This is a genomic window from Candidatus Pelagibacter communis, from assembly GCF_001179925.1.
GTDB classification, from domain to species: Bacteria; Pseudomonadota; Alphaproteobacteria; order Pelagibacterales; family Pelagibacteraceae; genus Pelagibacter; species Pelagibacter ubique_E.
Map to the genome: position 1 here is coordinate 1 of NZ_CVSF01000068.1, position 57,127 is coordinate 57,127.

At 28.1% G+C, this 57,127-nt stretch carries 64 protein-coding genes, 1 tRNA gene and 1 pseudogene (1 of these 66 cut by a window edge); 45 read left to right on the plus strand and 21 right to left on the minus strand.

Annotated elements, in window-relative coordinates:
• The 5 genes from uvrB to pgsA all read left to right on the plus strand — a co-directional run.
• Positions 1–2,019, plus strand: a 2,019-nt coding sequence (uvrB, locus tag AMN70_RS04745; RefSeq protein WP_075502281.1) for an excinuclease ABC subunit UvrB, incomplete at its 5' end; no start/stop codon positions are given.
• Positions 2,001–2,756: an SDR family oxidoreductase gene (locus AMN70_RS04750; protein ID WP_075502283.1), complete on the plus strand. Its 756-nt coding sequence runs from the start codon at positions 2,001–2,003 to the stop codon at positions 2,754–2,756. The genes uvrB and AMN70_RS04750, both read left to right, overlap by 19 nt.
• Positions 2,753–3,178 (plus strand): dihydroneopterin aldolase, encoded by a 426-nt coding sequence (locus AMN70_RS04755; protein ID WP_075502285.1) that lies wholly within the window; start codon positions 2,753–2,755, stop codon positions 3,176–3,178. The genes AMN70_RS04750 and AMN70_RS04755 overlap by 4 nt, the downstream gene beginning before the upstream one ends.
• On the plus strand, positions 3,165–5,000 hold the full coding sequence (gene uvrC, locus AMN70_RS04760; RefSeq protein ID WP_075502287.1) for an excinuclease ABC subunit UvrC: 1,836 nt from the start codon (positions 3,165–3,167) through the stop codon (positions 4,998–5,000). The genes AMN70_RS04755 and uvrC overlap by 14 nt, the downstream gene beginning before the upstream one ends.
• Before the next feature lie 9 nt (positions 5,001–5,009).
• A complete protein-coding gene (gene pgsA, locus AMN70_RS04765; RefSeq protein WP_075502289.1) occupies positions 5,010–5,594 on the plus strand; it encodes a CDP-diacylglycerol--glycerol-3-phosphate 3-phosphatidyltransferase in 585 nt (194 codons plus the stop codon).
• Here the strand turns inward: pgsA and AMN70_RS04770 are convergent.
• A complete protein-coding gene (locus AMN70_RS04770; RefSeq protein ID WP_075502291.1) occupies positions 5,591–6,472 on the minus strand; it encodes a branched-chain amino acid aminotransferase in 882 nt (293 codons plus the stop codon). The genes pgsA and AMN70_RS04770 overlap by 4 nt on opposite strands.
• A 65-nt stretch (positions 6,473–6,537) precedes the next feature.
• Here AMN70_RS04770 and AMN70_RS04775 point away from each other — a divergent pair, with 65 nt between their 5' ends.
• Genes AMN70_RS04775 through AMN70_RS04785 form a run of 3 tightly spaced genes read left to right on the plus strand, consistent with a single transcriptional unit; the run spans position 6,538 to position 8,945 of the window.
• Positions 6,538–6,975, plus strand: coding sequence for a MarR family winged helix-turn-helix transcriptional regulator (locus AMN70_RS04775; protein ID WP_075502303.1), 438 nt, complete (start codon positions 6,538–6,540; stop codon positions 6,973–6,975).
• Entirely contained in the window at positions 6,968–7,645 is a 678-nt protein-coding gene (locus AMN70_RS04780) for a response regulator (RefSeq protein WP_075502305.1), read from the plus strand. Before AMN70_RS04775 ends, AMN70_RS04780 begins: the two co-directional genes overlap by 8 nt.
• Entirely contained in the window at positions 7,626–8,945 is a 1,320-nt protein-coding gene (locus AMN70_RS04785) for an ATP-binding protein (protein ID WP_075502307.1), read from the plus strand. Before AMN70_RS04780 ends, AMN70_RS04785 begins: the two co-directional genes overlap by 20 nt.
• Here the strand turns inward: AMN70_RS04785 and AMN70_RS04790 are convergent.
• A complete protein-coding gene (locus AMN70_RS04790) occupies positions 8,923–9,174 on the minus strand; it encodes a hypothetical protein (protein ID WP_075502309.1) in 252 nt (83 codons plus the stop codon). The two genes, AMN70_RS04785 and AMN70_RS04790, sit on opposite strands and share 23 nt — an antisense overlap.
• Positions 9,175–9,224: 50 nt before the next feature.
• On the opposite strand from AMN70_RS04790, the gene lgt reads away from it, so the two are divergent.
• From lgt to ychF, 7 genes and pseudogenes are all read left to right on the plus strand, one after another.
• Positions 9,225–10,001, plus strand: coding sequence for a prolipoprotein diacylglyceryl transferase (lgt, locus tag AMN70_RS04795; RefSeq protein ID WP_075502311.1), 777 nt, complete (start codon positions 9,225–9,227; stop codon positions 9,999–10,001).
• Complete coding sequence (locus AMN70_RS04800) at positions 9,982–11,025, plus strand: SAM-dependent methyltransferase (RefSeq protein ID WP_075502313.1); 1,044 nt, start codon at positions 9,982–9,984, stop codon at positions 11,023–11,025. The genes lgt and AMN70_RS04800 overlap by 20 nt, the downstream gene beginning before the upstream one ends.
• 2 nt (positions 11,026–11,027) lie before the next feature.
• Positions 11,028–11,789: a peptidoglycan editing factor PgeF gene (gene pgeF / locus AMN70_RS04805; RefSeq protein ID WP_075502315.1), complete on the plus strand. Its 762-nt coding sequence runs from the start codon at positions 11,028–11,030 to the stop codon at positions 11,787–11,789.
• A gap of 7 nt (positions 11,790–11,796) precedes the next feature.
• Positions 11,797–12,730: pseudogene (locus AMN70_RS05770) on the plus strand (ribose-phosphate pyrophosphokinase).
• 45 nt (positions 12,731–12,775) lie between these two features.
• Complete coding sequence (locus AMN70_RS04815) at positions 12,776–13,519, plus strand: 50S ribosomal protein L25/general stress protein Ctc (protein ID WP_075502317.1); 744 nt, start codon at positions 12,776–12,778, stop codon at positions 13,517–13,519.
• 34 nt (positions 13,520–13,553) lie between these two features.
• A complete protein-coding gene (gene pth, locus AMN70_RS04820) occupies positions 13,554–14,114 on the plus strand; it encodes an aminoacyl-tRNA hydrolase (RefSeq protein ID WP_075502319.1) in 561 nt (186 codons plus the stop codon).
• Positions 14,114–15,187, plus strand: coding sequence for a redox-regulated ATPase YchF (ychF, locus tag AMN70_RS04825; protein WP_075502321.1), 1,074 nt, complete (start codon positions 14,114–14,116; stop codon positions 15,185–15,187). Before pth ends, ychF begins: the two co-directional genes overlap by 1 nt.
• Here ychF and AMN70_RS04830 read toward each other — a convergent pair.
• Genes AMN70_RS04830 through petA form a run of 3 tightly spaced genes read right to left on the minus strand, consistent with a single transcriptional unit; the run spans position 15,164 to position 17,721 of the window.
• Complete coding sequence (locus tag AMN70_RS04830; RefSeq protein ID WP_425304116.1) at positions 15,164–15,907, minus strand: cytochrome c1; 744 nt, start codon at positions 15,905–15,907, stop codon at positions 15,164–15,166. The two genes, ychF and AMN70_RS04830, sit on opposite strands and share 24 nt — an antisense overlap.
• 32 nt (positions 15,908–15,939) lie before the next feature.
• Entirely contained in the window at positions 15,940–17,205 is a 1,266-nt protein-coding gene (locus AMN70_RS04835) for a cytochrome b (RefSeq protein ID WP_075502325.1), read from the minus strand.
• Between the two features lie 6 nt (positions 17,206–17,211).
• The gene (gene petA / locus AMN70_RS04840) at positions 17,212–17,721 is read right to left on the minus strand and encodes a ubiquinol-cytochrome c reductase iron-sulfur subunit (protein ID WP_075502326.1); all 510 of its coding nucleotides are present in this window, start codon (positions 17,719–17,721) and stop codon (positions 17,212–17,214) included.
• Positions 17,722–17,814: 93 nt separating this feature from the next.
• On the opposite strand from petA, the gene AMN70_RS04845 reads away from it, so the two are divergent.
• The 3 genes from AMN70_RS04845 to greA are packed head-to-tail and all read left to right on the plus strand — an operon-like array spanning position 17,815 to position 19,584.
• Positions 17,815–18,288 carry a tRNA (cytidine(34)-2'-O)-methyltransferase gene (locus AMN70_RS04845; protein WP_075502328.1) on the plus strand — a complete coding sequence of 158 codons (474 nt, stop codon included), beginning with the start codon at positions 17,815–17,817 and terminating at the stop codon, positions 18,286–18,288.
• The gene (gene hemF / locus AMN70_RS04850; RefSeq protein WP_075502330.1) at positions 18,279–19,106 is read left to right on the plus strand and encodes an oxygen-dependent coproporphyrinogen oxidase; all 828 of its coding nucleotides are present in this window, start codon (positions 18,279–18,281) and stop codon (positions 19,104–19,106) included. The genes AMN70_RS04845 and hemF overlap by 10 nt, the downstream gene beginning before the upstream one ends.
• A 1-nt stretch (position 19,107) precedes the next feature.
• On the plus strand, positions 19,108–19,584 hold the full coding sequence (gene greA / locus AMN70_RS04855) for a transcription elongation factor GreA (protein WP_075502332.1): 477 nt from the start codon (positions 19,108–19,110) through the stop codon (positions 19,582–19,584).
• Here greA and AMN70_RS04860 read toward each other — a convergent pair.
• From AMN70_RS04860 to AMN70_RS04875, 4 genes are all read right to left on the minus strand, one after another.
• Entirely contained in the window at positions 19,581–20,855 is a 1,275-nt protein-coding gene (locus AMN70_RS04860; protein ID WP_075502334.1) for a CCA tRNA nucleotidyltransferase, read from the minus strand. The two genes, greA and AMN70_RS04860, sit on opposite strands and share 4 nt — an antisense overlap.
• Before the next feature lie 3 nt (positions 20,856–20,858).
• Positions 20,859–20,932 (minus strand) — tRNA-Gln (locus tag AMN70_RS04865).
• Between the two features lie 32 nt (positions 20,933–20,964).
• Complete coding sequence (locus AMN70_RS04870; protein ID WP_075502336.1) at positions 20,965–21,807, minus strand: 4-(cytidine 5'-diphospho)-2-C-methyl-D-erythritol kinase; 843 nt, start codon at positions 21,805–21,807, stop codon at positions 20,965–20,967.
• Entirely contained in the window at positions 21,807–23,492 is a 1,686-nt protein-coding gene (locus AMN70_RS04875; RefSeq protein WP_102133141.1) for a tetratricopeptide repeat protein, read from the minus strand. Before AMN70_RS04875 ends, AMN70_RS04870 begins: the two co-directional genes overlap by 1 nt.
• 13 nt (positions 23,493–23,505) lie before the next feature.
• Here AMN70_RS04875 and AMN70_RS04880 point away from each other — a divergent pair, with 13 nt between their 5' ends.
• The 3 genes from AMN70_RS04880 (at position 23,506) to AMN70_RS04890 (ending at position 25,961) form a co-directional block, all read left to right on the plus strand.
• Positions 23,506–24,225, plus strand: coding sequence for a uracil-DNA glycosylase (locus AMN70_RS04880; protein WP_075502338.1), 720 nt, complete (start codon positions 23,506–23,508; stop codon positions 24,223–24,225).
• Positions 24,225–24,797 carry a ribonuclease HII gene (locus tag AMN70_RS04885; protein WP_075502340.1) on the plus strand — a complete coding sequence of 191 codons (573 nt, stop codon included), beginning with the start codon at positions 24,225–24,227 and terminating at the stop codon, positions 24,795–24,797. Before AMN70_RS04880 ends, AMN70_RS04885 begins: the two co-directional genes overlap by 1 nt.
• A 93-nt stretch (positions 24,798–24,890) precedes the next feature.
• Positions 24,891–25,961: a site-specific DNA-methyltransferase gene (locus tag AMN70_RS04890; RefSeq protein WP_075502342.1), complete on the plus strand. Its 1,071-nt coding sequence runs from the start codon at positions 24,891–24,893 to the stop codon at positions 25,959–25,961.
• On the opposite strand, the gene AMN70_RS04895 is transcribed toward AMN70_RS04890, so the two are convergent.
• Together AMN70_RS04895 and AMN70_RS04900 are read right to left on the minus strand one after the other, a co-directional pair.
• Complete coding sequence (locus AMN70_RS04895) at positions 25,958–27,100, minus strand: FAD-dependent monooxygenase (RefSeq protein WP_075502344.1); 1,143 nt, start codon at positions 27,098–27,100, stop codon at positions 25,958–25,960. The two genes, AMN70_RS04890 and AMN70_RS04895, sit on opposite strands and share 4 nt — an antisense overlap.
• Complete coding sequence (locus tag AMN70_RS04900; protein ID WP_075502346.1) at positions 27,100–28,080, minus strand: A/G-specific adenine glycosylase; 981 nt, start codon at positions 28,078–28,080, stop codon at positions 27,100–27,102. Before AMN70_RS04900 ends, AMN70_RS04895 begins: the two co-directional genes overlap by 1 nt.
• Here AMN70_RS04900 and AMN70_RS04905 point away from each other — a divergent pair, their 5' ends adjacent.
• The 15 genes from AMN70_RS04905 to rnhA are packed head-to-tail and all read left to right on the plus strand — an operon-like array spanning position 28,081 to position 40,586.
• The gene (locus AMN70_RS04905) at positions 28,081–28,569 is read left to right on the plus strand and encodes a DciA family protein (RefSeq protein WP_075502348.1); all 489 of its coding nucleotides are present in this window, start codon (positions 28,081–28,083) and stop codon (positions 28,567–28,569) included.
• Complete coding sequence (locus AMN70_RS04910; RefSeq protein ID WP_075502350.1) at positions 28,566–29,153, plus strand: thioredoxin domain-containing protein; 588 nt, start codon at positions 28,566–28,568, stop codon at positions 29,151–29,153. The genes AMN70_RS04905 and AMN70_RS04910 overlap by 4 nt, the downstream gene beginning before the upstream one ends.
• Positions 29,154–29,161: 8 nt before the next feature.
• Positions 29,162–31,558, plus strand: coding sequence for a chromosome segregation SMC family protein (locus AMN70_RS04915; RefSeq protein ID WP_075502352.1), 2,397 nt, complete (start codon positions 29,162–29,164; stop codon positions 31,556–31,558).
• Between the two features lie 6 nt (positions 31,559–31,564).
• The gene (locus AMN70_RS04920; protein ID WP_075502354.1) at positions 31,565–31,840 is read left to right on the plus strand and encodes an AtpZ/AtpI family protein; all 276 of its coding nucleotides are present in this window, start codon (positions 31,565–31,567) and stop codon (positions 31,838–31,840) included.
• 6 nt (positions 31,841–31,846) lie between these two features.
• Positions 31,847–32,581: a F0F1 ATP synthase subunit A gene (locus AMN70_RS04925; protein ID WP_075502356.1), complete on the plus strand. Its 735-nt coding sequence runs from the start codon at positions 31,847–31,849 to the stop codon at positions 32,579–32,581.
• 18 nt (positions 32,582–32,599) lie between these two features.
• Positions 32,600–32,827 carry a F0F1 ATP synthase subunit C gene (locus AMN70_RS04930; RefSeq protein ID WP_006997791.1) on the plus strand — a complete coding sequence of 76 codons (228 nt, stop codon included), beginning with the start codon at positions 32,600–32,602 and terminating at the stop codon, positions 32,825–32,827.
• A gap of 5 nt (positions 32,828–32,832) precedes the next feature.
• Positions 32,833–33,423, plus strand: a complete 591-nt coding sequence (locus AMN70_RS04935; protein ID WP_075502358.1) for a F0F1 ATP synthase subunit B family protein — start codon at positions 32,833–32,835, stop codon at positions 33,421–33,423.
• Positions 33,413–33,910, plus strand: coding sequence for a F0F1 ATP synthase subunit B family protein (locus tag AMN70_RS04940; protein ID WP_082255085.1), 498 nt, complete (start codon positions 33,413–33,415; stop codon positions 33,908–33,910). The genes AMN70_RS04935 and AMN70_RS04940 overlap by 11 nt, the downstream gene beginning before the upstream one ends.
• 40 nt (positions 33,911–33,950) lie before the next feature.
• Positions 33,951–35,411, plus strand: a complete 1,461-nt coding sequence (gene crtI / locus AMN70_RS04945; protein ID WP_075502363.1) for a phytoene desaturase family protein — start codon at positions 33,951–33,953, stop codon at positions 35,409–35,411.
• A complete protein-coding gene (locus tag AMN70_RS04950) occupies positions 35,411–36,262 on the plus strand; it encodes a phytoene/squalene synthase family protein (protein ID WP_075502365.1) in 852 nt (283 codons plus the stop codon). The genes crtI and AMN70_RS04950 overlap by 1 nt, the downstream gene beginning before the upstream one ends.
• Entirely contained in the window at positions 36,249–37,316 is a 1,068-nt protein-coding gene (locus AMN70_RS04955) for a lycopene cyclase family protein (protein WP_075502367.1), read from the plus strand. The genes AMN70_RS04950 and AMN70_RS04955 overlap by 14 nt, the downstream gene beginning before the upstream one ends.
• A 12-nt stretch (positions 37,317–37,328) precedes the next feature.
• Positions 37,329–38,264: a Brp/Blh family beta-carotene 15,15'-dioxygenase gene (locus AMN70_RS04960; protein ID WP_075502369.1), complete on the plus strand. Its 936-nt coding sequence runs from the start codon at positions 37,329–37,331 to the stop codon at positions 38,262–38,264.
• A complete protein-coding gene (gene ispH / locus AMN70_RS04965; RefSeq protein ID WP_075502581.1) occupies positions 38,254–39,198 on the plus strand; it encodes a 4-hydroxy-3-methylbut-2-enyl diphosphate reductase in 945 nt (314 codons plus the stop codon). The genes AMN70_RS04960 and ispH overlap by 11 nt, the downstream gene beginning before the upstream one ends.
• On the plus strand, positions 39,199–40,164 hold the full coding sequence (locus AMN70_RS04970; protein ID WP_075502371.1) for a homoserine kinase: 966 nt from the start codon (positions 39,199–39,201) through the stop codon (positions 40,162–40,164). It begins immediately after the preceding gene.
• The gene (rnhA, locus tag AMN70_RS04975; protein ID WP_075502373.1) at positions 40,164–40,586 is read left to right on the plus strand and encodes a ribonuclease HI; all 423 of its coding nucleotides are present in this window, start codon (positions 40,164–40,166) and stop codon (positions 40,584–40,586) included. The genes AMN70_RS04970 and rnhA overlap by 1 nt, the downstream gene beginning before the upstream one ends.
• A gap of 30 nt (positions 40,587–40,616) precedes the next feature.
• Here rnhA and AMN70_RS04980 read toward each other — a convergent pair whose 3' ends face one another.
• From AMN70_RS04980 to AMN70_RS05025, 9 genes are all read right to left on the minus strand, one after another.
• On the minus strand, positions 40,617–41,105 hold the full coding sequence (locus tag AMN70_RS04980; protein ID WP_075502375.1) for a peroxiredoxin family protein: 489 nt from the start codon (positions 41,103–41,105) through the stop codon (positions 40,617–40,619).
• On the minus strand, positions 41,102–42,475 hold the full coding sequence (gene thrC, locus AMN70_RS04985; RefSeq protein WP_075502377.1) for a threonine synthase: 1,374 nt from the start codon (positions 42,473–42,475) through the stop codon (positions 41,102–41,104). Before thrC ends, AMN70_RS04980 begins: the two co-directional genes overlap by 4 nt.
• Positions 42,476–43,129, minus strand: coding sequence for an SURF1 family protein (locus AMN70_RS04990; RefSeq protein ID WP_075502379.1), 654 nt, complete (start codon positions 43,127–43,129; stop codon positions 42,476–42,478). It lies immediately after the preceding gene.
• A gap of 9 nt (positions 43,130–43,138) precedes the next feature.
• A complete protein-coding gene (locus AMN70_RS04995) occupies positions 43,139–43,927 on the minus strand; it encodes a cytochrome c oxidase subunit 3 (protein WP_075502381.1) in 789 nt (262 codons plus the stop codon).
• Positions 43,928–43,935: 8 nt separating this feature from the next.
• Positions 43,936–44,469 carry a cytochrome c oxidase assembly protein gene (locus AMN70_RS05000; protein ID WP_179850391.1) on the minus strand — a complete coding sequence of 178 codons (534 nt, stop codon included), beginning with the start codon at positions 44,467–44,469 and terminating at the stop codon, positions 43,936–43,938.
• Positions 44,470–44,587: 118 nt separating this feature from the next.
• Entirely contained in the window at positions 44,588–45,499 is a 912-nt protein-coding gene (cyoE, locus tag AMN70_RS05010) for a heme o synthase (RefSeq protein ID WP_075502385.1), read from the minus strand.
• A 20-nt stretch (positions 45,500–45,519) separates the two neighbouring features.
• A complete protein-coding gene (gene ctaD / locus AMN70_RS05015; RefSeq protein WP_075502387.1) occupies positions 45,520–47,154 on the minus strand; it encodes a cytochrome c oxidase subunit I in 1,635 nt (544 codons plus the stop codon).
• A 3-nt stretch (positions 47,155–47,157) separates the two neighbouring features.
• Positions 47,158–47,970, minus strand: a complete 813-nt coding sequence (gene coxB, locus AMN70_RS05020) for a cytochrome c oxidase subunit II (RefSeq protein ID WP_075502389.1) — start codon at positions 47,968–47,970, stop codon at positions 47,158–47,160.
• Positions 47,971–48,029: 59 nt separating this feature from the next.
• A complete protein-coding gene (locus AMN70_RS05025) occupies positions 48,030–48,731 on the minus strand; it encodes an RsmE family RNA methyltransferase (protein ID WP_075502391.1) in 702 nt (233 codons plus the stop codon).
• Positions 48,732–48,748: 17 nt separating this feature from the next.
• Between AMN70_RS05025 and AMN70_RS05030 the strand changes: the two genes are divergently transcribed.
• The 4 genes from AMN70_RS05030 to AMN70_RS05045 are packed head-to-tail and all read left to right on the plus strand — an operon-like array spanning position 48,749 to position 51,510.
• Complete coding sequence (locus AMN70_RS05030) at positions 48,749–49,411, plus strand: haloacid dehalogenase type II (protein ID WP_075502393.1); 663 nt, start codon at positions 48,749–48,751, stop codon at positions 49,409–49,411.
• A 19-nt stretch (positions 49,412–49,430) separates the two neighbouring features.
• Positions 49,431–49,670, plus strand: a complete 240-nt coding sequence (locus tag AMN70_RS05035) for a CDGSH iron-sulfur domain-containing protein (protein WP_075502395.1) — start codon at positions 49,431–49,433, stop codon at positions 49,668–49,670.
• 38 nt (positions 49,671–49,708) lie between these two features.
• Positions 49,709–50,542, plus strand: coding sequence for a pirin family protein (locus AMN70_RS05040; protein WP_075502397.1), 834 nt, complete (start codon positions 49,709–49,711; stop codon positions 50,540–50,542).
• Complete coding sequence (locus AMN70_RS05045) at positions 50,539–51,510, plus strand: quinone oxidoreductase family protein (protein WP_075502398.1); 972 nt, start codon at positions 50,539–50,541, stop codon at positions 51,508–51,510. The genes AMN70_RS05040 and AMN70_RS05045 overlap by 4 nt, the downstream gene beginning before the upstream one ends.
• On the opposite strand, the gene AMN70_RS05050 is transcribed toward AMN70_RS05045, so the two are convergent.
• Positions 51,507–51,911, minus strand: coding sequence for a DUF2721 domain-containing protein (locus AMN70_RS05050; RefSeq protein ID WP_075502399.1), 405 nt, complete (start codon positions 51,909–51,911; stop codon positions 51,507–51,509). The two genes, AMN70_RS05045 and AMN70_RS05050, sit on opposite strands and share 4 nt — an antisense overlap.
• A 51-nt stretch (positions 51,912–51,962) precedes the next feature.
• Here AMN70_RS05050 and ubiA point away from each other — a divergent pair, with 51 nt between their 5' ends.
• The 5 genes in view from ubiA to AMN70_RS05075 are tightly spaced (at most 1 nt apart) and all read left to right on the plus strand, a layout consistent with a single transcriptional unit that may run on beyond the window.
• Positions 51,963–52,826, plus strand: a complete 864-nt coding sequence (ubiA, locus tag AMN70_RS05055) for a 4-hydroxybenzoate octaprenyltransferase (protein WP_075502401.1) — start codon at positions 51,963–51,965, stop codon at positions 52,824–52,826.
• Positions 52,827–54,566 (plus strand): ABC transporter ATP-binding protein, encoded by a 1,740-nt coding sequence (locus AMN70_RS05060; RefSeq protein ID WP_075502403.1) that lies wholly within the window; start codon positions 52,827–52,829, stop codon positions 54,564–54,566.
• Positions 54,566–55,816 carry a 3-deoxy-D-manno-octulosonic acid transferase gene (locus tag AMN70_RS05065; protein WP_075502405.1) on the plus strand — a complete coding sequence of 417 codons (1,251 nt, stop codon included), beginning with the start codon at positions 54,566–54,568 and terminating at the stop codon, positions 55,814–55,816. The genes AMN70_RS05060 and AMN70_RS05065 overlap by 1 nt, the downstream gene beginning before the upstream one ends.
• On the plus strand, positions 55,813–56,745 hold the full coding sequence (lpxK, locus tag AMN70_RS05070; protein ID WP_075502407.1) for a tetraacyldisaccharide 4'-kinase: 933 nt from the start codon (positions 55,813–55,815) through the stop codon (positions 56,743–56,745). The genes AMN70_RS05065 and lpxK overlap by 4 nt, the downstream gene beginning before the upstream one ends.
• A 1-nt stretch (position 56,746) precedes the next feature.
• A protein-coding gene (locus tag AMN70_RS05075; RefSeq protein WP_075502409.1) for a lysophospholipid acyltransferase family protein crosses the window boundary here: on the plus strand, positions 56,747–57,127 show its 5' end (the start). The gene runs 480 nt beyond the window's last position; 381 of the gene's 861 nt are visible here — the first part of the coding sequence; the start codon lies at positions 56,747–56,749; the stop codon falls past the right edge of the window.

Below are 57,127 nucleotides of genomic sequence, written 5' to 3' on the forward strand. Positions count from 1 at the left end.
AATAAAGAGGAATTTAATCAAGTATTACTGGGAGTAACTGGTTCGGGAAAAACTTTTACAATGGCAAAAGTTATTGAAGCAACCAACAGACCAGCGCTGATTTTAGCTCCAAATAAAACTCTTGCCGCGCAGCTGTATGGTGAGATGAAAACATTTTTTCCTGATAATGCAGTTGAATATTTTGTGTCTTATTATGATTATTATACACCTGAAGCCTACGTTCCTAGATCAGATACATATATTGAAAAAGAGGCATCTATTAATGAACAGATTGACAGAATGAGACACTCTGCAACAAGATCACTTTTAGAGAGAGATGATGTATTAATTGTTGCCAGTGTATCTTGTATTTATGGTTTAGGTTCAGTTGAAGCCTATAGTAAAATGACTCTAACTCTTCAAAAAAATTATGATTATAACAGAGAACAAATAATCAAATCTTTAGTAGCTTTACAATATAAACGTAATGACCAAAATTTTTATAGAGGTACTTTTAGAGCTCGTGGAGAATATCTAGAAATTTTTCCATCCCATTTGGAAGATAGAGCTTGGAGACTAAGTTTATTTGGAGATAAACTTGAAAAAATTGAGGAGTTTGATCCTCTGACAGGAGATCAAGTGAGAGAATTAAGTTTAATTAAAGTTTATGCAAATAGTCATTATATAACTCCAAAACCAACTGTTGAACAAGCAATCATAAATATAAAAAAAGAATTAGAAATTACACTTAAAAAACATCGAGCAGAAAATAAATTACTTGAAGCTCAAAGGTTGGAAGAACGAACTAAATTTGATCTTGAAATGATTGAGGCGACTGGTTCTTGTGCTGGTATTGAAAATTATTCAAGATTTTTATCTGGTAGAAAACCAGGAGAGCCCCCACCTACTCTATTTGAATACTTTCCAGATAATACACTAATTTTTGTTGATGAATGTCATGTAACGGTTCCACAATTAAACGGAATGTATAAAGGAGATAGATCAAGAAAAAGCACTTTAGCTGAATATGGTTTTAGACTTCCTTCTTGTATGGACAATAGACCATTAAAATTTGAAGAGTGGGATTTAATGAGAACTCAAACAGTTTTTGTTTCTGCAACACCAGGACCTTGGGAATTAGAGCAAACAAAAGGTAAGTTTATAGATCAAGTGATAAGGCCTACAGGATTAATTGATCCACCTGTTGAGATAAGGCCAGCAAAAAATCAAGTGGACGACTTAATGCACGAGTGTAAAAAAGTAATTGAAAATAATCATAGAGTTTTGGTTACAACTCTAACAAAAAAAATGGCTGAAGATTTAACGGAGTATCTTCATGAAAATGGAGTTAAAGTAAGATACTTGCACTCAGATATTGATACTCTAGAGAGAATAGAAATTATGAGAGACTTAAGAATGGGAGTTTTTGATGTTCTTGTCGGAATTAACTTATTAAGAGAAGGTTTAGATATTCCAGAATGTGCATTAGTTGGAATTTTAGATGCTGATAAAGAAGGTTTCTTGAGATCTGAAACTTCATTAATTCAAACTATAGGAAGGGCTGCTAGAAATGTTGATGGAAAGGTAATCTTATATGCTGATAAAGAAACAAAGAGTATAAAAAAAGCAATTCAAGAAACTGAAAGAAGAAGAAAAATTCAATTAAATTATAATAAAAAACATAAAATTGATGCAAAAACAGTTAAAAAAGAGATTAACGATATTTTAGAGAGCGTTTACGAAAAAGATTATGTAAAAATTAGTGAAGGTTCAAATGTTGGTGGTAATCTTAAGAAACACTTAAAAGCTCTTGATAAGAAAATGAAAGAGGCTGCATCTAATTTGGAATTTGAAGAGGCGGCAAAAATAAGAGATGAAATAAGAAAATTAGAAAGTACAGAACTAGAAATCACATTAAATCCTAAAATAAGACAATATGATGTAAAAAATAAACTTTATCCAAAAGGTAGATCGACAATGGGTATGCCTGGGACTAAAGTCACAAAAAAAAAAGATAAAAAATGGAAGCACAGAGGATAATCATTACTGGAGGAGCAACAAGAATTGGTGCTGCAATTGCTGAGAAATTGTCAGGTCCAAACAAGAAGATTGTAATTCAATATAACAAATCTAAGTCTAAAGCAGAAAATCTGAAAAAAAAACTTCAAGATTACGGAACAAAAATATATTTAGTAAAAGGAGATTTAAGCAAAGAAAAAGATATTAATAAAATTATCAAATTTTCTAAATCAAATTTGAAGTATTTTGATTGTCTAATTAATAACGCATCATTATTTGAAAATGATAAATTAGAAAACTTTAATTCAAAAAGTTGGGAAAATCATATTTCGACTAATCTTAGAGCGCCTGCTCTTTTGTCAAAAGAATTTTCAAAAAATATAAAGAGTAGAAATAACAATATTATTAATATAATTGATCAAAGAGTATTCAAGCTTACTCCATATTTTTTTTCATATACTTTAAGTAAAACAGGTTTGTATACATTAACTAAGACTTCTGCGATGAGTCTCTCACCAAAGATAAGAGTTAATGGTATAGCTCCAGGTCCAACTATCAAAAATAAAAGACAGTCTCAAAAACATTTTAAAAATCAATATTTAGCTACACCATTAAAACAAAAAGTTAATGTAGACGAGATTTGTAATGCTGTTGACTTTTTTATAAAAAACAGCTCTATTACAGGGCAAATTTTAGCAATTGATAGTGGTCAAAGTTTAAATTGGCAAACACCTGATATAATTAGAAGCAAGGAATGAAAAAAAATAATCTAAAAATAGTTAAAATAGATAAATCAAAAAGTCTTTTTAATTATGAAAAAAAAATTCTTATTAATGATCTTATTTTAGATTTAAAACTTGGCTATTATGATTTTGAAAAAGAAAAACCTCAAAAAGTAAAATTTAGTCTTGAGATTGATTATCAAGATAAAAAACCATCAAATGATAAAGATATAAAATCTATTGTTAACTATGGTACTATTGTCAAACTCATAACAAAGTTAGTTAAAAAGAAACATTATAATTTTTTGGAAACTCTAGCTGAAGCTGTTTTTGATGAATTATTTAAAGATAAAAGAATTGCAAAAATAATGCTAAAAATTGAAAAATTGGAAATTTTAAAACAATGTTCATCTGTTGGTATTCAAATTACCAAAAAGAGAAGTCATGATAAGCTCTGAAATTGGCAAAGAAGTAATAAAAAAAGAACTCACATTAATTCCTAAGTTACCTGGTGTTTATAGAATGTTAAATGAGAAAGGAGATATTCTTTATGTGGGTAAAGCAAAAAATTTACCAAATAGACTAAAAAGTTATGTAACTGAAAAAAATCACATAATCAGAACGGAAAGGATGCTGTCTCAAACAAGAAAATTGGAGATAACAACAACTTCAAATGAAAGCGAGGCTTTACTTCTTGAAGCTAATTTAATCAAAAAATATAAACCAAAATTTAATATTTTGTTGCGAGATGATAAATCTTTCCCTTTTATATTTATTGGTAACAAGGACAAATGGCCACAAATAAAAAGGCACAGAGGGAAAAAAACAAAAGAAGGTTTTTATTTTGGACCTTTTGCTTCAGCAGGCTCGGCTAATTGGACAATAAAGATGATACAGAAAATTTTTCACTTAAGGGTTTGTGATGATACAGTCTTTAAAAACAGACAACGTCCTTGTATCTTATATCAAATCAAAAGATGTTCTGGTCCATGTGTTGGATACATTGAAGAGGATGAATATAAAAAAACTGTTCAAGATGCTATAGAATTTGTTTCTGGCAAATCAAGAAAAATTCAGAAAAATCTCTCAGACCAAATGGAAAAAGCTAGTGATGATTTAGATTTTGAAAAAGCAGTCATTTTAAGGGATAGAATAAAATCATTGAACATTATTCAATCATCTCAAAGAATTAATGAGGCAAATTTAATTGAGGCTGATGTAATTGCTGGCTACAAAGAGTCGGGAAAAACTTGCATTCAAGTTTTTTTTTATCGCTCAAAACAAAATTGGGGTAATCAAGCTTTTTTTCCAAAACATGATCCTGATGAAAAACTAAGTGATATATTAAACTCTTTTGTCTCTCAATTTTATGAAAATAAAAGCGTTCCTTCATCAATAATATTAGCTGAAGAGATTAAAGAAAAAATTTTGATAGAAAAAACTCTTTCTCAAAAAGAAGAAAAACAAATAAATATTTCTATCGCAAAAAAAGGATCAAAATTAAAAGTAGTTAATCAAGCTATCAAAAACGCAAAAGATAGCTTGAATAGAAAGCTTTATGAAAGCCAAAATAATAGAGAACTATTTGATGCAGTTGCAAGTAAATTTAATCTAGAAACAAATATTAATTTGATAGAAGTTTACGATAACAGTCATATACAAGGAACAAATAGTGTTGGAGCATTAATCGCTTATGGTGATGAAGGATTTGTTAAAAAAAGATATAGAAAATTTAACATCAAAATTCAAAAGAATGAACAAGATGACTATGGCATGATGCGAGAAGTGCTGAATCGAAGATTTAAAAGAGCTATACAAGAAAAAGATAATTACCTGACATTTCCTGATTTAGTAATGATTGATGGTGGAAAAGGCCAATACTCTGTTGCTAGGGAAACTTTGAACGAATTAGGGCTTCATGATTTACCTATAGTAGCAATAGCTAAAGGAAAGCTGAGAAATAGTGGAAACGAAACTTTTTTTCATAATGGTAAAGAGTTCAAGTTTACTAAAAATGACCCTACTTTATTCTTTTTACAAAGAATAAGGGATGAGTCTCATCGGTTTGCAATAAGTGCACATAGAGCTAAAAGAAAAAAAGGTATCAGCAGATCTTTACTAGATCAAATTGAAGGTATAGGTTCTATAAGAAAAAGAGCTTTATTAAATCATTTTGGCTCAGCACGGGCTGTTGAGTCAGCTAGTCTAGATGAAATCAAATCAGTTGAAGGTGTTGAGGCAAAAGTTGCAAAAAGGATATATAATTTTTTTCATGAATAAATAAAAATTATGCTTAAAAAAATACCCAATATACTGACAGTCGGAAGAATATTAATCGTTCCATTTTTTGTGTTGGCCTTTTACTTGCCTGGATTTTATGGGGATTTGACAGCTTTAATTTTATTTATAGTTGCATCCTTTACAGATTTTTTAGATGGAATGCTAGCAAGACTGCTTGGTGAAGAGTCAAAACTAGGCGAATTACTTGATCCTATTGCAGATAAAATTATTGTGGCAACAGCTCTTATTCTATTGGTTATGGACGGAACTATAAGAAATTATGAGGTAATAGCTGCTATAATTATTTTAACTCGGGAAATTTTAATATCAGGATTAAGGGAGTTTTTAGCTAAAGGAAAAATTAAACTACCTGTTTCTAATCTTGCTAAACTGAAGACTATATTACAAATGGTATCAATTGGACTTTTGCTATCTGGAGAAACAGGAAACAAAATCATAAATTTTCAAGATTATAATGCCCAGACTATAGGTATAATATTATTATGGTTATCTGCGGCTCTAACTTTATTTACGGGATATGAATATATGCGTAAAGGAATTGATCATGCAATCTCTGAAGATAGTAAAGATTAAGCTGCTTTTTTCTTTTTTACTAAATCTTGGTAACTTTTATTTAATTCAATAATTGTCTCACAGACTTTAAATTGATTTTCAGCAATACAAGAAACAGGAGTTACTTCTGCTGCAGTTCCTGTTAAAAAACATCCAACAAAATTTTTTAATTCCCCAGGTTTAATTTTTCTCTCATGAACTTTTATATTCTTGGATTTTGCGATTTCAATCACTGTTCTTCTTGTAATTCCATCTAGAAAAGAATCAGGAATAGGAGTATGTAATTCCCCATTTTTGTCTTTAAAGAAAATATTAGCTCCTGTTGCTTCTGCAACATTTCCTTCATGATCTAACATAAGTGAGTCTGTATAACCTTGTTTTTCAGCTTCATGTTTTGATAGAGTACAAATCATATAAAGACCTGATGCTTTTGTATCCCAAGGAATTGTATCAGGAGCAGGTCTACGCCAACTTGAGATATTTAATTTGATACCCTCAATTTTAAGTTTTGGATCAAAATATGATCCCCATTCCCAAGTTGCGATTGCAACATGAATTTTAGTTTGTTGGGCAGATATTGCCATCATTTCACTCCCTCTCCAAACAACTGGTCTAACGTATCCATTTTCAACTTTCTGAGTAGCTATTATCTTGTTTGATGCAGAATTAATTTCTTCCTCTGTATAAGGTATTTCAAAACCCATCCTTTTAGCTGAATAAAACAATCTTGAGGTATGTTCCTCTAATTTAAATATTGATCCATCATACACCCTTTCACCTTCAAAAACACAACTTGCATAATGTAAACCATGACTTAATACATGTAATTTTACATCTGACCAGTCAACTAACTGGCCATTGTACCATATTTTGCCTGATCTTTTATCGTAAGGTATCATTATGAAAAAATTATTACTGAAAATTATCTTTGTATCTATAATATGTCAATATAACTTACCATTTAATGAAAGAGCTTCTTTATTTAAAAGATGAACAATTAAAAGATTTGATTGAAAAAATGTTTATTGGATATAGAGAGATTTTCTCAGACTCCAAAAAAATTCTTGATAAGCATTCAATCGGTTTAGCTCATAATAAGGTAATTCATCTACTTTCAATGTATGAAGGTATTTCAATTTCAGAACTACTAAAAAGATTAAAAGTCACAAAACAAAGTCTAAACAGAGTACTAAAAGATTTAATTAAACTTGAAATCATTGAATTTAAAAAAGATGAACAAGACACGAGAATTAAGCATGTTTTTTTGAATGACAAAGGTAAAAAAATTTTTAATGAAATTTTTCAGATACAAAAAAAAAGAATATATAACGCTTTACTAAACTCTAAATCTGAGGAGGTTTTAAATTTTGATAGCGTTCTTAACAAAATTATAAATGGATGATTTTTTAGCACATATATTGGTAGTTGATGACGATGAAGGAATTAGATCATTGGTCAAAAAGTATTTAGATGAGCAAAAATATTTAATCACAACTGCTAACAGTGCTGAAGATGCATATGAAAAAATTAAAATAATTAAATTTGATATAATAATATTAGATATCATGATGCCTGGTAAAAGTGGTTTAGAATTTATTCAAGAAAATAAGAAAAATTTAGATACTCCTATAATATTATTAACTGCAAAAGGTCAGGCTGATGAAAGGGTTGAAGGTTTAGAAATTGGAGCAGATGATTATTTACCAAAACCTTTTGAACCCAAAGAATTACTTCTAAGAATAAAAAATATTTTAAATAAAACAAAAAAAAGAGATTTAAAAAGAGTAATTGAATTTGAAAATATTAAAATTGATCTAAATAAAAAATTAATTTTTAAAAATGAGATTGAATATAAAATTAACAATACTGAAAAAATTATATTGGAAAAAATGATTAATAATCCTGGAAAAACTTTTGAAAGAATGGAAATAGGAAAGTTAATTGATTTAGATAAAGAAAGATCGATTGATGTAATTATAACTAGATTAAGAAAAAAAATAGAATTAGATCCAAAAAATCCAAAATTTCTTCAAACAATAAGGGGTGCCGGTTATGTTTTATGGATTGAATAAATTTATCAAAAATTTGTTACCCAAAAGATTATTTTATAGAGCGCTATTAATAGTTGCGGTGCCCGTTATTGTTATTCAATTAGTAATAACTATAGTTTTTTTTGATAGTCTTTGGATAAAAACAAATAAAGGAATGACAAGAGCTTTGGTGAATGAAATTAAAACTTATATTGAAGTGTATAGTAATGATATTTACGACAAGGATGAAATCACTAATCTTTTTTCAATTTATCAAGATCTAAATATCGAATTTGTTCAAGATAATGATTTTGATTATACGTACGACGAAAGATGGTTTAGTCCAATAGATCGAACTTTAAGAAGAGAATTAAAATCAAGGTTTGGGTCGAATAGTTACTGGTTTAGTACTACAAATTACAGAGAGTTAATCGATTTAAGAATTAAATTCAAAGATGGTTATTTTAAATTTTTAATTCCAAAGGACAGACTCACAAGTTCTTCTGCCAGAATATTTGGTCTTTGGATAACTGTACCTGCATTAATTATGGTAATCATATCATTAATTTTTTTAAAAAATCAAACTCGACCTATAACTGCATTAGCTAAAGCTGCTGAAAAATTTGGTAAGGGAGAAGAGATTGAAGAGTTTAAACCATCAGGCGCATCGGAAATTAGACAAGCAGGTTTTGAATTTGACAGAATGAGAAAACGAATATTGAGACACTTAAATCAAAGATCAGAGATGCTTTCTGGAATTAGTCATGATTTAAGAACACCTTTAACAAGAATGAAATTACAAATGGCATTCATTAAAGATAAAGACATTTCTAGCAAATTGACTGATGACATTAATGAAATGGAAAAAATGTTGAATGAATATCTGCAATTTACTAGCTCATCTTACCTAGAAAAAGATAAATTATTTAATTTAAGCGAACTTATTAATCAAATCATCTTAAAATATAATAATGAGAATATAACAATTAATTCAATAGATAAGATTTATTGTAATGGAAGAAAAAACTTGATTAAAAGATGTATTAACAATTTAATTGATAATGCGTTAAAATATGGAAAAAAAGTTAATGTGGAGCTTACAAAAAAATCCACTAATATTTTTATTAAAATTGAAGATGATGGACCTGGAATACCCAAAAATGAGTACGATAACGTTTTCAAACCATTTTATAAAATAGACAAAGGAAGAGCCGAAGCTAAATCTAGCGTTGGGCTTGGTCTTTCTATTGCCTCTGATATAATTCGTTCACACGGCGGCAACATAAAATTAGAAAAATCAAAATTAAATGGACTAGGAGTTAAGATCTTTTTACCTGCTTAGATTTCTTTCTTTTTTGAGGTTTAAACTTTTCAATTTTCTTTTCCAAATTTTCTACTCTTTTAGTTAATACATCAAATTCATCCTTACTGGTAAGTTTCATTTTAAAGACTATTTCATCTCTTTTTGATTTTAAAATCGTAATTAACTCAGTAGTTAAGTCTCTAGAGGAAATTAAGCCTTGCTCAAATAACTTTGTTATTTTATCGAACACAAATTTTGAATTTTTCATATATTTATTTTATTACATAATATAGTTATATCTTATTATTATAATTTGTAATGTTCATTAATAATTTTGACCCAGTCGCAATAGAGATTTTTTCACTTGAAATAAGATGGTATTCTTTGGCCTATATAGTTGGCATATTGAGTGGATGGTATCTAGCAAAAAATTATTTTTCAACTAAAGAAATAAAAGAAAAATTTGATGATTATATTACTTATGTCATAATAGGTTTAATAATAGGTGGAAGATTAGGATACGTTTTATTTTATAATTTAGAATTTTATATCAATAATTTTTTAGACATATTTAAAATTTGGCATGGAGGTATGTCCTTCCATGGTGGAGTTATAGGTATAGTGATAGCGAGTATTTTATTTTCAAAAAAAAATAATGAAAATATTTTCAATTATCTAGATATTATTTCTTTAGTGTCACCAATTGGAATTTTCTTTGGACGGATTGCTAATTTTATTAATTCAGAATTGTATGGTTTTGAGACATCTTTACCATGGGGCGTACAATTTATTCAAATAGATAATTTGTATCGTCATCCCTCACAAATATATGAGGCTATTTTGGAAGGATTAATATTATTTTTAATTTTATTATTTTTTTGGAAAAAAGAAAAATTTAAAACACCAGGAAAGTTATCATCTTTATTTTTGATATTTTATTCAACTTTTAGATTCATTGTTGAATTTTTTCGAGTCCCTGATGAACAATTAGGATACATACTTTTAAATTTAACAATGGGTCAACTAATAAGTTGTGTTTTTTTTATAACAGGCTTTATTCTTTACAGTTTTACAAATGAAGCTGAAAAAAAATAATAAAATACCTTTAGACAAATTTATCGATTTTTGTCTTTACGATAAAACTAATGGATATTATATGAAAAAAGATCCATTTGGAAAATCTGGTGATTTTACAACATCGCCAAATATTTCAAGGCTATTCTCTGAGATGATAGCAATTTGGACCATCAGTTTTTGGAAAAGCTTAGGTTCTCCTAAAAAATTTAATCTAATTGAATTAGGAGCAGGCAATGGAGAAATGATGAAAATTATGATTGAGAGTTTTAAAAAATTTCCACCTTTTTTTAAATGTTGCAATATTATTATATATGAAAAAAGCCCACTATTGATAAAGAAACAAAAAAAAAATATTCATTTTAAAAATATTAAATGGTTAAAAAGTTTAACGGAGTTAAACAAACTCCCAAGTATATTTTTAGCTAATGAGTTTTTTGATGCGATACCAATAAAACAATTTTTTAAAGAAGGAAATAATTGGTATGAAAAATTGGTCGGAATTTCAGGAAAAAAAAAGCTAAACTTTTTAAAAAGGAAGATAAATATCAAAAATTTGGATAAAAAATTTAGATTTAAGATTTCATTAAACCAAAATTTTATAGAATTTTCTCCATTAGGAGTAAAATATTTAAAGAATATTTCAAAAATTGTAAAAAAAAATGAAGGTGGATTACTAATCATAGATTATGGTCATTTTGAAAAAAAGATGAAAGATACTTTACAAGCTATTTACAATAAAAAATTTTCAAAAATTTTAGATAATGTTGGAAAATCTGATATAACTTACAATATTAACTTTCACTTAATTGACAAGATTATAAAAAATTTTAATTTAGATATAAGTTATACAACTCAAGGAAAATTTTTAATTAATCTAGGGATTTATCAAAGAGCTGAAATTATAAGTAACAATAAATCTTTTTATGAAAAGGCAGATATATTTTATAGACTTAAAAGATTAACCGATAACAAAGCGATGGGAGAACTTTTTAAAGTTATGTTAATAAAAAATAAAGAAAATAAATCTCATACAGGATTTTAAAATTGTTAAAATCAAAAAAATTATCAAAATTTTCTGATCTCACACATTACTTCTTCAGTAATAAAGGAGGGGTTTCAAAAGGTATTTATAAAAGCTTAAATTGTGGAATAGGCTCAAAAGATAAAAAAATTAACGTAAAAAAAAATATTAATATTGTTAAATCAAAAATAAGAACAAAATCTAGACAAATTTTTTTTGTAAAACAAACGCATAGTAATAAATTTGTGTTTTTAAGCTGCAATTCAATTATAAAAAATAGAAGTGTATCAGCTGATGCAATTATTTGTGAAAAGAAAAGAATACCTATTGCTGTTTTGACTGCTGATTGTGTACCAGTTTTAATTTATGATAATTCAAGAAAAATAATTGCTGCGATACATGCGGGATGGCGCGGAGCCTATAATGGTATAATAAATAAAGTAATAAGATATATGATTTACAAAAAATGCACTCCTAAGAATATGACTGTTGCAATAGGTCCTTGCATATCCAATCAAAACTATGAAGTTAAAAAACCTTTTAGAGATAAATTCTTGAAAAAAGATAGAAATAATATTCAATTTTTTAAAATAAGAAAAAATAAGATTTATTTTGACTTAGCGAATTATGTAAAAAAACAAGTTAAATTAAACCTTATAAAAAATATAGATCTAATAAATGTTGATACTTTTGACATAAAAAATAATTTTTTTAGTGCAAGAAGATCTTTAAAGCTAAATCACAATGATTATGGTAGAAATATATCTTTAATTATGGTTAATTAAATTTTTAATGAAATTATTATCAGGAAATAGCAATAAACCTCTTAGCAAAAGTATAGCAAAATATTTAAAGTCTAAACTTGTTAATTCAAGTATAAGAAAATTTTCGGATGGAGAAATTTATATTGAAATTAATGAAAATATTAGAGGAAACAGCATTTTTATTATTCAGTCAGTTTCCTCTCCTGCGAACGACAATTTAATGGAATTGCTGCTTTGTATAGATGCACTTAAAAGGTCATCTGCTAAAAATATTACAGCGGTAATACCTTATTTTGGTTATGCTAGGCAAGATAGAAAGGTTGTTCCAAGAACTTCTATCTCAGCTAAATTAGTTTCTAACTTAATAACAAAAGCTGGAGCGGATAGAATTGTTACGGTCGATTTGCATGCAGGACAGATTCAAGGATTTTTTTGACATTCCAGTTGATAACCTTTTTTCAACACCAATATTTGCGAGACATATTAAAAAGAAAATAAAAAGTAAAAATATTATTTGTGTAGCACCTGATGTTGGTGGAACTGAAAGAGCGAGAGCTTTGGGTAAGTTATTAAATGTTGGTTTAGCAATTGTAGATAAGAGAAGACCAAAGCCAGGAAAATCCCAAGTTATGAATGTCATTGGAAATGTAAAAGATAAAACATGTGTAATTGTAGATGACATAATTGATTCTGGTGGGACAATAACTAATGCTGCTAGAGCTTTAAAAGACAGAGGTGCAAAAGAAGTTTATGTTTATATAACACATGGTGTTCTAAGTGGAGAAGCGGTTAAAAAAATTAAAAATTCTGTGATAAAAAATTTAGTTATCACCAACACAATAGATAACGTGGTAAAAGTTAAAAAAGCTAAAAACATTGAAGTTTTATCAATTTCTAGCTTAATGGGTGAAGCTATTAAAAGGATTTCAAACTCTACTTCTGTATCTGATTTATTTAAATAATTACCTTGAGTTATTTTAAAACATGGGCTAAAAACCTGTGTTTTTATGATTTCATTAAATGCTACTACCAGAGACAATAAAACAAGAGGTCAGCTCAGCGCTATAAGAGATAGTGGAAATGTACCTGCGATAGTCTATGGAGGCAAAGAAAAGAATGAAAAAATTTCTATTTCAACGAAACTACTTAAATTAACAATAGAAAAAGAAAACTTTTTATCAAACATAGTTACTTTATCTGTAGATGGCAAAAATCAAAACGTATTACCTAGAGAGGTTGTCTATGACGTTGTGACAGATGAACCAATTCATGTAGATTTTTTAAGAGTCGTTCCAGGAGTGAAAATAAGAATTGAAGTTCCTGTTGAATTTATTAATCATGAAAAATCGCCAGGTCTTAAAAGAGGTGGTGTACTTAATATTGTAAGAAGAAAAGTTGAGCTTAAATGTCCTAGCGAAAAAATACCTGAAAAATTAACTTTAGATCTTGATGGAATTGATATTGGTGAAAGTTTTAAAATTTCATCAGTTAAACTTGAAAATGATGTTGTTCCAACTATTCAAGGTAGAGATTTCGTTATTGCTACCTTAGCAGCACCAACGGTTATGAAAGAACCAGAAAAACCTGCTGAAGCTGAAGAAGGAGAAGGTGCTGAAGCAGCTGAAGGTGCTGAAACAGCAGCTGCAGATGGAGAGAAGTCAGCAGCTGAGAGTGATAAAAAAGAAGGTGATAAAAAAGAAGGTGACGATAAAAAGCCTGCTGATAAAAAACCACCTGAAACAAAAAAATAATCAATTAAACAGAAATTTAAATTCCAATTAATTTATGCTTTTATTTGTAGGTCTTGGAAATCCAACACCAGACAGTGAGAACAATCGACATAATGTCGGTTTCAAAATTATAGATGCAATAAATAAAAAATTTAGTTTATCAAAACAAAAACCAAAGTTTAAGGGTTTACTTACAACTGGTAATATTGAAGGTGAAAAAATTTATGCTATTAAACCTTTAACATTCATGAATAACTCAGGAATCTGTATTAGAGAATTATTAGAATATTTTAAGTTTGATGCTGAGAATGTAATTGTATTTCATGATGATCTCGATGTTGAGTTTGGAAAAATAAAAGCAAAATTTGGGGGATCCAGTGCAGGACACAATGGAATTGCTTCTATTGATAAATTCATTGGAAAAGATTATTCAAGGGTGAGAATTGGAATTGGAAAACCAAAAACTCCCATTAAGGTGGAAGATTATGTTTTGCAAAATTTTGATGAAGAGGAACTTAATGGTATTGATAAAATTTCTAACAACATCACAGAGTCTATCGGTGACCTTGTAAATAAAAAATTGGATTTATTTTCAAGCACCGTAAATAATAAATAATGAGTTTTAAGTGTGGTATAGTAGGTTTGCCTAACGTTGGCAAGTCAACACTCTTCAATGCTTTAACTAATTCAAGTAAAGCTCAAGCAGCAAATTTTCCGTTTTGTACAATTGATCCTAATGTTGGCATAGTACCTGTACCTGATGAAAGGTTAAATAATCTCGCAGAAATTTCCAAATCAAAAAAAATAATTAATACAACTATATCTTTTGTAGATATTGCTGGATTAGTAAAGGGCGCATCAAAAGGAGAAGGGTTAGGAAATAAATTTTTATCACATATAAGAGAAGTAGATGCAATCATTCATATGATTAGATGCTTTGACTCTAGTGATATTCAAAATGTAAACTCTACAGTTGATCCAGTAAGAGATCTTGAGATTATAGAAACAGAAATGCTACTGGCAGATCTTGAGTCTATTCAAAAAAGATTACAGAAAAGTAATAAAAAAAACATTGAGGAGGTGCAAGTAAAAATTCTCGAATTTGCTTTAAATTATATAAATAGTAATAAAGATATTTCCAATCTAAAGAATGAATTTGATAAAAAACAGTTACAACAAAGTGGATTATTATCTGTAAAACCAAAAATATATGTTTGTAATGTGGATGAACAAAGTGTTCAAACTGGAAATAATTATACAAAAAAATTCTTAGATCAATACGGACAAGAATACACCCTAATAGTTTCTGCCGATATAGAAAATCAAATTAATGAACTAAATAATAATGAAAAAAAAAATTATATGGAAATGATCGGACTTAAAGAAACCGGATTGAATTTATTAATACAAAAAGGTTACAAAATTTTAGAGTTAGAAACTTATTTTACATCAGGGCCTGAGGAAACTAGAGCGTGGACTATTCAAAAAAATTGTACTGCTCCAAAAGCAGCTGGAGAAATTCATAGTGATTTTGAAAAAGGTTTTATTAGAGCTGAAACAGTTTCCTATGATGATTTTATTGCTAATGAAGGTTGGTCGAACTCTAAAACAAATGGTAAAATGAGACTAGAGGGTAAAGAATATATTGTTAAAGATGGAGATGTTTTAAACTTCCGTTTCAATACGTGACCAAATTCTTTTCATACTAAAATAAACCAATATTGTGAGAATTATTAAGTACAAGATTGCTTTAAAACCCATCTGGTGTCTTGACTCTAGATGAGGTTCTGCTGCCCACATCAAAAAAGTTGTCACATCTTTAGACATTTGTTCAACTGTTGAATTTGTACCATCAGCATATTCAACTAGTCCATTAGATAATTGATTGGCCATTTTAATTTTATTTCCATACATATATTTATTATAATAAACTCCCTCATCCAGAACTATACCAGCGGGTGGATCTTCATAACCTTGAAGTAAAGAATATATATAATCTACTCCACCACCTCGTGCTTTTACTAAGACTGACATATCAGGAGGGTATGCCCCACCGTTTGCAGCTTGAGCAGCTTTAACATTTTCATAAGGCATAACGAATTTATCTGATAATTTTCCAGGTCTAGTAAACATTTCACCATCTGCATTTGGTCCATCTATTACCTCAAATGATGCAGCAATTGCTTTTGCTTGGGCTTCTGTGAATTCAGGTCCGCCTTTCTCAGCTAAATTTCTATAACTTAAATATTTCATTGAATGACAGGATGAACATACTTCGGTATATACTTGGTATCCTCTTTGAAGTGCACCTCGATCAAATTTGCCGAAAAGACCTTTAAAACTCCAATCCGTTTTCAAATACTCAACTTTTTCAGCTGCATTAGTATTGGTTTGAGACCCGATAACGATTGTTAAGATTATTAATATTCTAAAAAAGTTTTTCACTTATGTTTTGATCTTTCTTTCATTTTCGCTGGAGCAAGACTTGGCGATCCACCTAACACAGGTTCAGTAATACTTAAAGGAATAGGCAGAGTTTTTTCTTTATATCCTAAGACTGGCAATATAACTAGAAAATGTAAAAAGTAATAAGCCGTAGCTACTCTAGCTATCAACAAATATAATCCCTCTGCAGGCATTGCACCCACATAGCCCAAAATCAAAACATCGGCAACTAAGATCCAATAAAACTGTCTATATAAAGGTCTGAATACCGCTGATCTAATTTTTGAGGTATCTAGCCAAGGGAGAGCAGCTAAAATAAAAATAGCCGACAACATAGCTACCACTCCCAAAAGCTTATCCGGAACTGATCTTAAAATTGCATAAAAAGGTAACAAGTACCACTCAGGAACAATATGTGCAGGTGTCACTAACGGATCAGCTTCAATATAATTATCTGCATGACCTAATATATTTGGAGTGTAAAATACAAAAAACGCAAAAACAATCATAAACATTAATAAAGCAAAACCATCTTTAATCACAATATAAGGATGAAATGGTACTGTATCTTTAGATGGTTTTTTTATATCAATACCCACTGGGTTATTATTTCCTGGAACATGTAATGCCCAAATATGAAGAACGACTAAACCTAAAATTAAAAATGGTATTAAATAATGAAGTGTAAAAAATCTTGTTAAAGTTGGATTGTCTACGGAATAACCGCCCCATAACCAAGTTACAATTCCTTCTCCAACTAAAGGTATCGCACTAAACAAATTTGTTATCACAGTTGCTCCCCAGAAACTCATTTGTCCCCAAGGTAGTACATACCCCATAAATGCAGCTGCCATCATTAATAGATATATTATAATACCTATTATCCAAATTACTTCTCTTGGGGCTTTGTAGGAGCCATAGAATAAAGATCTAAATATATGGATATAAACTGCTAAAAAAAACATAGATGCTCCATTAGCGTGAATGTATCTAATTAACCATCCATAATTAACATCTCTCATTATGTGCTCTACACTATCAAAAGCCATATCGGCATGAGCAATGTAGTGCATTGCCAACACTAGGCCTGTTACAATTTGAGTTATTAAACAGAAAGTTAAAATGCCTCCAAATGTCCACCAATAATTCAGATTTTTTGGAGTAGGATAATCTGTTAAGTGATTAGCTAAAGTTAATAAAGGTAAACGATCGTTAAACCATTTTCCAACTCTAGACTTGGGTGTATATTCTTGATCACTCATAAAAGTTTATCCAATCTTAATCGTATTAGAATTGACAAATTCGTATTTTGGAATTTCCATATTTGTTGGGGCTGGACCTTTTCTGATTCTTCCTGAAGTATCATAATGTGACCCATGACATGGACAAAACCAACCATTGTAATCTCCTTTCTGGTCTAATGGGACACAGCCTAAATGAGTACACACACCTAGCATAACCAGCCATTCGGGATCTTTAGCTCGATCTTCGTCTTTTTGAGGATCTTTCAAATCTTCTAACTTTACAGATTTAGCTTCTGCTATTTCCTCTTGGGTTCTTCTTCTGATAAAAACCGGTTTTCCTCTCCATAATACAGTTATAGTTTTACCCGGGTTTACTTCACTCACATCTACTTCGGTACTAGCTAATGCTTTAACGGATGCATCTGGATTCATTTGATCAATCATTGGCCAAATCGTTGCACCCACTCCTACCGCTCCTACAGCGTAAGTAGCTGTGAATAAGAAATCTCTTCTATTGGTTTTTTTTTCTGACATTAAATATTTTAATTAAATATACTCAATATTGATTTTTTCTACTTAAATATATGATTTCATATAATATAAAATAGTAAATTTACTACTGAAAGAATGACACAGAATTCAACAAATCATGGGCCTAAAATTGCGTTATTTGAACCAGATATTCCACAAAATACAGCTGCAATAATTAGAACATGTGCCTGTCTTGGGGCAAAACTTGAAATAATTGAGCCTTGCGGATTCTTATTGTCTGATAAAAGATTTAAGAGAGTCGTCATGGATTATATGAACGAAAAAGATATTAATTTTTATAAAAATGCTGATATTTTTTTTAATTCAAAAAAAAACAATAGAATAATACTTATGACTACTAAAGCCTCAATTTCTTACACAAAATTTAAATTTGAGAAAAATGATACAATCTTATTTGGTCGTGAAACTGCTGGTGTTCCAGAAAAAGTACATAAATTATTAGATAATAAACTTAAAATACCAATGAAAAATAACAAACGTTCGCTAAATTTAGCATCATCTGTTGCAATTATTTTATCTGAATGCTTAAAACAAACAATATGGACTTAAATATTAAAAAAGATTTAGTAAGCAATTGGTTCAAGCTTCTTCAAAATGCTATTTGTAATGACATTATCAGTTTAGAAAATAGTAGAGTGAAGTTTACCACTACTGCTTGGAAAAAAAATCAAATTAAAGATGAAGGGGGAGGTGAATATAGAATACTTAAAAATGGAATAGTGTTTGATAAGGTAGGTGTAAATTTTTCAGAAGTTTATGGAAAATTTCCTAAAAAATTTCAAGATAATATATATGGTGCAAGTGAAGATCCAAGATTTTGGGCATCAGGAATATCAGTTGTTATGCATATGAAAAATCCTTTGATTCCTGCTATGCACTTTAATACACGGTTCATATCGACTACAAAGGAATGGTTTGGGGGTGGAATGGATGTAACACCATCGAAAAAAGATGATTTAGAAAAAAAATATATTCATGAAACTTTAAAGAAAATGTGTGATCAGCACGATAAAAATTACTATAGAAAATATAAAAAATGGTGTGATGAATATTTTTATTTATCTCATAGAAAAGAAGCAAGAGGAATTGGAGGGATTTTTTTTGATTATAAAAAAAATAATTTTGAAAAAGATTTCAAGTTCATTAGAGATGTGGGTATTACTTTTCAATATTTATTTAATAAGATAATTAGAAATAAAAGAAAAAGGAAATGGACAATTAATGATAAAGAAAAACAGTTTATTAAAAGAGGCAGATATACGGAATTCAATTTGTTGTACGACAGAGGAACTAAATTTGGATTGCAAACTGGTGGAAATGTAGAAGGTATTTTAATGTCCCTGCCTCCTCTAGCAAAATGGATGTAAGATGGAAAAAGAACCTATAACACTTAATGGATTGGAGAAACTTAAAAAGGAACTTATTTTTTTAAAAGAAAAAAAAAGACCTGAAATTGTTTCAGCTATTGCAGAAGCAAGATCGCATGGAGATTTAAAAGAAAACGCAGAATATCATGCTGCTAAAGAAGAACAATCGCATAATGAAGGAAGGATTACTGAGATAAATGATATTATTGCAAGAGCGAATGTAATTGATGTCACTAAAATTAATAATGAAGGAAAAGTGATTTTTGGTTCAACTGTATATCTCGAAAATTTAGATACTAGTGAAAAAATTAATTATAAGATTGTTGGAAAAGATGAAGCTGATTTAAAGGAAAAACTTATTTATTTTAAATCTCCTATTGGAAGAGGTTTAATAGGAAAAAATAAAAAAGATCTTGTTGAGATTAATACACCAGCTGGAACTAAAAATTTTGAAATTATAGATGTTAAATATATTTAATGATTGATTATTTTATCAATTTGCTTTTCAGTCAATTGAAAATTATTGTTCACCCATTCTTCTTCGATAATCTTTAATTTATCTCCAAGATATTTTCCCTCGGGAATTTGATATTTTTTCATTAGAATTCTAGCACCAAATGGCATTGTTGGTAATATTTTAGACTGAAATTCATCAATAAATTTAATAAATTTGTTATTAATTTTTTTTGACCTTAGAAGTTTATAGCTTAAAATATCAATAACAGACTGTTTTCCCGTATAATAAAAAATTTTATTCAAATTATTTTCTGAAAAAGATTTGCTTGTAATTTTTTCTTTGTAAAAATTATCTATTATTTTAAGTCTTTTTTGGTCTTTTTTAGAAATATTAAATTTATAAATAAAGTAATCTGCATTATCTGATCCATCAATAATTAAAACAGATAATAAAAATATAAAGTCAGCTTCTGCAATTTTTTTTTGAGTAAACTCATTTGGATATGAAAAAATTTTTATATTCTTGATTTGAGGAAAAACAATTTCAAATAATTCAATTGAAAACTTGTCTCTAGAAAGTTTAGTTAAAAGATTAGATTTAATAAGTTTCTTAAGCTCATCTAATAATCTTTCTTTTGATAAATTTGAAATTCCGACAATATTTTTTTTGATTAATTTGGCGGTTTTCAAATCATGTTCGTGATTGGAATAACTCAGATAAAATCTGAGATAACGTAGTATTCTTAAATAATCTTCTTGAATTCTTTTTTCGGGTTCACCTATAAATTTTATAATTCCTTTTTCTAAATCGTCCTTTCCATTAAATGGATCAAACAAATTACCATCAATGTCTGAATAAATTGCATTAAAAGTAAAATCACGTCTTGAAGCATCTTTTTTCCAATCAGTTGAAAATTTAACTTCTGCATGCCTTCCATATGTTGCAACATCTTCTCTTAGACTTGTTATTTCAAAATGATAATCATTGATTACAGCAGTTATAGTGCCATGCTCAATTCCAGTTTTGTAATAATCAATATTATCTTTATTTAAAGCGTCACAAACCTGATTAGGACTTAAATTAGTTGCAAGATCAATATCGTCGACTTTTTCCTTTTTAATTATTTTTCTTATACACCCACCAACATATCTTATTTCACTATCAGACGAAAAATTTTTGATTGAATCAAAAATTTTTTTTACAGGTGTAAGTTTAGCTAAATCTTTTACCCCTTGGGCAATATAATTTGAGTTTTGAGTTATCTTAATAAATTTATTAATAAAATTAATCATATATGGCTGGGGCGCTAGGATTCGAACCTAGGATGCAGGTACCAAAAACCCGTGCCTTACCGCTTGGCTACGCCCCAATTTAATTTTCGTATATCACAAAAAAATAAATTTATATAGTTTTTGAAGTTTTACACCAGTAATTTCTAAATTTTTTTTTTACTTTTTTTCCAGCGTCTTCACACTTTTTGCCTGATTTAAAATATACAATTAACGCAGAGCCTGAACCAGTCATTCTTACAAATTCAATATTTGATAATTTTTCTAAATATTTTTTTAAATCATTTAATTTTTGATATTTATTTAGCGTTATAGGTTCTAGATCATTCTTCATTTCTCTTAAAAAACCGACACTAAACATTTTTTTTGAAGCAGGGCTAAATTTTGACTTAGAAAATTTTTTAACCCCTGAAAAAATTTCTCTGGTTTTACATCCAAAATTTGGTTTAATTATAAGAACGTATTTTTTTTTTTTTATTGAAAAAGTTTTTATCGTATTATTTGAGTTTAAAATTAAGTTTTTTGCATAAAGGCCAAGCACTACATCAAATCCGATTAAATTTGATATTTGAAAAATTTCCTTTTTACCAATTTTTATCAATTTTCTTTTTATTAAAAATTTTAAAATACTTGCCGCATTCATAGATCCACCACCAAGGCCAGCTTCTGATGGTATATTTTTTTTTATTATTATTTGATATTTATCTTTAAGTATTTTTTTTTTATCTATAATTTCAAATAATTTTGAGACTGTATTTTTTGATTTAATCTTTTTTGAGAACTTTCCTATGAATTTAATCTTATGTTTTCTCTCTTTAATTTTTTTTATTAAAATTTCATCATGCAAACGTAAAAAACTAACTATACTCTCAATTTTATGTAATGAATTTGATTTGCCAATTACATTTAAAGCTAAATTGATTTTTGCATGAGATTTTAACTTAAAATAACTCATTAAGAGCTTTTAGGTCCATCAATTAATTTTATTTGAATTTTTTGAATTAGCTCTTGGTCTATATCTTCCATTTTTAAAACTGCAAACCAAAAATATCTAGCTTGTATTTTTCTATTTAATTTCCATAAGATATCACCATAATGATCGTTAACTATTGGATCATCTGGCATTAATTCAACTGCTCTTTTTAAAAAATTTTCTGCTTTCTTAAAATCATTAATCAAATAATAAGCCCAACCTATAGAGTCAATTATATAGGGATCATCATTTTCTTGAGAATATGCATTTTCTAACATTTCTATCGCTTCATTAATTTTGTAATCTCTTTCAAGCCAAGAATAAGCAAGATAATTTAAAACATATGCGTCGTCAGGATTAATCTTTAAAGAGTCTTGCAAATCTCTGTCTGCATTAGAGTAGTCTTTTAATCTCTCATAAGTCCCTCCTCTTCGATACAGCAAGTCTGCCTTCACTTCATCTTCATCATTTAAAGAATTTATAATTTTTGAGTAATACTTAATTGCTTGAGAATATTCTTTAGCATTTTTACTGAAATTAGCTATATCAAAAATGAATTTAATATTAGGATTATTTATCTTTTCGAATTTAGAAGTTAAATAATTTAGAGCTTCTTTTTTATTGGCAGTTTTTGAAATTATTTGAGCCTCCTTTTTTACTCTATACCAATAATAAAAATCTTGTTTTTTATTAAAATTTTTTAAAATTGATTTAGCTTCTTCATAATTTTTATTCAGATAAAAATTTTCAGCAACTAATGACAAATTAAAAATGAATTCAGGATTCAAATAATTAGATAAACTTAAATAGTAGTTTGATTTTTCAAATTCATTTTGTGAAGAGTAAAGATTTGAAACAAGAAATAAAAACTCTGATAAAATATCATTAGGATTTTTACATGAAAAAACTTTTTCAAACTCATCATAAGTTTTTTTTTCTATCCAGCTTTTTCCCTGTGACAACAATAATGTAGTACTGATATAATCTAGATCATCAGTAATTTCTTTTGCCTCTTTGAATTGGTCCTTTTCAATTAAATATGTTAAATAAAAATAAATATACCTTGAATAGTCTGATTGAGCGTTATTAATTAATCTTGAAAAATATGAGCCAGTTTTTTTATCATCCAAATAACACCTTTGAAAAGTCTCAGTTATCAAAGATAAGTTACCAAAATCTTGGGTTTTCTCTTTGAGCTTTTTACTTTGAAATACAATAATAAATTGCTCAAGCGAATTATGAATAATAAATTTAAAACGATCTTTTTTCAAAGTTTCTGGAACATCTTTTAAAATTTTTCTAGCTTTATCAATTTTATTTTTTTTAAGATTGTCTAATGCTAACAAAATATAAGCTTCAAAAAAATTTGAATTATTTTTTTCATTGTTTGTCTTAATAAGATTAATTGCTTGAGATAAATTACCCTCTAAGACTAATGATGTAACAAACCTTTCCAAATATGGATCATGCTTGTTCATTAATATTTTGGAAGATGAAAAAAAATCAAGAGCTTCAGAATTATTTTTATTTTCAAAAGCAACTATACCTGAAAAATATTTTGACAATGTTTTTGAATTAAAATCCTCGAAACTATTGCTTTTAGAAAATATAGGACTCTGGTAAAGTAGAAGAAAAAATAAAATAATTATTACTTTTTGTTTAAACATAAAAATAAAATATATGACTAAAAAGTCCTCTAATCACAGTATGTCATACAAGGATGAATTAATAAATTCAATAGAACCAAATTTCGTTTTTAATAAAAAACCATTAAATAGATTTAAATTTGATGGTATAAAGAACGTTAATAATAATTTGGACAAGATTAATCTAATTGATGATCTAAAAAAACAAATAAATTCAATTGAAAATTGTAATTTAAAAAATAATTCTAAAAAGTTGATTTTAGGTGACGGAAATATTGATAGTCCAATTATGGTTATTGGAGAAGCCCCTGCGGAAGAGGAGGAAAAAACAGGTAAAACATTTCAAGGAGATTCGGGTGCTCTTCTTGAAAAAATGCTATCGGCAATTAATTTAAAAAAAAATTATATCTACTCTAGTTATGCAATTAATTTTAGACCTCCGGATGATAGAAAACCAACATCACAAGAAATAAAAAAGTATTCTATTTATTTAAAAGAACATATATCTATCATAGATCCGAAAGTAATAATTTTATTTGGAGGCACTGCAATGGAGTCTCTAAGTGGCAGGAGTGAAAGAGTTTCAAATGAGAGAGGTATATGGAAAGAAATTATCCTTAAAAATAAAACTTATCCATTCATAATTACATTTAGTCCATCTTACTTAATAAGATTTCCAGATAATAAAAAATATTCATGGGAAGATCTAAAGAAGATAAGGCAGAAAATAATAGATTTAAAACTTAATATTTAATGAAAATTATTGCTGGTGTTGATGAGGTAGGACGAGGCAGCTTAATTGGACCAGTTTTTGCAGCCGCAGTAATTTTAGATAAATCGATTGACCTAAAGGTTCTTAAAGACTCTAAAAGTATAAAAAAAAAAAGAAGAGAACTCCTGTCAAATTATATAAAAAAAAACTCTATTTGGGCTATTGGTAAAGCATCTAAAGAGGAAATTGAAAAAATTAACATTTTGCAAGCTAGTTTATTAGCGATGAAAAGAGCTATTAAAAAACTTAAAAAAAAACCATCTCATATACTTGTTGATGGGAATCGGCTTCCAAAGCTTAAAAACTACAAAATGAAGGCTGTTGTAAAAGGGGATAAAAAAATTCCCTCAATTTCTGCCGCTTCTATTTTAGCAAAAGTTTCTAGAGATAAATTCATAATTTCCTTAGCAAAAAAAAACATTGGCTATCACTGGGACAAAAATTTTGGATATGGAACACGACAACACTTAAAAGCTATAAAAAAGATTGGTTTAAATAAACATCATAGAAAAACCTTCTCGCCAGTGTCTAAAATTGTTAAACACAACATCTAGTTATTAATTCTATTAGAGACACAAATTAAATAGCATTTATTCAATCTGAAGTTGACCCTGGAATCCATTTAGAGTCTAATAATTTTTTTATAAATGAAATTAGATTTAAAAAATAAAATTATCAATGGAGATAGTCTTAAGGAATTAAAAAAAATTCCACGTGAAACTTTTGATTTGATTTTTGCAGATCCTCCGTACAACCTTCAATTAAAAAGTGAATTAACTAGACCAGATCAATCTAAAGTAAATGCGGTAACTGATAAATGGGATAGATTCAAAAACTTTAGAAAATATGATGAGTTTACTTATGAATGGTTGTCTGAATGCAAAAGAATTTTGAAAAAAGATGGAGCGATTTGGGTTATTGGAAGTTATCATAATATATTTAGAGTAGGTGCTGCTATTCAAAACTTAGGTTTTTGGATTTTAAATGATGTGATTTGGAATAAAAAAAATCCGATGCCAAACTTTAGAGGAACTCGTTTTACTAACGCACATGAAACTTTAATTTGGGCTTCAAAATCAGAAAAATCAAAATACACGTTCAATTATCAATCTTTAAAATGCTTGAATGATGATCTTCAAATGAGGTCTAATTGGGAATTGCCGATTTGTAGTGGTTCAGAAAGACTTAAAAGAAATGGCAAAAAAGTGCACTCTACTCAAAAACCAGAAGCTTTACTTCACAGAATTTTATTAGCTACTTCTAATAAAAATGATTTGATTTTAGATCCTTTTTTAGGATCAGGAACTACAGCTACAGTTGCTAAAAAATTGAGGAGAAATTATTACGGGATTGAAAAGGAAAAAAGCTATTTTAAAGCTGCTGAACAAAGATTAAAAAAAACAAAGCCGATTGAAGATGATTTTTTAGATACTCTGCCGAACGGGAGAGCTAAACCGAGAATACCCTTTGGTTCATTAGTTGAATTAGGAATTATTAAACCAGGAGCAACTATTTTCGACGATAAAAAGAAGTTTAGTGCAAAAATTATGGCTGATGGCAGTATTAAACATGCTCATACTGAAGGCTCAATTCACAAAGTAGCGGCTTCAATTTTAGGTGCAGATAGCTGTAATGGTTGGACTTACTGGCACTATAATTCCAATGGCACAGCAGTACCTATTGATCGATTAAGACAAAGATTAGTTAATAAAATTTAATTCTTATAGATTTTCCCTAGATAACTCTCAAGAAACTTTTTATTTTTTACTAATCTTTTTAAAAAGATATTTCTTAAATACTTTGATGCAGGATTAGATAAATGGAAAACAAACTGATTAAATTTTGATCTATAATTAACCATCTTCGTTTTATTAACTCTTTTCTTAAAAAAATCTCTTTCTGTATTATTTTCTATACTCTTAAACAATTCATAAGCACTTTCTATTGATTGAGATGCACCTTGAGCAAATGAAGGTGGAAACGCAAAAAAAGCATCACCTATTAAATGAATATTGTTATTATTTGTTTTGAAAAAATCATCACTTACAAAAACAGGAAATATTTTAAGCTCCTTAATTTCACCAATAAATTCACTAATTTCTTTTGGAACTTTCTCTAAAATCTTTTTGATAAAATTATCATCACTAAATAATTTGTAATTTGTTTGCTCCTCCTTAGAAAGGTTGTATTTCATTATTGCTATGAAATTTAAGTCTTTTTCTGAAGATACTGGATAAATTACATGATGAAAGTCGGAGCCTAAAAATAAAGAAATATTTTTATAATCTACATTCGAAGAATTAGAGATCATTCCTCTTATAGCCAAGGTATTATTATATCTTGGTTGAATTTTCGTATTTGAAATGAGGTTTTTACTTTTTGAAAAAACTCCATCTGAGATAATTAAATAATCGCATTCATAAGTTTGATTATTTGCAAAGGTAAGTCTTATTAATTGATTTTTTTGATCTATCTTTGAAATATCATGATCTGTTTTTATTTTTTCTCCTAAATCTTTTTTTAAAAAATTAATTAGTTCAGATCTTTTTAAGGTGGTATATTTGCAGTACTCATTGTTAAAGTCTGAAATATTTAAATGACATATTTTATTTGAAATGTTATTTGAGTAAAAATTTATTTTACCTGGATGATATTTTTTATTATTTTGAAATCTATTGAACTCAATTTTATTTAGAAGCTTTACACTATTAACTGATAATTGAATTCCATAACCTTCTTCTATATTGATTGTTTTATTTTTATCAAAAATTGTAATTTGATAATTAGGATTCTTTTTAAACAAATTCGCCATGAATAACCCAGAAATCCCAGCTCCAATAATAGCTATTTTACTCATCAATTTTTTTCTAAATATTGAACAATTTTTTTTGTGAATGAAGGAAGCATATAATTATCTAATTTTTTTTTATTAATCCAAAATGGCGACTGAAATTTTCCAGTGTCTTTTAAATATTGAATTTTTATATTCATATTCATATTTGATATTTTAAAATTTAAATTTTTACTAAAATTTTTCGGTTTAGAGAGTTCTTCCATAGGAAATATAATTAAATTTTTTAAAAAATTGAATTTTTTGTTTTTAACAAATAAATATCTTTGATTTTTTTTGTAAACTTTTAAAAGAAAGTACTTATCTTTATTTTTTTTAATATTTTTTGCTAAATCAAAATCTTTTTTTTTGTAAGATTTACAATTCATAAAGATTGGACATTTATTGCATATAGGGTTATTAGGTTTACAAATTAAAGCTCCTAATTCCATTAAAGCTTGAGCATAATCACTCGATCTTGATGAAATTCCAAAGATACTTTTTTTTTTGAGAAGATTATCTTTTTGAATTTCTTTATATTTTTTTAAATAAAGATATCTTTTTAAAATTCTTTCAATATTACCATCTAAAGGTATATAAGGCTTATTAAATGCAATTGCTAAAATTGCAGTTGCTGTATAATTTCCAATTCCTGGAAGAGAAATCAAATTTTCATAGTTATCTGGTAATTTACCTTTAAAATTTTCTATAACTACTTTAGCAGTTTTTTTTAGATTTTTTGCTCTAGAGTAATATCCAAGTCCTTCCCATAATTTTATCAATTTTTTATCAGAAGTTTTTGCAAGAGATTTGAGATTTGGAATTTTTTTTATAAATTGATTAAAATATGGAATAACTGTTACAACCTGTGTTTGCTGTAACATAAATTCACTTACTAATGTGTAATATTGTTTTTTTTCAAGAGAAACATTTTTACGCCAAGGTAAAGATCTTTTATTTAAATCATACCATTTAAGAATTTTTTTTGTTAATAATTGTTCCTTCATATGCAATATAAAAAAGATACTAAGCAGAGAAACGCTTCCTTTCAAGGTTTAAGATCCTTTAGAGATACTTTGCCAAAAAATATAAAAAAAATTATTAACAAAAAGGGTCATATTTATTCTGAAACATTAAATAATTGGAAATATATAGTAGGAGAAAAATTATTTAAGTTTTGTTACCCTAAATCTTTCAAAAATTCTAATCGATTTGGTTCTAGTACTTTAGTTATCATGGTTAAAAGAGGACATGAAGTTGATATGGAGTATTCAAAAAAAGAAATAATGGATAAGATGAATGGTTTTTTTGGTTATTCAGTTGTTGAGAAACTCAAATTTATTAGTTTTGATAATGATTTAAAAATTGAGTCTCACAAAATTGACACTAAAAAAAATGTGACAATAAATAAATATCAAAATCAAATTGACAGTGTTAAGAATGATAAAATTAAGAAATCGTTAATAGAACTTACAAAAGTATTTAAACAAAAATGAAAAAATTTATTTCAATATTTTTATTTATATTTTTACAAACATTAAATATTAACGCAAATGATTTTGAACAAATTAAAAGAATAACAGTTGGCCAAAAAAATGCAAAAATTACTATTCTTGCATATGAGTCGCTGACTTGTAGTCATTGTGCAGATTTTCATATTAATGTTTTCCCTGAATTAAAAAGAGACTACATAGATACAGGCATTGTAAAGATAGAGTTTAGGCATTTTCCACTGGATATAGCAGCATTTAATGCTTCCAAAATATCTCAATGTAAGAATGATGGTGACTCAAAAGTTTTAAATAGTTTATATTTAAATCAATCTAAATGGGTTAAAGGTCAAACTATAGAAGATATTAATCAAAATTTAAAAAAATTTTTAGTTTCTGAAGCAATTGATTTGGATTTTAACAAATGTACAACTAACAAAAATATTGAAGATTTTATTCTCAACGATCGAATCGAAGGAGTGAAAAAATATAAAGTAAATGCTACTCCTACGATAATAATAAATGACAAAAAGTTCGAAAAAACTCTCAATTATAAAAATTTAAAAAAATCTTTAGAAAAACTGATATAAGTTAACTTATGGAGTTTATAAAAATCCAGCTAAATGGATTTAAATCTTTTGCCGATAAAGCCAATTTCTTGATTGAGAAAGGTTTAACAGGAATAGTTGGACCTAATGGATGTGGAAAATCTAACATTGTCGAGTCTCTAAGATGGGTAATGGGTGAAACTTCTGCGAAAAGTATGAGGGGTTCAGGTATGGAAGATGTAATATTTTCTGGAACTTCTAATAAAGCTTCAAAAAATATTGCTGAAGTTTCTATAACGGTCAATAACCAAAATAATGAGGGACCTATTCAATATCGTGAATTAAATGAAATTGAAGTTAGAAGAAAGATAGAGAAAGATAAAGGGTCAAAATTTTATATTAATAATAAAGAAGTAAGAGCAAGAGATGCTCAAATGTTTTTTGCTGATTTGTCAACAGGTGCTCACTCTCCCTCGATAATTAGTCAAGGGCGTATTGGTGCCTTAGTTACAGCAAAACCTACTGATAGACGAGCGATTTTAGAAGAAGCTGCAGGAATTTCAGGTTTGCACGTTAGAAGACATGAAGCAGAATTAAGATTAAGTGCTGCAGAAAATAATCTTAAACGAGCTGATGAATTAAGAAGACAACAAGAAAGACAATTAGCCAACCTTCAAAAACAAGCAGAAGAAGCCACAAAATATAAGAATATATCTGATGAAATAAAAAGAATTGAGGCAGGACTTTATTATTTAAAACTTTTAGAAATTGACAAAGAAATAAGAGTAGAAAATGAAATAAACACTGAGGCTCAAGGAGAAGTTAGTGGATATAATGATAAGATTTTAGAATTTGAAAAAACGATTAGACTTGAGACAGAAAAAATTAGACCATTAAGAGAAAAAAATATTGAAAATTTATCAAAAATCCAAAGACTAAACTTAGAACTTCAAAATCTCGATGAAGAAAATACTAGGACTCAAGAGGAAATTGAAAATATAAAAAAATCTCTACAAACGTTCGATGATGACATTTCAAGGGAAAAAGGAATTATTATCGATGCCAACTCAAATGAAAAAAGACTAAAAGAAGAAAAAAATGAGTTAATTGAAATAGATTCAAAATATTATGAAACTGAAAAACAATCCAATGAAGATTTGGATTTATCCAAAAATAAACTAAGAGATGAGATCAACAATATCAAAAACCTAATTTCTTCTTCACAAAACGATGAAGCATTAAAGGTGTTAAATGATTTTGAAAATAGTATAGAAAAGTATGCTGACAGTTACAGTAAAAACAAAAATATTAAAAAAGAGTCCGTTAAAAGAAACGAAAGAATAAATATTATAGATAAAGAAATTGAAAGTTGGAAAAATTTACTCTCAAATTCTGAAAAAATGGTGAAAGAATTATCAGAGAGAAAAAATAAATTAAATTTACAACTAGAAAAATTAGATAATCAACCTAAAATTCAAGCTGAGAAAAAAGGAAAAATTACTGAAAATCTAAGGATATCAGATGAAGAAAAAACTGATAACGAAAAAATAATAAGTGAGACTGACAAAAAAATAGAAAGTTTAAGGAATCAACTTAACGAGGTTCAAGAACAATCAATTCAAATAAGAGAGAGAAAAGCTAGCTCCGGAGCAACTATAGAAGGCCTTAAAAAAAGAAAAAATGATTTAATAGACAGAATAAATTCTGAATTAAATTTGACAGAGGAAAATATTTTAGAAAATTCAAACTTAAATGGTTTGGAAGATTTACCAAATCACGTTGATCAAGAAGACCTTTTAGACAAAAAAAAACAAGCGAGAGAGAAACTTGGGTCTGTAAATTTAAAAGCTGATGAAGAAACAACTAAGTACGAAGAGGAAATCAGTAAAATGGAAAAAGATCGAGCAGACTTGGTAACAGCTATAATTAAACTCAAAGATAGCATTAATGAGTTAAATCAAAAAGGTAGAGAACGATTGATAGAAGCTTTTGATAAGGTTAATAGAAAATTTAATGAAGTTTATACAAAACTATTTAATGGTGGAAACGCTAAGTTAGAACTGGTTGACTCAGATGATCCGCTTGAGGCTGGATTGGAAATGTTGGTAAGCCCACCAGGAAAACGGCTACAATCAATCACTTTATTATCAGGAGGTGAACAAGCTCTAACAGCACTATCATTAATTTTTGCAGTTTTTTTAACAAACCCTTCTCCTATTTGTGTTTTAGATGAAGTCGATGCACCTTTAGACGACGCGAACGTCACAAGATTTTGCAATTTACTAGATGAGCTTACCAAAATTACAGAGACAAAATTTATAATCGTGACCCATCATGCATTGACAATGTCTAAAATGGATAGACTTTATGGCGTCACAATGCCTGAAAAAGGAATTAGCCAGCTTGTAGCTGTTGATCTGCAAAAAGCTGAAAGTATGGTTGCTTAAACTAAAATGTCTAAAGACCAATTCAAAACTCGCTTGCAGATTGCAAAAAACAAGCTTTTAAGGAAAAACTTAGAGGGTAAAAACCAAAATACTTCAAATATCGGTTCTGCTTTTAAGCTTAGCACAGAATTAGTTGCTGCTGTAGTTGTGGGGACAATTATTGGGTTTATTTTAGACAAGACCTTTGGTACTAAACCATGGTTAATTATTATATTTTTTTTTGTTGGTGTAATCGCGGGAATAATTAATGTGATTAGATCTGCAAAAAATATGCAAAAGTAAATTTTTATGGCAGCAAATCCAATGACACAATTCGAAGTTTATCGAATTGGTCCTGAAATTAAAGTAGGTGCATTTGATATTTCATTTACGAATGCAAGTCTATTTATGGTAGTAAGTTCACTGGCTATCTTAATAATCTTTAACTTAGGTTCAAAAAAAAATTCTCTTTTACCCAATAAACTGCAATTATTGGCTGAGTTAAGTTATACCTTCATTTCAAAAATGATCGGGGATACTGCGGGGACAAAAGCAAGACCTTATTTTGCTTTTATATTTTCATTATTTATGTTCGTTTTATTTTGTAATATGTTTGGCATGATACCTTACACTTTTACAGTAACTAGTCATATAATTGTGACTTTTATGTTAGCGGTATTTATTTTTGTGGGAGTTACAATAATTGGGTTTGTAAAGCATGGGTTTGGATATCTAAAACTATTTGTGCCAAGTGGTGTACCAGCAGTTTTGCTTCCATTAATCGTAATTATTGAAATTATTTCTTATTTAAGTAGACCAGTAAGTCTATCCGTAAGATTATTTGCTAATATGATGGCTGGTCACACTATGATGAAAGTTTTTGGAGGCTTTGTTATTAGTCTTGGAGTAGTTGGTGGATGGCTTCCACTAAGTTTTTCGGTTGCTTTAACTGGTTTGGAGATCTTAGTTGCTTTTCTTCAAGCATATGTTTTTGCAATCTTAACCTGCATCTATTTAAATGATGCATTAAATTTACACCATTAATTAATAAAGGAGGACATAATGGAATTAGAAGCAGCAAAAATGATTGGAGCAGGCTTAGCAGCAATAGCTCTAGCAGGTGCCGGAGTAGGTATCGGAATAATTTTTGGTAATTATTTATCAGGTGCGATGAGAAATCCATCTGCAGCACAAAAACAGTTTCCGAATTTACTTTTAGGGTTCGCTTTAGCAGAAGCTACCGGTTTATTTGGGTTGGTAGTGGCGCTAATCATTCTTTTTGCGTTTTAAATTGAATGATTAAAAAAAAATTTTTTCAGATAGTATTTTTTAACTTTCTGTTTATAGAGAAAGTTTTTGCTGGAGAGAGCGGAGGTATGCCTCAATTAAATCCTGAGTTTTGGGCTTCTCAGATATTTTGGTTAACAATAACTTTTGGAATTTTATATGTAGTTTTATCAAAACTTATTCTTCCAAAGATTAGTGCAAATCTTGAGTCTAGAAAATCACAAATTTCAGATAATATTGAGGCTGCAGATAGACAAAGAAATGAAAGTGAAGAAAAACTTAAAGAGTATGAGGATATTATTTTGAAAAGTAAAGCTGAAGCAAAAAATATTTTTAATGAAGCAAGGGAAAAAGCATTAAAGGATATTAATTCAAAAAATGAAATTTTAGATAAACAAATAAATGAAGAAATTAAAAAAGCTGAGGATGAAATTAATGAACTTAAAAAAGGAGCCCCTGTAAAAATTAACAAAATTGCGATTGAGATGTCATCAGAAATTATCAAAAAATTAATCGGGGCTGATGTAAATAATAGTAGCATTTCTGCAATAGTTGATGACTTATTCAAAAAAGATGGAGAGAAATATTATGGCAATTGATGCAACGTTTTGGGTAGCCGTTTCATTTATTATTTTTTTCGGTGGCTTAATCTATTTAAGAGTACCACAAAAAATAAATGATGTTCTAAATAAAATTATACTTGATATAAAAAATGAAATTGATGAAAGTGAAAAGCTTAGAACTGAAGCAAAAACTTTATTGTATAATGCTCAAAAAAAACTTGATACAGCAAAAAAAGTCAAAAATGAAATTCTTGATCAGGCAAAAATAGATAGTGATAAATTAATTATTGAGCTAAATGATAAGTTTCATAAATCATCAGATTTAAAAAAAAATTTAACAGAAAATAAAATTAATCAAATGAAAGATAATGCGATTAAAGAAATAAAGGATGCTTCGATAAAGATTGCCGCAGAGTCTGTAAAAAAGGTCATCACTACTTCTATCGATAAATCTAAACTTGATGCCTTGTTTCAAAAAAATTTAGATGAAACTAAAGAAGAGTTAAAAAAAATTAATTCATAATATTCTTACAATTTTTTGTAAAAAACTATAAATTATCTCTATGAATTCTATTGTGATAGGATCTGGTTTTGGAGGTATAGCTGCAGCACTTCGTCTTAAAGCTAAAGGTCATAAAGTAACACTAATTGAAAAACATCAGGATCTTGGTGGCAGAGCAAGAGTTTTCAAAAAAAATGGATTTATCTTTGATGGAGGACCTACAGTAATTACTGCACCATATTTGATTAACGAATTATTTGAATTATTTAAAAAGAGTCCTGAAGATTATATTCAATTATCTCCACTTAAAATTTGGTATCAGTTTGTTTTCGAGGATAAATCCAGATTTAATTATTCTGGAGATGAATTTGAAATGAAAAAGCAAATAGAAAAAATAAATAAAGACGATGTTAAAGGTTATGAAAAACTTTTAAATTTTACTAAAAAAATTTTTGACAAAGGATTTATTGAACTTGCTGATGTGCCGTTTAATAAACCTTTGGTAATGGTCCAGCAGTTACCTGCATTGCTAAAACTAAAAAGTTATAAATCTGTTTATTCTTTAGTTTCGTCTTTTGTAAAAAATGAAAAATTAAGAAGAATGTTAAGTATGCATCCTTTGCTTGTTGGAGGAAATCCTTTCACAACAACTTCTATTTACGGATTAATCCTATACTTAGAAAAAAAATGGGGAATACATTATTCTATGGGTGGAACGGGAAATATAATTAAAGCTTTTGAAAAATTGATGAATGAAGTTGGAATTGAGATAATTAAAGGACGTGAAGTGACTAAAATAATTTCAATAGAAAATAAAATTACAGGCGTCCAATTAGACAATCAAACTAAAATAAATACCAATAATATTATTTGTAATGCTGATCCACCTGCTGTTTATGAAAAAATGTTAAATGGAAAATCAAAAAGCTCATTTTTATTTAAATGGAAAAAAAATAGAATGGAATATTCAATGGGATTATTTGTTTATTATTTTGGAACTAAAAAGACCTACAGTGATATAGAACATCATACAATAAAATTTGGTAATAAATATAAAGAACATCTTGATGATATATTTAATAATAAAAAATTAAATAATGATATAAGTTATTATCTTCATAGACCATCTGCAACTGATCAAACTATGGCACCAAAAGGTCAAGACTGTTTTTATGTTTTAGTTCCCGTACCAAATAATCAATCAAAAATTAATTGGTCAATTGAAGGAGAGAAAATGAAGAATTTAGTAATTGATAAAATGCAAAATGATTTAATGCCTAATCTAAGAGAAAATATAGTTGAAGATTTTTATTTAACTCCAGATTATTTTGAAAAAGATTTAAATACTAAGTATGGATCAGGTTTTTCAATCCAACCAAAATTTTCACAATCAGCTTATTTTAGATTTCATAACAAATCAGAAATATATGATGGACTTTATTTTGTAGGTGCAGGTACTCACCCTGGAGCCGGCGTTCCAGGTGTGCTTTCATCAGCAAAAGTATTAGATAAAATTTTATAATGTCTAATAAAAGTTTTTTATCTGTTTACGCTAAATCTTTTAATTGGGCAGGTTTCTTTTTACCTAAAGAAACTTACAAAAAATGTTCAGCTTTATATGACTTTTGCAGAGTTGTAGATAACATTGCTGATGATGACGAATATATAGAAATAAAATTGAAAAAATTTAAAGAACTTGAAAATGATTTTAATCAAAAAAAATTTGATAATGTCATTATAAAGAATATATGGAGTCTTATTGATGAATTTAATATTTCTCTTAATATTATAAATGATTTATTTGATGGAATTAAATCTGACATCAGAGAAAATGTAAAATTAAATTCAAAAAAAGATCTACTGGTATATTCATACAGAGTTGCCGGCACTGTCGGTTTAATGATGGCAAAAATTTTGAAAGTACGTAAAAAAAGTTCTCTTCTTTCAGCTATTGACCTTGGTATAGCAATGCAGCTGACAAATATATCAAGAGATGTAGTTGAAGATTATAACAATAATAGATCGTATATTGAAAAAAATTTTGATGAAGTTGTATCAACTATCAAATTAGCTGATGATTTTTATAAAAACTCCTTTTATTCAATTAAAGAAATTCCTTTAAATTTGAGATTCAGCATTTTAGTTGCAAGAAGAGTTTATAGAAAAATAGGATATAAAATAATTAGTAAAAAAAACTTCGAAAATTATGAAAAATCTGGGAAAATATATGTATCAACTCTAGAAAAAACTATAGAAACTTTTCTTTCATTATTTGATTTAATTAAATTATCTTTGATTAACAAAAATGATGAAAAAATAGAACATAATCATTCTTTAATTAACGAGGAAATAAATTTAGATGAAAGAATTTGATTATATTATCATAGGCGGTGGATGTGCAGGGCTTTCCTTAGCATATGAATTGGAGGTTCATAATAAATTAAATAATAAAACTTTAGCAATTATTGAACCAAGGCTAGAATATAAGAAAGACAAAACATGGTCTTTTTGGAAAGTAACTTCTCATAATTTTGATGATTGTGTTAAGAAAAGTTGGAAAAATTTTTCAATTAATATTCCGGGAAAGATTAATCATTTAGAATGTAATAATTATCCCTATCAAAGTATCGATAGCGGTTTATTTTATGAAAAAATAAATATTAGATTAAAAAAAAATAAAAATATATTTTTTTTTAAAAACTTAGACGACATTGATAAAAAAAATTCTTTTATCTTTAATAGTGTTCCGGAAATAAAAAAAAATCATCTCAATCTTTGGCAACATTTTTGTGGGATAGAAATTGAAACAGAAAAAAATTACTTTGATGATAGTATTTTTAATTTAATGGATTTTGATTGTGAGCAAAGAGAAAGTGTTCATTTTTTTTATACTCTTCCTTATTCAAAAAATAAAGCTTTAGTAGAAACTACTTGGTTATCAAGAATGAACGATAATTCTCAAAAAGACTATGATAATCAATTAAAAAATTATTTAGAAAATCATTTAAATTTAAAAGATTATAAAATTTCTTATAAGGAAGAAGGTGCTATTCCTTTATTTTACCCAGCTAATAAGGAAATAAAGAGTCAAATTAATATTGGTACAGCTGGAGGAATGACTCGGTTAAGTACGGGATATACTTTTTTAAACATTCAAGAACACAGCAAATATATCAGAAAAAATATTGAAAACATTTCTAATGTTAAAAAATATGAAATTCATAAAAAATATCAATTTTTAGACGAGATATTTTTGAGAGTTCTTGATAAGCATCCAGAAAAAATGTCTAATATATTTTTCGATATGTTTAGGGCTTCACCTAAGACTGTTATAAAATTTTTATCTAATAAAAGTAATTTTTTTGAAGATTTATCTATAATATTTAAAATGCCAAAATTAATGTTTATAAAAGCATTATTTTACTAAATAAAAACATAAATGAATAATCAAATTAAAAGAATTAATACAAATCACTCTTTCATTTTTTTTTTATTTTGTAATATTTTTTCTTTAATAACTTTTAATGGTAATTATTTTTTCTTTTCTCCACTAATTTGTCTATTCTTAATTTTAAGTATTGGTGTATCTCATGGTTCTCTAGATAATTTTAAAGGAAAAAAACTTTTTCAAGTTCTTGGAATCAAAAATTTTTATATGTTTTATTTTTCTTATATTGCTATATCTTTAACTATAATAGTTTTGTGGATTTTAATTCCTACAATTTCTTTGGTAATCTTTTTAATCATAGCTTCATATCATTTTGGAAAGGAAGATACTCAATTTTTGATTAATGAAAATTCATACTTTAATCAATTCTTATTTTTTCTAAAAGGATGCTTGGTAATTTTAGCTCCTTTATATTTCCACTTTGATGAAACGATTTTCTTATTTAAATTATTGCTTATCGAAAATGAGATTTTCTATGAATTTTTAAATTTAGTTGAAAAAAATAAAATTGTACTTTTTGGGATTATTTTAAGCACTTTATCCAGTATTTTATTATTTATTAAAAACTTTGAATTTAAAAAAATGACAATCTTTCTAGACTATTTTTCAATCTTAATAGTAAATTACTATTTCTCACCTTTAGCTGCATTTACAATTTATTTTTGTTTTTTACACTCTATAAGACATAGTATTTCTTTAATTTCAGAACTTGATCAGAATAACTTAAAAAATGGATTAAAATTATTCATTAAAAAAGCTCTACCATTAACAATACTAACCGCTACCTTTTGTTTAATCGGCCTTTATATACTTAATAATTCATACAATTTTGATAACTCCGTTGTCAAAGTAATATTTATAGGTTTGGCGTCTTTAACCTTTCCACATATATTGCTCGAATATTTAATTGAAAAAAATGAAAAATAAAGAGTTAAAAATATTATTATCTGCTCCTAGAGGCTTTTGTGCTGGTGTTGAAAGAGCAATAGAAATTGTTGAAAAATCAATTGAGAAATATGGTGCTCCAGTTTATGTTCGCCATGAAATTGTTCATAATAAATTTGTAGTTGATGATTTGAGAAACAAAGGAGCAATCTTTGTTGAAGAATTAGAGGAAATAAAAGATAAATCAAGACCAGTAATTTTTTCAGCGCATGGAGTTCCTAAAAAAATACCTGAAGATGCTAAAAATTATAAAATGACTTATGTTGATGCAACATGCCCGTTAGTATCCAAAGTACACAGAGAAGCTGAAAACCTTTACAAAGCTGGGTATCATTTAATTTTAATAGGCCATCAAAATCATCCTGAGGTAATTGGAACAATGGGTCAATTGCCAAAAGGTTCGATTGATCTAATTCAAAACGAAGATGAAGCCAAACAATACAATTTTGAAAAAGATAAAAAGATTGCTTTCGTGACTCAAACTACTTTGTCTGTAGATGATACAAAAGATATTATTCAAGTCTTAAAAAAAAGACATCCAGAAATAAGAGGGCCTTCTAAAAAGGATATATGCTATGCAACAACTAATAGACAAATGGCCGTTAAAAATATTGCAAAAAAATGTGATTTATTTTTTGTTATTGGTAGTAGAAATTCATCTAATTCTGTTAGATTAGTTGAAGTTGCAAAAAAATCAGGTTGTGAAAATTCATTACTAATTCATTCTCAAAGTGAAATTCCTTATGACTTGATCGAAAAGTCAAATATTATCGGTATATCATCTGGGGCTTCAGCACCTGAGATTTTAGTTGATAATTTCATCAACGAATTAAAACATAGATTTATAGTGTCTATAGATGAAGTAGAAATAATTAAAGAAAATGTAGTGTTCAAAGTTCCAAAAAAACTAAATTAAATGGCTGTTTATACAAAGATAAATAAGAAGGATATCACGTATATTAGTAAAAAATTTAAAAATCAAAAATTTTTAAGTTTTAAAGGCATAAAACAAGGAATTGAAAATACTAATTATTTATTAAAATCTAATACTGATAAATTTATATTAACTATTTTCGAAAAAAGAGTTCTAAAAAAGGAAATACCCTTTTTTATGAAATTAATGGATCAATTAAACGATCTAAAGATTAGATGCCCCAAACCACTTAAAAATCATGACGGTAAATATCTATTTAAATTGAAGAATAAGGTTGCTTGTGTAGTTTCATTTCTTGATGGGAAAGATAAAAAAAACCTTAACTTAAAAAATTGTTATGATATTGGAAAAACGATTGCTCAAATGCATTCTTCTTCAAAAAAGATTAAATTATTTAGAAAAAACTCTATGAATATAAATAATTTAAGTCCATTACTAAAAAGTATAAAGTTTAAATCAAAAAAATTTATAAATTTGGAAAAATTTCTCAAAAACAATTTTAGAGAAATTAAAAAGGGATGGCCAAAAAAGTTACCAAATGGAATAATACATGGTGATCTTTTTATAGATAATATATTTTTTAAAAAAAATAAGATCTCAGGAATCATAGATTTTTATTTTGCTGCAAACGATTATTTTATGTATGAAATAGCAATATGTATTAACGCACTGTGTTTTGATAAAAGAAATTCACATTTTAAATTAAATAAAAAAAAGGTAAAAAATTTAATTAGAGGATATGAAAGTGTTAAAAAAATCTCAGAAATTGAAAAAAGATCATTAAATATTTTATGTCGAGCTGCTGCAATGAGATATCTGCTCACTAGACTTTACGATTACACAAATACTCCAAAAACCGCTTTGATAAAGATTAAAGATCCAAGAGAATATTATCAAAAACTAACAATTCATAATAATTTAAAAAAATATAAAGACTATTTAATTTAATGATTAAAATTTATACTGACGGTTCATGTATTGGAAATCCGGGTAAAGGTGGTTGGGCAGCAATTATATTAAATGATGGAAAAAAAACTGAAATAAAAGGAAGTGAAAAAGATACAACAAATAATCAAATGGAATTATTAGCGCCTATTAAAGCTCTTAAAGAAATTCCAAAAGGTAGCAAAGTTAAAATTTTTACAGACTCTAAATATGTAAAGTCCGGAATAACAGAATGGATACATAATTGGAAAAAAAATGGTTGGAAAACTGCAAACAAAAAAGAAGTAAGCAATAAAGCACTTTGGGCAGAACTAGATCTACTAAATAATGAGTTTGAAATAAGTTGGAACTGGGTAAAAGCCCATTCAACTGATGAATTAAATAATGAAGTAGATTTACTCGCTAAAGATGCTGCCAATTTATAGTTGGGGCACCTGGCAACAGAACTGCCCTACCTAGATTAGATTATTTAATAAGTTCTCTGCTGAAGTTAAACCACATTCTTTAGTTTCTTTTTCAACATGAATATTAATAATTGTGAAATTTTCAATCACCATTAAATAACGATTTGATCTAATCCCCATTCCTTTTGCATTACGATCAACTTCTGCTCCGATTGCTTTAGTAAATAACAAATATGGATCAGATAACATTTTAATTTTATCTCCAGTATTATTAATCTCTCCCCAGCCATTCATCACATAAGGATCATTTACTGATAAACAAAATATATTTTCTATTCCTTTTGCTTTGATTTTATCTGCATTTGCTACAAAACCTGGTAAATGAAGTTTGGAGCAAGTTGATGTAAATGCCCCAGGTAAACCAAACAAAACAATTTTACTATTTCCTATAATTTCTCTTAATGTATTTTTTTGTGGTTCTCCATCAATGAGTTGGAAAATCTCTGTATTTGGTATTTGATCTTTTATTTTAAGTTTCATATCGAATTCATTACATATTTTTTAACTTTTTCAATATCATTTGACAGAAGTTCAAATTTTTCTTTTCTATCATTAACATATTTAAGACTTTCTGGTAAATTTTCAGTTTTTGAAATTGCATCTTCTATTGCTTTTGGAAATTTACATGGATGTGCAGTTGACAATACAACACAATTTTTTTCCAATCCTAATTTTCGCACAGCACCAATACCCACTGCAGTATGAGGATCAACTACTATTTGATGTTCTTCATTAATTGTTTTTATCATTTCAACAGTTTCCTTTTCATCAAGCATTTCAGATATAAAATTTTTTTTAATTTTATCTAAGTCATTTTTATCAATTTTATAAGTATTATTCTTTATTTCAGACATTACATGTTTTGTAACTTCTGAGTTACAATCTTTTACGTCGTATAAAAGCCTCTCGAAATTACTTGCTATTTGTATATCCATACTTGGAGTATTTGTTTCCTCAACTTTCTTTTGACTATAATCGCCACCAGATATAGCTCTGTGCAGTATGTCATTTTTATTTGTAGCTACGATTAGTTTATCAATTGGAAGACCTAGTTTTTTTGCTAAGTAGCCAGCGTAAATATCACCAAAGTTTCCTGTTGGAACAGAAAAGGATAAAGGTTGACCGTTTCCAACTTTAAAGTAAGCGTAAAAATAATACACCGATTGAGCAACTATTCTTGCCCAATTAATTGAATTTACACCTGACATATTTATTGCTTTGGAAAATTTTTCGTCATTAAACATTGCTTTTACTAAATTTTGGCAATCATCAAAATTACCCTCCACCGCAATATTAAACACATTACTCTCCTCATGTATTGTCATTAGTCTTCTTTGCACTGGTGAAATTTTATTGTTGGGGTGTAAGACAAAAACATTTAAATTATTTTTTCCCTTTAAAGCGTCTATGGCAGCTGCACCAGTATCGCCTGAAGTTGCAACAATTATATTAATTTTTTTTTGATCATGGCCTAAATGATATTGGTAAAAATTACCTATTAGTTGCATTGCGATATCCTTAAAAGCAAGTGTGGGTCCATGAAATAGTTCTAATATTTTTAAATCTCCTATGTCTGAAATTTTCACAACATCCTTAGATCTGAAGTTTGAATATGATTTTGAAATAATAGAGATTAAGTCATCCTTAGACATGAAATCTCCTATGAATGGATAAATTATTTCAGCCGCTAGATCATTATAACTAAAGTTTTTTAGATTATCTAATTCCTCTTCTTTAAATGGTTTAATTGATTTAGGTACAAATAGTCCCCCATCATCTGCCAAACCTTTGAGGAAAACATCTTTAAATGTAAAGTTTTTCTGATTGTTTCTTGTGCTAATATAATTCATTTAATAATTTTTTTTTCTAAAATATAGATATAGCAAAAGAATTGAAATCGCTAATGAAAACCATGTCATTGCATATTTTTTATGATTGTTAGAAATATTAGCTGTAATTTTTTTTGGTCTAGGAAACTGATAATTTCCGTCTAAATATATTATATACTTAGAAAATTTTTTACCAGTAAATTTTGAAATATCTTCTCTATTCAAACTAAACCAGTAATTTTCTTTAATATCATTATCCGGTTTAAATATATTTTTTCTTCCCTGAGTTATAAGAATTCCTACTACATTATTTTGATCAAATATATTTATCTCTGGTGTATCTTTTTTTTCAAATGGTATCCATCCTCTATTAAGTAAATAATTTTCACCATCAATTAAAATCGGATTTAAAACTTCAAACCCTGGTGTTCCAGAGTCATTCAAATTATATAAATAAATTTGTTTCTCGAAATCAACATTACCTGATGTTTTGATTTTAAGATAATTTTTTTTATTTGATTGTGTAAGTTCGACAGGAGGATTCTTTAATGAATTTTCAATTTCTAAAATGAGATTATTTTTCCAATTCAAACGAATTATCTGCCAAGTGCCTAAAGCAATAAAAACAAGTATAAAAAATATTATAAAAACTGAAAATAAAAATTTATGTTTCAAGATTCAAAATTAGCTTCCCCAAATATATATAGCAGCAAACAAGAATAGCCAAACTACGTCAACAAAGTGCCAGTACCATGCTGCCGCCTCAAAACCAAAGTGATGGTCTTTGTTAAAATGACCTAACTTTCCTCTCCACAAACATACAGCCAAGAAAATTGTGCCCACGATCACATGGAAGCCATGAAATCCTGTAGCCATATAAAATACTGAACCGTATATATGATCTGAAAATGCAAATGTTGCATGATGATATTCGTAAGCTTGTAATGCTGTAAAACAGACTCCCAAAATTACAGTTAAAACTAAGCCTTGTATAAAACTTTTTCTATCGTCTTCTAAAAGAGCATGATGGGACCATGTAACAGTTGTTCCAGATAAAAGTAATATCAAAGTATTAATTAATGGAATATCCCATGGATCAAAAGTTTCAATATCTTTTGGCGGCCACACGTTACCTACAAATTCATTTGGAAAAAGACTTACATCAAAATAGGCCCAAAACCATGCCACAAAAAACATAACCTCGGAAGCTATAAACAAAGTCATACCGTAACGATGGTGTATTTGTACGACTGGTGTATGATGTCCTTGATGTTCTGCCTCTATCACAACATCTCTAAACCACATGTACGCTCCATAAATTAATAAAGCAAAACCTAAATACATGCCCCATGAGACACCTGAGTGAAGGTAATAAACAGAGCCTAGAGCTAATACTAAACATGAAAATGATACATATATAGGCCAAGGACTTGGGTCTACTAAGTGATAATCGTGTTTTTTTTCACCGGACATTTTTTGAATTATGATTGTTTATAGTAATCTGTCGAGAAAAAAGTATACGACATAGTTACATCCTCTAAATTTTTTGTTGTAGGATCATTAACCATTTCGGGATCTAAATAAAAAGTCATAATATAAGTTGCTTTTTCTCCAGCTTTTAATTCCTGTTTTTCAAAGCAAAAACATCCCAATTTACTATAATATTTTCCAAAACTTGATGGTGAAACATTAAAACTTGCAACACCTGCTGTGGACACATTACTATAATTTTCCACTTCAAATTCAATCTTGTTTACTTGCCCTACTTTAACATCAATAACGTTTGTTTTCGCCTTAAAATCCCATGGTAAATTATTTACATTGGTATCAAATCTAACACTAACTACTTTATTCAAAACTATTTTAGGAGCTTTATTTGAAATTTGAGTAGTTCCACCAAAACCAGTTACTCTACAAAATAAATCATACAGAGGAACCGCTGCATAAGATAATCCGAGCATGATACAAAAAATTCCTGCTAATATTAATGGAGTTAAGTTTTTTTTCTGAATCATATATTTCTATCAAATACACCTGTATTATATAAAGTAAAGAAGAAAAGAAAAATCATAAAAGCGATTATTGCTAAAGCCGTAAATATATTTTTTTTTTTTGTCTTTTTATCTGGTGTTATCATAAAATCTTATCAATCAAAAAAAACACAAATATCAAAAACAAATATAGTATTGAATATCCAAATATCGATTTGGCTTTTTTTGAATCAAATTTATTTTTTTTATAATTATAAAGTTCATAACATAAATAATTGTAATATAGGGTTAAAATTAAAGCTGGTAGCAAAAAAGCAAATCCAACAAAGTTTATAAAGTACGGAAAAATAATAACGGGCACCATCAATAAAGAATATATGAAAATATTTAATTTAGTACTTTGCACACCATTTGTTAATGGGAGCATTGGAATATTGGCTTTTTTATAATCGTTTGATTTATAAAGACTTAAAGCCCAAAAATGTGAGGGTGTCCAAAAAAATATTATTAGAAAAAATGATATTGGTTCGATAGATAAAGATCCTGTGGCAATTGTCCAGCCTATTACTGGTGGAAATGCTCCTGCAGCACCACCTATTACAATATTTTGTGGTGTTCTTCTTTTCAACCAAATTGTATAAACAAATACATAAAATAAAATTGTCAAAAGTAGAATAGCTGCTGAAATTCTATTAGTGAAGTAATCCAAAGCAACAACTGAAATTATTGACAATGTTACACCAAAAATAAGAGCTTGATTCCTGTTAATTTTTCCAGTCGGTATCGGCCTTAAACAAGTTCTTGTCATTAAAGCATCAAGATCGGACTCATACCACATGTTTAATGCTCCTGCTGCTCCAGCACCTATCGAAACTAATAAAATTCCTATAATAGCTTCTTTTGTAGATATTAAATCTGGCGCAGTTAATAATCCCACAGCACAAGTAAAAATTACTAAAGACATAACTCTAGGCTTCATTAACTTGAACAACTCTGAAAAATTAAACAAGTCTTCTTGACTTAAAGATTTATTTTTTAGTCTTAAATTATTCATCAGTTTTTAACTATAAAAAGTTAGGTATGTGATTTTTGAGCTTCTTGATCATCTTCAAACTTTGGTAATTCATCAAAAGTATGAAAGTTTGGTGGAGAAGGTACAGTCCACTCTAAAGTTGTAGCTCCAACACCCCAAGGATTTTGTGCTGCGGCTCTTTTTTTAATAAATGCATAAATCAAGTTCACAAAAAATACCAATAAACCAGCCACTGCAATATAAGATCCAATAGATGAAATATAATTCCATCCTGCGAATGCATCAGGATAATCAGCATATCTTCTTGGCATACCTGCTAATCCTAAAAAATGTTGTGGAAAGAAGATTAAGTTTACTCCTATGAATGTTAGCCAGAAATGTAATTGACCAAGCCACTCTGAGTACTCATAACCAGTCATTTTAGAAAACCAATAATAAAAACCTGCAAAAATCGCAAAAACTGCCCCTAAAGATAAAACGTAGTGAAAGTGAGCAACTACATAATATGTATCATGCATTGCAGTATCTACTCCAGCATTTGCCAAAACAACTCCTGTTACTCCTCCAACAGTAAACATAAAGATAAATCCTAAGGCCCACATCATTGGTGTTTTAAATGAGATAGAACCACCCCACATTGTTGCAATCCATGAAAATATTTTAATACCTGTTGGCACTGCAATAATCATAGTTGCTGCTAAAAAGTAAGCCTTTGTGTCTGTACCTAATCCCACAGTGTACATATGATGAGCCCATACAACAAAACCAACTACTCCAATAGCAACCATTGCATAAGCCATTCCCAGATAGCCAAAAACTGGTTTTTTTGAAAATGTAGAAACTATATGACTAATCATTCCAAAACCTGGAAGAATTAAAATATAAACTTCTGGGTGACCGAAAAACCAAAATAAATGTTGAAATAAAACTGGATCACCACCAGTTTGAGCCTCAAAAAAGGCAGTTCCAAAATTTCTATCTGTTAATAACATTGTTATGGCACCTGCTAAAACTGGTAAAGAAAGTAATAATAAAAAAGCTGTTACTAAAATCGACCAAGCAAATAACGGCATTTTATGTAAAGTCATGCCCGGTGTTCTCATATTAAGAATCGTAGTTATAAAATTTACAGCACCTAGTATTGAGGAAGCTCCAGCTAAGTGTAAACTTAAAATTGCCAAATCCATTGCTGGTCCAGGTTGTCCTGCTTTAGAAGATAAAGGGGGATATATAGTCCACCCTCCTCCAACTCCTTGAGCGCCCGGGGGACCATCAGCAAAAATAGAGAGAATTAATAATGTTAATGAAACTGGAAGTAACCAGAAAGAAATATTATTCATTCTTGGAAATGCCATATCTGGTGCACCAATCATTATCGGCACAAACCAATTACCAAAGCCACCAATCATTGCTGGCATAACCATAAAAAAAATCATGATTAACCCATGACCCGTTACTAATACATTATATAAATGATAATTTCCTCCCAAAATTCCATCGCCAGGATGCATTAATTCCATTCTCATTAAAACCGAAAATGCAGTCCCGATCACTCCGGCAACAATAGCAAAAATTAAATACATTGTTCCAATATCTTTGTGGTTTGTTGAATAAGCCCACCGCTTCCATCCTGTTGGTATGTGATGATCGTCAGGAGATGATGTTTGTGTGTACATAAATTATCTACTCGCTATTTTAATTTTATCATTCATAATTTCTTCTTTGGCAAATTTTATTTTAGCTTCTAATAACCACTGTTCATATTCTTCTTCACTTACAACTTTTACAGCAATTGGCATAAATGCATGTTTAATTCCACAAAGTTCAGAACATTGACCATAATATGTACCTTCTTTATCTGCTTTAAACCAAGTTTCATTTATTCTTCCCGGAACTGCGTCTCGTTTAACTCCAAATGATGGTAAAGCCCATGCATGCAAAACATCGTTTGCTGTAATTAATACTTTTACTACTTTACCAACTGGAACAACTACTTCATTATCAACAGCTAATAATCTCGGTTGATCTGCTTTTAAATCTTTTTCCTCAATCATGTACGACTCAAAAATAACATTTTCATCTGGATACTCATACCCCCAATACCATTGGTATCCTATAGCTTTGATAGTTAAATCAGCTTTAGGAATTTGGTCTTGTTTATATAAAATTTTAAATGAAGGAACAGCGATCACAATTAATATAAAACATGGAATCAGTGTCCACAAAACTTCTACGGCAACATTATGAGTTCTTTTTGATGGATTTGGATTTCTAGACTCTCTAAATCTAATACAGGCGTATGCCATCAAAAATAAAACGAAAACACTTATCGCAACAATTATAGGTAATAATAATTTATCATGGAAGTTTACAATATCTCTCATAGTTTCTGATGCAGCTTCTTGAAATCCTAATTGCCAATCTCTTGGCTGATTAGCAAAAGCATTTTTTGATATAAAAATTCCAGAAAATATGTATAAAATTTTTTTCATTTTATTAGCTATATAAAGCTCTTTTGTAAAAATTACACTTTAGTTTTCGCGACAATTTATCAATTAATAACATAGTTTACGATCGAAATCGCAGATATGACGGCTGTTTCTGATCTTAAAATATTTTCATTAATTTTGACTGATTGAACGCCTTTAAAAGATAGAATCTTGTCTCTTTCAGCTTCTGAAAAATCACCTTCTGGCCCTATGATTATACAAACTGGCTTGTCTGTGAGTTTTGATTTATCGACTTTGATATTATCTGAGTTTAAATCTGTGAATATTAAGTCCATCATGTCTTTTTTTAAAAAACTATCTAAGGTTTGGGGACTTTCAATTAAAGGTACATTCATCCGATACGATTGTTCGCTTGCTTCAATAACTATTTTTTCTAAACGCTCTTTATTAATTTTTCTTACAACTGTTCTATCAAAAATAATTGGTAAAAATTTAGTTATCCCAAGCTCTGTTGCTTTTTGTATCATAAAATTCTGATAGTTTGATTTGATTGGAGAAAATGCTAGCCATAATTCTTTGGCATTTTCTTTTTGTCTTAATTGTTTTGTGGTTTTAAACTCAACGATACTTTTTGATATTCCTAAAATTTTTGCTTCCCATTCTCCTTCCTTATTGAATAAAGAAAAAACTTCATTTTCCTTAACTCTCATTACTTTTATTAAATAATGTGATTGAGATTTATCCAACTTATCAGTCAAGTCGGCTGATAATATATTTGAAAAAAATAATCTTATATTACTCATTTATGTTAAGTTAATTTATGAAAAATATTAAAGCAATAATTTTTGATGCTTATGGCACATTGTTTGACGTCAATTCTGCTGCTGAAAAATGTAAAGATAAAATTGGAGATAAATGGGAGCCTTTTGCAAACTTTTGGAGAACCACTCAGCTAGAATATACTTGGCTTAGAAGTTTAATGAAAAGACATAAAGATTTTTGGCAAATAACTGAGGACAGCTTAGATAAATCTATGATAGCTTTTAATATAAATCCTAAAATGAAAAATGAATTATTGAATTTATATAAAGTCCTCTCACCCTTTCAAGAAGTTCCAGAGACTTTAAAAAAATTAAAAGAAAAGAATTTTAAATTAGCTATACTTTCAAATGGAACACCTTCTCTCTTAAATCAATTGGTCAAGAGTAATAACTTAGATAATTTATTTGATGACTTATTTTCAATCGAAGAAGTTAAAATTTATAAACCAGACTCAAAAGTCTATGACCTTCCTATAAAAAAATATGAAATTAAAAAAAATGAAGTTGCTTTCTTAAGTGCAAACACATGGGATGTGTCTGGTGCAGGAAATTATGGATATAACGCTGTATGGGTAAATCGAAATAATAATATATTTGACTATCTTGATTATAAACCTAATAATCAAATTAAGAGTTTAAATGAACTTACAAGTTTAATTTAAATAATGAAAAAAGGGGAACATGTCTAAAGGACAAAGAGCAGGAGAAAGTGCAATTCCAGTAGATGTTGAAGAAGGAAAATCTTATTATTGGTGCAGTTGTGGTAAAAGTTCTAAACAACCTTTTTGTGATAGCTCACATAAAGGTTCTGAATTTAATCCTGTTGTATACAAAGCTGAAGCAACAAAAAAAATGTTTTTTTGCGCTTGTAAACAAACTAACAATCAACCCTTTTGTGACGGTTCACATAACAAAAAGTAATATTGAAAATTTAGATTTAACAATTAATCTAAAAGCATATGACAATTGAAGTAGATAAAATTATCGATCCAATTCCAGCATCTGATGGTGCAGGTGTAAAGTTAAAAAGAAGCATTGGTGTAGAACCAAATTATTTTGATCCTTTTTTAATGTTAGATGAGTTTGGTTCTGAAAACAGTGAAGATTATATTGCTGGCTTCCCCCCACATCCACATAGAGGAATTGAAACTGTAACTTATATGCTAGCTGGTGATTTTGAACATAAAGACAGCACAGGTGGTGAAGGTCGAATGACTGCTGGTGATGTTCAATGGATGAAAACTGGGAGTGGAATAATTCACTCTGAAATGCCAGCAATGAAAGAAGGTAAACTTCATGGATTTCAATTGTGGATTAACATGCCAGCTAAATTAAAAATGAGTAAACCAGAATACATTTATATTGATGCAAATAAAATGAGTGTTCATAAAGATAATGATAAGCAAGTTAAAGTTATAGCTGGTAAATTTGAAAAAGCTGAGGGTCCAGTTAAGAAACATAATGTTGAACCTACATACTTTGATGTAGAGTTAAAAAAAGACAAAGAATTTAATTATAGCCTGCCATCTACTCACAATACATTTATCTATTTAATTAATGGTGAAATAAAAATTGGTGAAAAAAAACATGATAAAGTCAAAGATAGTACTTTAATTTTACTATCAAAGGGTGAAGATTTAAAAGTTACAGCTCAAATAGACGCAAAATTTTTGGTTATATCAGGAAAACCTATCAACGAAGAAATAGCTAGAGGTGGACCTTTTGTGATGAATACTAAGGCAGAAATCTTGCAAGCTGTTCAGGATTATCATAATGGTACATTTGTAAAATGAAAGCAGTAACAATTTCAAAAAATGGTGGCCCAGAAGTTTTAGAGTTAAAAGATATTAAATTAGGTGAACCTAAATCTGGTGAAGTTCTAATTAAAAATGAGGCTATTGGTTTGAATTACATTGATACCTACCATAGATCGGGCCTTTACCCTGTTGAATTACCATCAAATATTGGAATTGAAGGCGCAGGTATAATTGAAAAAATTGGTCCAGATGTAAAAGACTTTAATGTTGGAGATAGAGTTGCTTACGCATCAATGCCTATTGGTTCTTACGCAACTCATAGAATTTTTCCTACCAAGAAATTGGTAAAAGTTCCGAATGAAATAGAATTAGAAAATGTTGTTACTTTAATGACTAAAGGTTTTACAGTTTTCTATCTTTTACATAAAACATATCCAGTAAAATCTGGTGAAACTATATTATTTCACGCTGCAGCTGGAGGGGTTGGACAAATATTTTGTCAATGGGCAAAAAGCTTGGGTTGCACCGTAATTGGGACTGTAGGCTCAGATGAAAAAGTAGATATTGCAAAAGCAAATGGTTGCACTCATGTAATAAATTACTCAAAAGAAAATTTTGCCAAGAGGGTAAAAGAAATAACTAATGCAGAGGGTGTCCCAGTTGTTTATGATGGAGTTGGTAAAAAAACTTTTGATGGTTCAATTGAGTGTTTAAAAATTAGAGGAATGATGGTTTCATTTGGGAATGCTTCTGGTCCTTTAGATCCATGTAATGTCACTAAATCTTTAGCACCTAAAGGATTGTATTTAACTAGACCTAGTATTGCACATTATACATCTACAAAAGAAGAACTTGATGAAGCAGCGAAAAAGGTTTTTGAAATGTATATATCTAAAAAATTTACTCTCAATATTTTTAAGAAGTATTCTTTAAATGAAATAGTTAAAGCTCATCAAGATTTAGAAAATAGAAGAATTTTGGGTCCAGCCATTATTATTCCTTAATCTAATTTAACATCCATATCTGACATATGAAGTCGTAAAGCATTAGTAGAGACATGAATCTCTCTAATAAAAAAAATTATTGAAATCATCATCGATAAACAACATGATCCAAAAATTACTCTAGCTATAAATATCTCATCTAAATATAAACCTAACACTGTGAGCATATTAAATAAAAAACCAAACGCTCCAAACATAATAGACCATCTTAATAACGTTATTCTTCCACTTAAGTTTATAAACTGTTTTTTCCATTCTGGGGGGACATGTTTTTCATAAACATGTTCATCATGTAGTTCTCTAATTAAAGCACTTAAAGAATGAAATCTATTACTATACACTCCCATTATTAGAGGAATTGCTGGAAACATTAGTGCGGTTACTGTGTAATCTATATTCATACGAATCAGTTTGATTATCAATCTTGGCTTTGTTATTTACAAGTAAAATTTATGCAGCAAATAAACTTATTTATAGAGCTAACAAGACTAAAAAAACCTATTGGCTATATGCTGCTTTTTTGGCCTTGTGCTTGGGGATTAACCATAGTTTTTGATTTTTCAAAAGATCTTAATACTTATTTCTTTTATCTTTTACTTTTTTTTCTTGGATCAGTACTTATGAGATCCGCAGGATGTATTGTAAATGATATATTGGATAGGAATTTTGATAAAAAAGTTTTCAGAACTAAAGATAGACCAATAGCTTCAGGAAAAGTATCTGTTACAGAAGGATTTATTTGCGCTGCAATACTTTGTTTATTAGCTTTTTTAGTTCTTATAAATTTTAATTACTTTACAATAGTAATTGCATTAGCCTCTATGCCGCTTGCATTTACCTATCCATTAATGAAAAGATACACTTATTGGCCTCAACTCTTTTTAGGCGTAACATTTAATTACGGTTTAATTCTCGGTTGGACATCAATAAATCCAACAATAAATATAGTGCCACTGGTTTTTTACATTGGAGCCATATTTTGGACACTGGGTTATGACACGATTTATGGATATCAAGATATTAAAGATGACGAAATAATAGGTTTAAAATCAACATCAATAAAATTTAAAAAAAGCCCAAAAAAATTTTTAATTCTATGCTACTTAGTTTTTTTACTAAATCTTTTAATCACGGGTTTTATTATGGAATTAAATAGTTTTTTTTATTCAATATACATATTAATCGCACTACAAATGTTTTATTTTCAGCTTAGAAAACTTGATATAAAAGACAGTTTAAAATGTTTTAAAATCTTTAAATCAAATAATTTTTTAGGTTTATTGGTTTTTGTAAGTTTAATAGGTGGTAAAATATAAATGACTGACTTCCAAATATTAAAAAGACTCTATGAAGATTATACGAAGAAATATGTAAAGAAAATATTAATTTCAGTTATTTTTACAATTACATTAGCAGGTAGCACTTCATCAATTGCTTATTTATTAGATCCAGCCATAAAACAATTATTTATTGAACAGAAGAAAAATTTAATTTTAATTATACCCGCACTAATTATTTTGGCTTTTGCGGTAAAAGGCGCCTCTTTGTACATCGCAAAGGTAATAATGATTGGAGTATCGGTTGATGTGACACGAGACATACAAAGAGATATTTTTTCATCAGTGTTAAATGCAGATACTAAATTAATTGAAAATAAACATTCTGGAAAATTTATAAGTAACTTATCTAATGATGTTGGGATGATTACTGCTCTTGTAAGCACAGGAATTTTAAACCTTTTTAAAGACACTTTAACTTTAATTGGTTTGTTATGTGTAATGTTTTATCAGAATTGGATTTTGTCATTATTTGCAATAATAATGATACCTGTAGCCTCAGTAGCTGCAAAATCTCTTGGAAAAAGAATAGGAAAAGTTTCAACTTTACAAATGAAACGAGCTGGTATTCTTAATTCATATCTAATGGAAATTTTAAAAAATCATAAGCTTGCAAAAGTTTTTCAAAATGAAAAGTATGAGATCGAAAGAGCAGATAAATTGCTTGAAAATGTTAAAGAAGACTCAAAAAAGATAAATATAATTTATGTAAGAGCTTCCCCAATAATGGAGGTTCTAACTGGTATTATGATAGCAGTTTTAATCTATTTATCAGCAATATTGATTTCAAAAAACGAACTTGAAGTAAGTAATTTTTTTTCATTTTTAGCTGCAATGATGCTAGCTTATCAACCTGTTAGATCCTTAGCTACCTTGAACATTTCTTTTCAACAAGGTATTGCTGGTGCAAAAAGTGTTCTTCCAATAATTGATTATATTCCAGAAGTTAGAGATAAAAAAGACTCAAAAAAGTTAATTATTGATAAAGCTCAAATTGATTTTCAAAAAGTAAATTTCAATTATACTTCTAACGATTCGACAGTTTTGAATTCAATCAATCTTAATATTCCTGGTCAAAAAATGACAGCTTTGGTTGGTCATAGTGGTGCAGGAAAATCCACAATTTTAAATCTTATTCCAAGATTTTATGATGCAAACTCTGGAGATATTAAAATTGATAACCAATCAATTTATAACTCTTCGATTTATTCTTTAAGGCAAAATATATCTTTAGTAGGTCAAGATACTACTTTATTTGATGATACAATTTTTAATAATATAGCTTACGCCAATAGAAATGCTTCAATGCATGAAATCGAAGAGGCAGCAAAATACTCATTCGCTAGTGAATTTATAGAAAAATTACCAAATAAATACGATACTATAATTGGAGAAAATGGTACCAGACTTTCAGGTGGTGAAAAACAAAGATTATCAATAGCTAGGGCAATACTAAAAAAGAGTCCTATTATATTGCTTGACGAAGCAACTTCATCTCTTGATGCAGAAACAGAGAGTAAAATTCAAAAAGCAATTAACTTTTTAACTAAAGGAAGAACCACTATCGTTATTGCTCATAGGCTTTCGACAATATTAAATTCTGATGTAATATATGTAATAGATAAAGGTAAAGTTATAGACCATGGAAAACATGATGATTTAGTTAAAAATTCTGAAACCTATAAAAATTTTTATGAAAAACAGATAAAAAGATCTTAATGGTTTTAATTTACAGAATTTTTATTAATTTAATTTTAATCTTATCACCTATAATTATTCTATTAAGATTATTAAAAAAAAAGGAAGATTTACAAAGATTTAAAGAAAAACTTGGCTTCTTTCAAAAAAATAATACAAAAAAAAAACTAATATGGTTTCATGGTGCTAGTGTTGGAGAAATTCAAAGTATAATACCTTTACTAGAAAAATATGAAAAATCAAAAAAAATTGATAGAATATTAATTACATCAAACACTTTAAGCTCATCTAAGATAATTTCAAAAATTAAATTAAAAAAAATAACTCATCAATTTTTTCCAATAGATAGTAATATAATTGTTAAAAAATTTATAAAACATTGGAAACCTTCCATGGCTTTTTTTATTGACTCAGAGATTTGGCCAAACATGTTAATAAACTTAAATAAAGAGAAAATCCCAACAGTTTTACTTAATGCAAGAATTACTCAAAAATCTTTCAAAAGATGGATTAAATTAAAAAATTTTTCAAAATTTATTTTTACTAAGTTTGAACTCTGTTTATCTGCAAATAAAGAGACAGTTAGATTTTTAAAAAGACTAGGTACAAATAATGTAAAATATTTTGGTAACTTAAAGTATTCTCAGTCTGAGAATGAAAAAATTGAAATCGATAATCAGACTATTAAATTTATATCTAAAAGAACAGCTTGGTGCGCCTCAAGTACGCATAATTCTGAAGAAGAATTTGTTGGAATAATTCATAATAAATTAAAAAAAAAATATAAAAATCTTTTAACAGTGATTATTCCTAGACACATAGAAAGAGAAGATCAAATAAAAGAACAGTTATCGAATTTAGGTTTAAAAGTTCACACTCATGAACCAAAGTCTAAAATTAATAAAAACACAGATATTTATTTGGTTAATTCTTTTGGTAAAACCAAATCTTTTTATTCAATATTAAACAACATTTTCTTAGGTGGATCTTTGATAAATCATGGTGGACAGAATCCTTTAGAGGCCGTTAGATATAATTGCAATATTCTACATGGTCCAAATATTTCTAATTTTAAGGAAATTTACAAATTTTTAGGTAATCAAAAGGTATCAACACAAATTTCAAACATGAATCAAATTACCCATATTCTTGATAAGCTTTTGGCATCAAAAAAAACAAAAAAAAATATAAAAGACAAAATAAATTCTATTGGTCAAAAAATTTTAAAAAAAAATTTTCAAGAAATAAATTTAATTTTAAATAGATTATGAATTTAAAAAAACCTTCTTTTTGGGAACAGTCAAAACCAAATTTAGTTTCTTACATATTACTTCCTTTTTCACTGCCAATTTTGTTAAGAAATTTCTTATTCCAATTTATTAAAAAAGAAAAATCATCTAAAATTAAAACTATATGTATTGGTAATATTTATATAGGGGGTACTGGAAAAACACCTTTAACTATTAAAATTTATGAAATTTTAAAAAATCTAAATTATAGAGTTGCAACAGTAAAAAAAGATTACTCTGATCAGCTAGATGAACAATTATTGTTAAAACAAAAAACGAATGTAATAATTACAAAATTAAGAAAAGACTCTATTCAACAAGGCATAAATAAAAATTTTGATTATCTGATATTTGACGATGGTTTACAGGAAATGAAGATTGATTTTGATATTAAATTTGTATGTTTTAAGTCAAAAAGTTGGATTGGAAATGGTCAACTAATTCCTGCTGGACCAATGAGAGAAAAGATCTCAAGTTTAAAAAGATTTGATGCTGTATTTTTAAATGGTTATTCAAATAATTTTGAAAAAATTGAAAATCAAATCAAAAAAATTAATTCTAATATAAATATTTTTAAGACTTATTATAAAATTTTAAACATTCAAGAATATGATTCTAATTCAAAATATTTGATATTTTCAGGAATAGGTAATCCATCTGATTTTAAAGATATTTTGATAGAGAATAAATTTAATGTTAAAGAAGAAATCATCTTTCCAGATCATTATAGATATAAGTCTAATGATTTTGAAAAGATTATAGATAAAGCGAAAAATGAAAACTTACAAATTTTAACAACTGAAAAAGATTATATGAAAATCCCAGAAAAATTCAAAAAAGAAATTAAGTTTTTATCAATTGATTTAATTATTCAAAATGAAAATCAATTAATTGAATTATTAAAAAGTTAATATGAGACCAATAAAATATCTCTTTCAATTTTTTTTTATTAGTTTACTTTTGATTATATTTAAGATCATAGGTTTAAAATTATCTAGAATCTTAGCTAGTAAATTATTTTCAATAGTTGGTCCTTTTTTTAGATCAGAAAAAATAATCGAAAAAAATATTTCTTTTGCATTTCCAAATCACGATAATCAGTCCAAAAAAGAAATTGCTAATAAGATGTGGAAAAGTTACGGAAAAATTTTGGCAGAATATATGTTTATTAAAAAATTTAGAGAAATAGAGTCAGAAAAATTTTTGAATATAAAAGGTCAAGAAATATTAAGTGAAATTAAAAATTCTAATGAGCCTGTAATATTTGTATCTGGTCATTTTGATAATTTTGAG

What these genes read in the sequence shown, in the direction of transcription:
- AMN70_RS04750 (WP_075502283.1), top strand. Translation starts at nt 2,001, where the DNA reads ATGGAAGCACAGAGGATAATCATTACTGGAGGAGCAACAAGAATTGGT.
- AMN70_RS04755 (WP_075502285.1), top strand. Translation starts at nt 2,753, where the DNA reads ATGAAAAAAAATAATCTAAAAATAGTTAAAATAGATAAATCAAAAAGT.
- uvrC (WP_075502287.1), top strand. Translation starts at nt 3,165, where the DNA reads ATGATAAGCTCTGAAATTGGCAAAGAAGTAATAAAAAAAGAACTCACA.
- pgsA (WP_075502289.1), top strand. Translation starts at nt 5,010, where the DNA reads ATGCTTAAAAAAATACCCAATATACTGACAGTCGGAAGAATATTAATC.
- AMN70_RS04770 (WP_075502291.1), bottom strand. Translation starts at nt 6,472, where the DNA reads ATGATACCTTACGATAAAAGATCAGGCAAAATATGGTACAATGGCCAG.
- AMN70_RS04775 (WP_075502303.1), top strand. Translation starts at nt 6,538, where the DNA reads ATGAAAGAGCTTCTTTATTTAAAAGATGAACAATTAAAAGATTTGATT.
- AMN70_RS04780 (WP_075502305.1), top strand. Translation starts at nt 6,968, where the DNA reads ATGGATGATTTTTTAGCACATATATTGGTAGTTGATGACGATGAAGGA.
- AMN70_RS04785 (WP_075502307.1), top strand. Translation starts at nt 7,626, where the DNA reads ATGTTTTATGGATTGAATAAATTTATCAAAAATTTGTTACCCAAAAGA.
- AMN70_RS04790 (WP_075502309.1), bottom strand. Translation starts at nt 9,174, where the DNA reads ATGAAAAATTCAAAATTTGTGTTCGATAAAATAACAAAGTTATTTGAG.
- lgt (WP_075502311.1), top strand. Translation starts at nt 9,225, where the DNA reads ATGTTCATTAATAATTTTGACCCAGTCGCAATAGAGATTTTTTCACTT.
- AMN70_RS04800 (WP_075502313.1), top strand. Translation starts at nt 9,982, where the DNA reads ATGAAGCTGAAAAAAAATAATAAAATACCTTTAGACAAATTTATCGAT.
- AMN70_RS04815 (WP_075502317.1), top strand. Translation starts at nt 12,776, where the DNA reads ATGATTTCATTAAATGCTACTACCAGAGACAATAAAACAAGAGGTCAG.
- pth (WP_075502319.1), top strand. Translation starts at nt 13,554, where the DNA reads ATGCTTTTATTTGTAGGTCTTGGAAATCCAACACCAGACAGTGAGAAC.
- ychF (WP_075502321.1), top strand. Translation starts at nt 14,114, where the DNA reads ATGAGTTTTAAGTGTGGTATAGTAGGTTTGCCTAACGTTGGCAAGTCA.
- AMN70_RS04835 (WP_075502325.1), bottom strand. Translation starts at nt 17,205, where the DNA reads ATGAGTGATCAAGAATATACACCCAAGTCTAGAGTTGGAAAATGGTTT.
- petA (WP_075502326.1), bottom strand. Translation starts at nt 17,721, where the DNA reads ATGTCAGAAAAAAAAACCAATAGAAGAGATTTCTTATTCACAGCTACT.
- AMN70_RS04845 (WP_075502328.1), top strand. Translation starts at nt 17,815, where the DNA reads ATGACACAGAATTCAACAAATCATGGGCCTAAAATTGCGTTATTTGAA.
- hemF (WP_075502330.1), top strand. Translation starts at nt 18,279, where the DNA reads ATGGACTTAAATATTAAAAAAGATTTAGTAAGCAATTGGTTCAAGCTT.
- greA (WP_075502332.1), top strand. Translation starts at nt 19,108, where the DNA reads ATGGAAAAAGAACCTATAACACTTAATGGATTGGAGAAACTTAAAAAG.
- AMN70_RS04860 (WP_075502334.1), bottom strand. Translation starts at nt 20,855, where the DNA reads ATGATTAATTTTATTAATAAATTTATTAAGATAACTCAAAACTCAAAT.
- AMN70_RS04870 (WP_075502336.1), bottom strand. Translation starts at nt 21,807, where the DNA reads ATGAGTTATTTTAAGTTAAAATCTCATGCAAAAATCAATTTAGCTTTA.
- AMN70_RS04875 (WP_102133141.1), bottom strand. Translation starts at nt 23,492, where the DNA reads ATGTTTAAACAAAAAGTAATAATTATTTTATTTTTTCTTCTACTTTAC.
- AMN70_RS04880 (WP_075502338.1), top strand. Translation starts at nt 23,506, where the DNA reads ATGACTAAAAAGTCCTCTAATCACAGTATGTCATACAAGGATGAATTA.
- AMN70_RS04885 (WP_075502340.1), top strand. Translation starts at nt 24,225, where the DNA reads ATGAAAATTATTGCTGGTGTTGATGAGGTAGGACGAGGCAGCTTAATT.
- AMN70_RS04890 (WP_075502342.1), top strand. Translation starts at nt 24,891, where the DNA reads ATGAAATTAGATTTAAAAAATAAAATTATCAATGGAGATAGTCTTAAG.
- AMN70_RS04895 (WP_075502344.1), bottom strand. Translation starts at nt 27,100, where the DNA reads ATGAGTAAAATAGCTATTATTGGAGCTGGGATTTCTGGGTTATTCATG.
- AMN70_RS04900 (WP_075502346.1), bottom strand. Translation starts at nt 28,080, where the DNA reads ATGAAGGAACAATTATTAACAAAAAAAATTCTTAAATGGTATGATTTA.
- AMN70_RS04905 (WP_075502348.1), top strand. Translation starts at nt 28,081, where the DNA reads ATGCAATATAAAAAAGATACTAAGCAGAGAAACGCTTCCTTTCAAGGT.
- AMN70_RS04910 (WP_075502350.1), top strand. Translation starts at nt 28,566, where the DNA reads ATGAAAAAATTTATTTCAATATTTTTATTTATATTTTTACAAACATTA.
- AMN70_RS04915 (WP_075502352.1), top strand. Translation starts at nt 29,162, where the DNA reads ATGGAGTTTATAAAAATCCAGCTAAATGGATTTAAATCTTTTGCCGAT.
- AMN70_RS04920 (WP_075502354.1), top strand. Translation starts at nt 31,565, where the DNA reads ATGTCTAAAGACCAATTCAAAACTCGCTTGCAGATTGCAAAAAACAAG.
- AMN70_RS04925 (WP_075502356.1), top strand. Translation starts at nt 31,847, where the DNA reads ATGGCAGCAAATCCAATGACACAATTCGAAGTTTATCGAATTGGTCCT.
- AMN70_RS04930 (WP_006997791.1), top strand. Translation starts at nt 32,600, where the DNA reads ATGGAATTAGAAGCAGCAAAAATGATTGGAGCAGGCTTAGCAGCAATA.
- AMN70_RS04935 (WP_075502358.1), top strand. Translation starts at nt 32,833, where the DNA reads ATGATTAAAAAAAAATTTTTTCAGATAGTATTTTTTAACTTTCTGTTT.
- AMN70_RS04940 (WP_082255085.1), top strand. Translation starts at nt 33,413, where the DNA reads ATGGCAATTGATGCAACGTTTTGGGTAGCCGTTTCATTTATTATTTTT.
- crtI (WP_075502363.1), top strand. Translation starts at nt 33,951, where the DNA reads ATGAATTCTATTGTGATAGGATCTGGTTTTGGAGGTATAGCTGCAGCA.
- AMN70_RS04950 (WP_075502365.1), top strand. Translation starts at nt 35,411, where the DNA reads ATGTCTAATAAAAGTTTTTTATCTGTTTACGCTAAATCTTTTAATTGG.
- AMN70_RS04955 (WP_075502367.1), top strand. Translation starts at nt 36,249, where the DNA reads ATGAAAGAATTTGATTATATTATCATAGGCGGTGGATGTGCAGGGCTT.
- AMN70_RS04960 (WP_075502369.1), top strand. Translation starts at nt 37,329, where the DNA reads ATGAATAATCAAATTAAAAGAATTAATACAAATCACTCTTTCATTTTT.
- ispH (WP_075502581.1), top strand. Translation starts at nt 38,254, where the DNA reads ATGAAAAATAAAGAGTTAAAAATATTATTATCTGCTCCTAGAGGCTTT.
- AMN70_RS04970 (WP_075502371.1), top strand. Translation starts at nt 39,199, where the DNA reads ATGGCTGTTTATACAAAGATAAATAAGAAGGATATCACGTATATTAGT.
- rnhA (WP_075502373.1), top strand. Translation starts at nt 40,164, where the DNA reads ATGATTAAAATTTATACTGACGGTTCATGTATTGGAAATCCGGGTAAA.
- AMN70_RS04980 (WP_075502375.1), bottom strand. Translation starts at nt 41,105, where the DNA reads ATGAAACTTAAAATAAAAGATCAAATACCAAATACAGAGATTTTCCAA.
- thrC (WP_075502377.1), bottom strand. Translation starts at nt 42,475, where the DNA reads ATGAATTATATTAGCACAAGAAACAATCAGAAAAACTTTACATTTAAA.
- AMN70_RS04995 (WP_075502381.1), bottom strand. Translation starts at nt 43,927, where the DNA reads ATGTCCGGTGAAAAAAAACACGATTATCACTTAGTAGACCCAAGTCCT.
- AMN70_RS05000 (WP_179850391.1), bottom strand. Translation starts at nt 44,469, where the DNA reads ATGATTCAGAAAAAAAACTTAACTCCATTAATATTAGCAGGAATTTTT.
- cyoE (WP_075502385.1), bottom strand. Translation starts at nt 45,499, where the DNA reads ATGAATAATTTAAGACTAAAAAATAAATCTTTAAGTCAAGAAGACTTG.
- ctaD (WP_075502387.1), bottom strand. Translation starts at nt 47,154, where the DNA reads ATGTACACACAAACATCATCTCCTGACGATCATCACATACCAACAGGA.
- coxB (WP_075502389.1), bottom strand. Translation starts at nt 47,970, where the DNA reads ATGAAAAAAATTTTATACATATTTTCTGGAATTTTTATATCAAAAAAT.
- AMN70_RS05025 (WP_075502391.1), bottom strand. Translation starts at nt 48,731, where the DNA reads ATGAGTAATATAAGATTATTTTTTTCAAATATATTATCAGCCGACTTG.
- AMN70_RS05030 (WP_075502393.1), top strand. Translation starts at nt 48,749, where the DNA reads ATGAAAAATATTAAAGCAATAATTTTTGATGCTTATGGCACATTGTTT.
- AMN70_RS05035 (WP_075502395.1), top strand. Translation starts at nt 49,431, where the DNA reads ATGTCTAAAGGACAAAGAGCAGGAGAAAGTGCAATTCCAGTAGATGTT.
- AMN70_RS05040 (WP_075502397.1), top strand. Translation starts at nt 49,709, where the DNA reads ATGACAATTGAAGTAGATAAAATTATCGATCCAATTCCAGCATCTGAT.
- AMN70_RS05045 (WP_075502398.1), top strand. Translation starts at nt 50,539, where the DNA reads ATGAAAGCAGTAACAATTTCAAAAAATGGTGGCCCAGAAGTTTTAGAG.
- AMN70_RS05050 (WP_075502399.1), bottom strand. Translation starts at nt 51,911, where the DNA reads ATGAATATAGATTACACAGTAACCGCACTAATGTTTCCAGCAATTCCT.
- ubiA (WP_075502401.1), top strand. Translation starts at nt 51,963, where the DNA reads ATGCAGCAAATAAACTTATTTATAGAGCTAACAAGACTAAAAAAACCT.
- AMN70_RS05060 (WP_075502403.1), top strand. Translation starts at nt 52,827, where the DNA reads ATGACTGACTTCCAAATATTAAAAAGACTCTATGAAGATTATACGAAG.
- AMN70_RS05065 (WP_075502405.1), top strand. Translation starts at nt 54,566, where the DNA reads ATGGTTTTAATTTACAGAATTTTTATTAATTTAATTTTAATCTTATCA.
- lpxK (WP_075502407.1), top strand. Translation starts at nt 55,813, where the DNA reads ATGAATTTAAAAAAACCTTCTTTTTGGGAACAGTCAAAACCAAATTTA.